A 43,781-nucleotide genomic window follows, 5' to 3' on the forward strand; every position below is an offset into this window, starting at 1 on the left:
TCCCCCGGGCCTTGCCGCCCCGCCCCTTCCCGCAGCCGTTTGCCATGCGCGCCGTCCATGATGCCGGCTATCGTCTGGCACAGCTCGCCAACCCGTTGATGTTCTGGCACACCCGAGGCCAAGCCGAACTGCCCCGGGACGTGAGCTACCGCGGAGGCACGAGACGGCTTCTCGGCCGGCGTCAGGCCGCCAGCCATTGCCGGGCGCTGCTCGATGACGGTCGACCGTTCTATCTCTTCCCGCTGCAGCCCGACGATGACCGTCGGATTCGCTTCCATTCGTCCTACGCCGGCGGGTGGCAAGCCGTGGAGCAAGTCGTCGATTCCTTTGCCCGCTTTTCCCCGGAGCGTACACGTCTGGCGATCGTCGGCCCGGCCGACGACATGCCCAGCCACCGGCGCCGCCTGCGCAAGCTGGCCGTGGAAACCGATATCGGCGATCGCCTGGTCTTCCTGCCCGGCGGCAACCTGAGCACGCTGATCGATCACGCCTCAGGCCTGGTGACGATCAACGGCAGCGAGGGGCTCATGGCGCTCGAAAGCGAATGCCCCACGCTCGCGCTCGGCAATGCCATCTACCGGATGCCCGGGCTCACCTCGCCCAGCTCGCTCGACGACTTCTGGCGTCATCCGATCGGTCCGGACAAGCGGCTGTTCCGAAGTTTTGCCAGGGTCGTCATTCACGCGACCCAGATCAACGGGGGCTTCTTCAGCCGCGAAGGTATCGATCTGGCGGTGATCAACGCGGTATCCCACCTGACCGAGAACGTCTCGCCCATCGAGCGCCTACTCTGGGATTCCCGCCTCCCGGTCGCCTCCTAGCGCCTGTTGCCGTTTCGGCGCGAGCGGCATTGCTGCACCCGATGGCCTCAGGCCAGGCTCGATCGCAAGGGCCTGAAACGGCAAGCGGCCAGGTGAATGCCACCTGGCCGCTGCGCTTTCCCGTCGAGAGTCCGATCTACTGATTGGCCGGCAGCAACGCCCGTCCGATATCGATGCGGGGCTTCACCATCAACTTGGTGAACGCCATCAATACCATCTCCTCGATGGCCGGCCCCATGTCCTGCTTGAGCGCTTCGTAACTCGGATAGCTCGGTTCCGGGGCGATGCACATCTCGAAGAAATGCTGCCGGTTGATGTGTGGGTTATCGATGAAGAACTGGCTCAGACGGTTGTGCTTCTCCTGCTTCGCGGCGCTGGAAACGTAGTTGCCGATCCGGGCGAAGAACTGCTCCACGCTGCGCAGCGGCAAGTGATAGATGCAGGCTTCCCACTCTCGGGCGAAATCCATAATCTCGGGCTCGGGCTCCAGCACCGCGCCATCCTGTTTCGCCATCAGCCAGTGATAGCCCATGTGGAGCCGGTGAGACTGGCGATAGACGAACAGCGCCTTGGTATCGGAAGCCTGTTCGCCCAGCGACCAGTACTCGGCTTCCAGCAGCTTGCCCTCGAGATCTTCCTGATAGGCAATGGATTCCTGACAGATCACGTTGATCCATGGCAGCCGGAAGTAAAAGCGCTTGAGGTTCTCCTCGCCCGGAAAACGCTGCGCAAACGCCGCGTAGAAATCCTTGACCGTCAGGCCCTTCTTGAAGGTCAGAAACTCGTCCGCATCGAAGCCGTAGACGACGTTGTAGCAATCCTTCTTCAGATAGAGTTCCAGCGCGCCGTTGATGTAGTCCGCCTTGCGCCTGGAGAAGCCCTGCTCGTCCTCGATCTCGACGAAGGCGACCTCCTTTTCCGGGTAGCGTTCTCGCAGCTCGGCAACACACTCCCGGAGAAAATCATGCTCGATATGGCTAAGCACGATGAGCCGGTCGAATCCCAGTCGCAGGTGGTGCAGGCAGGAAGCGAAGACGACATCTTCTTCTCCCCGGACCATCGTGATGGCGGTAAATTCAAGTTTCATCGTGAAGTTTCCTGTCAATGTCAAAGGTTCTCGTCACCTCGGGGCGACGCAGATCGGGAACGGTTGCCGTCATCATCCGAACGGGATCGGGCCGGTAATTTCTGCCTCGCAACGTAGCGTCAGCGTCTCACCCACCAGAAGGCTCTGGCCTTCTCCGGATTGCCGATATCGAGCGCCTTGCGGGCTGCATTCTGTGCCATGCGTCGCGCCCCGACCGGATCGTCGATCAACTGCTGCATCGCCGAACGCCAGGCCTCGGGGGTATCCTCGACCAGCAAGCCGTCTTCGCCTTGCGAGACGATTTCGCGATAGGGCGAGCGGGCGCTGTAGAGCCCCACGCTGCCCATCGCGGCGTTATCCAGAAACTTGATGTAGGTCTTGCCGGCGTTGAACGGGGTATCACGCATCGGCGTCAGACTGATATGCATGCGCTGCCGGTCGCGATAGCGCTGGAAGGCCCGCCAGCCGAGCGGCTTGGGAGTGCGTACCCGCTGCAGCCCCCGCAGCGAGACCGGCGAAAAGCCTCCCAGCATGATCTCGAACATCAACGCCTTGTTGCGTTCGTGAATATCGACCAGGGCCGGCGTGATGTTCTCGAGATCGGCCAGGTGGGCACGCGAGCCATGGAACCCGACGCGCGGCGCCGACTGGATGAAATGATCGTGGGTGGGCATCGGCGCGATCAGCGATGGCGCCAGCAGCGAGACCGAATCGTGGCGCCGGCTGAAGTGCTTCGCCAACGGCTCGCAGCAGGCGATCACTTCGTCAGCGATCGCCAGCAGGCGCGGCTGCACGTGGGACGACACGTGCGCCATGCGCCGCCGGTAGGTTTCCGGCAGCTTTTCGTCCAGCGCGGCGGCATCGATATCGTCGTCGATCAGATAGCGAATGGTGGCCACGCGGTGCCGGTTGTCTTCCAGCCACGAGATCCAGGCGCCGTTGAGCGATCGGCAGACGAGGATATGGGCATTGCGCAGCTCGCCCACCAGCCACGGCATGCACATGACCGGCAGCCGCCAGTAGCTGGTGTCGATACGCTTGACCTCGATGCCACGTGATTGCAGCCACGGTGCCACCGATTTCAGGAAGTAGATATCTTCGGTCGGGCAGGTTCCATCACTCAAAACCACCCAGCGCGGATAGTTCATGATCAGTCCCCTCGTAGGCTGGATTGTCATTCCTTTCGCGACGGTTCAACGCAGCGAAAAGTCCTCGTAAGTCAGTGTCAGGCTGGGGTGGTAGGCCGGATCGGAACAGCCGATGACGCCACCGGCGGCGCATGTAATCCGCCTCCCGGGTCGCTCGCAGGCGCTTGGCACTGGTATCGTCGGCGCCGCGGGAAACGGACTCGTGGTGGTAGAGCTCGGCAAACGGCGTCCATAGATTGCGGTATCCCGCTTCCTGCACCTTGAGGCAGAAATCGACGTCGTTGAACGCGACCGCCAGGTTCTCTTCGTCCAGCCCGCCGACGGCATCGAACAGCGACTTGCGCACCACCAGACACGCCGCGGTCACGGCGGAAAAGTTCTGGACGAGATGCAGCCGGCTGAAATAACCGGGTTCGTGGCGCGAGAAATACTTGTGCGCATGACCCGCGACACCGCCCACACCCAGCAGCACCCCGCCGTGCTGGACCGTGCCGTCGGGGTAGTAGAGCTTGGCACCGACGCAGCCGATCTCCTCGCGACAGGCCTGGCTTACCATCTCCTCCAGCCAGTCTTCGTTGATCGGTTCGATGTCGTTGTTGATCAGCCCCAGGATGTCGCCGCGCGCGTGACGAGCGCCGAAATTGTTGATCGCCGAGTAGTTGAACGGGTATGGCCACGACAGCACGCGAACTCGCGCATCCCTGGCGATCTCGCCCAGGAAGGCCAGGGTCTCGCGGCAGGTGGAGCCGTTGTCGAGAATCAGCACTTCCAGCCGCGAATAGCGTGTGCGTTCGAGAAGTGCCTCGACACAGGGCCGCAGGATCGACACCTGGTCGCGCGTCGGAATGAGCAGACTCACCAGCGGCGCCGGGTCGGGAAGCGGCCAGCGAATCCGATAAGTATTGGGATACTTGCCCGGCTCGGCACGTGCGCCCGCGGTGTGCCGGTCCAGATGATCCTGCACCGCACGCAGACCGGCGCCAGCGGTATAGCGCTTCTCCACGGCCGCGGCTGCCGTCGAGCCCTGGCCGGCGTGCCAGTGATAAAGCACCCTGGGGATCCTGACGATTCGATCCACCGCGAGCCCGGTGCAGAATCGCAGGGTCAGGTCGTGATCCTGGCTGCCCTCGAAGCCCTGGCGGAAACCGCCGATGGCCCGCACTCTCGACGTCCGATAAACGCCGAGATGGGAGATATAGTTCTGGCCCAGCAACAGATCCGGGTTCCAGGCCGGCTTGAAGTGGGGGTCGTAACGCTCGCCGAACCCGTCGACCTTGTCCTCGTCGCTGTAGAGCAGCTCCGCCTGCGGTTGCTCCTGCAGCGCCTCGACGACGTGATAGAGCGCCTCCGGCACCAGCCGGTCATCGTGATCCAGCAGGGCCACGTACTCGCCCCGGGCACGCGCCAGCGCACTGTTGCTCGCCGCACAGATATGACCATTGGTCGGGCGAAACACCACCTCGATGCGCGAATCCCGCTCGGCGTAACGGGACAGCGTCTCCCGAACCCGCGAATCGGTGGAGGCATCGTCGGCGATACACAGCTGCCAGTGCGGGTAGCGCTGCGCCAGGACCGATTCGATACAATGCTCGAGGTCTTCGGGCGCCGGGTCATACGTCGGCAGCAGGATCGAGATCAGCGGCCGATAGGAAAATGCCGCCAGCTGGTGCGCTATCCGATCGGCGGACAGCACGGGCTGCTGTACCAGCCACTGTCGATAGCTCTTGCGCGGACACAGTCGAACGAACGTCTCCTCGTACTGCCGGAGGGCAAGCGCTCGCCAATGGACGTTCCGCTCTCTGGCACGCTGCTTCAGTTGCGGCAGAATGTCGGTCTTGGGAGTCTCGAGCCACTGGCCGTGCAGATTGGCCAGGCGCTGGGCCAGGCGGTCGTAGGCAAACCACGGGCTCAGCCAGACCAGCCTCAGATGCTCGACGGCGAAGCACCCTTCGGTTTCCAGCGGATCGAACCGAATTGCCCGGACACCCGCACCGATGTAACAGAGCCGCTTGGCGGTCCGCCCCGGCTTGAGCGTCAGGTAGAAGCTCTCCGCCTCGTTGAAGCCCCGCCCCGTATCGACGTACAACCGCGCCGCCCCGCTCGGCTGGTCATGCCGAATCGTGACTTCGAGCATGTTCCAGCCGGGCACCGGCAAATGGCGCTTCCAGGCGAACTGGGGGTCGTTGCCCGTCGAACGCCAGACGTACTGGCGAGCCTCGTCCGCTTCTTCCTGCGTCGTCAGCCGCTCGAGATGGTAGAGCGGCTTCAGGCGCGGGTGACAGACGATCCGCGTGGTGCGATTCAGGCCGCGCCAGAACATCCAGTGCTTGGCGTCCGGTACCGGCGACAGAGAAGTCTGCATGGCGTGTCCCTCAAGTTTCCAGCACGGGCTGAAGGGAAGCGGTTCGATGCACGCGGTGCCGCCCCAGGGACTGCTGGGTCAGGGTCACGCGGCAGTCGACGATGTCGCCGGGCACGGCTTCCAGCGGCAGATGGAAACCCACGTAGGAGCCCCGTGGCGCGCCCCAGCGCAGCATGCCGGGGCGCAGCGCATTGGCCAGCGTGCGGCCGACCTTGCGATCGTTGACCCAGACCTCGATCTCGACCGGGCTGTCATCGGTGGCCCACCACGCCCACCCCACCACCTTGTCGGCCACGCACTGCTGAATCGCCCCATGCACGAACGGCCGACCCTGCTGGAAAAGGCCCAGCCGCAGCTCGAAGAGACGCTGGCTCTCCCGATAGAGCTGGAAGTCCTCCGCGTTCAGCTCCCGCAAGGCCAGCTCGTCGGCCGGATCGATGTCGTAGACGTGATCGACGGAGGCGTGACCCAGGTTTTCGGCCATGCCCGGTATCTGCCAGCCGTAGAGACCGTTCAGGATCGCCAGCGATTCCGCGTACCGTTCCGTCAACCCGACGAATCCCAGCGCCTCGAGCCGCGTCGACTCCAGAAAGCGACTCTGGCGGTTGATCATGTCGTGGCGCCGGTAGAACGCCGAGAATGAATCCTGATAGCCGTGGTGGCGCACGAAGTGGTGGTATTCGGACGCCAGCCGCTGCAAGGGGTCGCGCACGAACGAAAAGCAGTAGCGCAGCCCTGCCAGATGGGCATATTTATCCAACCGAACGTGCCCACCCAGCAGCTGTACATTCTGTTCGGAGAGAATCTGCCAGAGCCGCCAGACGTCGCGCCGCTCGTAAGCCCAGCGCACCACCATGGGAGCGGTTTCGCGCTGGTTTTCGCCGTAGTCGTGCCAGACCTGGCCCACGCCGAGATGCGCCCTGGCCCCCAACCGGAAGCTGGTTCCCGCGGTCTTGGGAATGTGGACGAAGAAGCAAGGCTGGCGCCGCGGTGTAGTCATTTCCGGCAGCAGCTCACAGCTGGCCTGACGCACCCGACTCAACAGCTCGGACGAGAAGCTGACGCTCACCTCGTTCATGTCGTGGTTGCGGAAATAATCCAGATCGCGGGAGTGCGACGGCCCCATGTTGGCGCGCCCGCGCGTCATCTTGGTATCCACGAACTCTTCGTAGGATTTGATGTTGTAGTGGTAGATCTTCAGCGGGGTATCGACCACGCGCTCGGTACGGCCGGATTTCACCTTGCCTTCCAGGAAATCCGCCTGCTGCCCGTTGGCGGTGAGATAGCGGTAGCCGGGCTTGAGCTCCGCCGTATGCGCGGTCATCGACAGCACCAGCGACGGCTTGACGATCGACTTCACGTGACAATTGACGACGCGCTCGTTGTCGCTCGCCAGGCTGAAGCGCTCCAGGACACCGCCGGGTTGGCGAAAGCGCATGCCCGACGAACCGAAGATCCGCCAGTTGATCGCCACGGCACCCACGTCATGGGAGGCCAGGGTCGGCGCCAGCCATTCGAGCGGACGATCACAGTTCGGGTGCACCAGGAATTCGTCGACATCCAGGAACGCCATATAGGTGGCTTCCTGCCCATGATGCGCCAGCACATGCTGGTACCACAGCGTCTGCGCCCGCTCCTCGGGCTCCCACTGCCGCGCGGTGACCAGCCCCTGGCGTTGCCACTTCGCCAGCAGCAGATCGGTACCATCGGTACTGCCATGGTCGGCAATGTAGAAATGCTCGAAGCCGATCAGGCGGTGATAGGCGATCCACTCGGCCAGATAGGGCCGTTCGTTCTTGACGATGGCGACGATGGCAAAGCGATAACGGGCTTGATTGGCAGTAGTACGTGAAATCATCGGCGTAAGTTTCCCAGGCAACACGAACTCGGCGGCTATTTCGCCGAGCTCAGGACCGGGCCGACGTCCACTCGATGGCGGTAAATGAATCGAGTGATGGCCCGAATCTTTCTATCGGTAATGGCTTCACCGAAGACATCTGCAGCTTCGGCGAGACTTGCGAATCTTGGCTGGCTGGCGGTACACGCCGAAAACAGCGCATCGGCAATATCGAAAGGCAATTCGGCATGGGCGGGAGACTGGCCCGAGCCGGTCTGGATCATCACGCGCCGCATGGGCCCTTCCAGGCGCGCCCGGAACTGATCCGGGCTGCGCAACGGCACGTGATAGACGCACGCCCCGCTGGCCTCGACGAACTTCAGCGTCTCGGGGTCCGGCAGTACCGGAACGTCCTTCTCGCCGGCGAAAGCCTGGTGATAGGCCATGTGAACCCGCGTACCGGAACGCTTGCGGAACAGCACCTTGTGGCGGCTGTTCTGGCGGGTATCGACGCAGAGATAATCCCCATCGAGAAACTGCCCGCTCAGATCCCGCTCCGCGTAGTGGCGGCGTTGGGGAATCAGGTTCAGCCACGGCAGCGCAAAGCACTCCCCGACCGCACCCTCTCTCGCGCCGGCGGGCAGGCCGGCCAGGAAGGCGGCGAAGAAGTCGCCGATCGAGGCATGACTTCCCAACGACAGGAACTCGTCGGCATCGAAGCAGTAGACGTAGTTCTCCTTCTTGGGGTCGATGAACAGCGACAGCGCCCGATTGACGTAGAAGGCCTTGCGCCGCCCGAAGTGCCCCTGGCTTTCGAGCTCGACAAGATCGACTTCCACCGCGGGGAAATCGCGACGCAACTTGTCGATGCACTGACGCAGGAAGTCATGTTCCAGATAACTGATCACGATCAGGCGCTGGAACCCCAGCCGCGCATGATGAAGCAGCGACGACCACACGATATCGCTCTCGCCGCGCACCATGGTGAGGGCGGTGAAACAGATGTCCGGCGTGGAACGAGAATCCGCGCGCTTTGAATCGACTGTCACGCTCTCCCCCTCAACCGCTAAATATGTCGCAGGATCGGCACTGGAGACCGATAGCGGATCTCCATCTGCTCTTTCGTCAATCGACCGCCAGTGAACGAATCCGCTGGCGATGAACCGGCTCGCCGTCATCGGCGACAGGGCTCGCCACTCGGTCAACGCTCATCATCGAGTGGCCAGCCTTCACGACCCGTGATCAACATTCGCCCAGCGGCCAGCACCGAGGCCGAGTGGCCAGCGCCGGTGTCACTCACCGATGAACGGATTTCTTCCGACGTCGCTGATCAGCCGGCCCCACTTGAGTATCTGCATCTCGTCCAGCGCGTCCGCGCCATGCAGCACCGGCGGAAATCCCAGGGCCGCCCACTTGTCCATCGGATGGAGGATGTGGAAGGTCGTCAGCCCCAGGTCGCCCGGCATCTGGGCGTCCGCGACCACGTTGTCGCCAATGTGCAGATGGCGATCGATGCCTTCGTTGGCCAGGTCCTGCTTCACCTTGACCCACATCGAGCCGTTATCCTTGCGCGCCTGCTCTTCGCTGGAGACCATCAGTCGGTAGGCGGCGGCGACGCCGGCCTTGCGCAGCATCAGCCCCACCTGCTCGCGGTTGTAATAGCTGTCGGAGATGACCCAGAGGATGTGCCCCTGCGCGGCGAGATGGTTGAACAGCTCGACCATCTCGTCCTTGGGCTGAATCATTTCGAGATCGAGTTCGTACTCCAGCGCCATCCACTCCTGCGCAGTGTCCGGGCTGACGTCCAACTGATCGGCCAGCTCGTCGTAGATCGCCTCGATACGTACGTCGCCCTGGAAGTTGGCACGTCGGCGCAGGGTCGATTCGGCATCGTTGCGCAACTTGACGAAGGCCTGCGCGGAGGGAACGATCCCCTGTTCCGCCAGCATCTTGCCCAGCTTCAGCTTGGCGTAATCCGGCACGGTGTATTCGCGGCGCACCAGGGTGTCGAACACATCGAAACTGATGCAGGCATGCGCTTGGATGCTGGCGATGTGCTGCTCCAGCCGGCCGTGATAGCTGGCGGTGATATAGCCGTTGTCCGTGGTGAACTGTCCGGTGGGCGGATAGAAGAACAGCTGCCGGAAGCCGTGATGCTCGGCCAGCGGCCCCAGCACGCGCTCGAGGGCATGAAGCATCGAGTTGTCGTTGGGCAACGGCTCTTCCGGGAAGTCTTCATAGGTCCAGGTCTGGTCCAGCACGCCGTTCATCGCCTCGGGGCGCGACCAGAACATGCCGCCGGCGGGATAGCTCAGGAACTCGGGAATGTGGCCCAGTCCCAGCTTCTCCTGCCACTCGCGCATGAACCCCTTGTTCATGGTCTGATGGTTGACCCAGGAAGGCATCATCCAGAACGTCGTCGGGTAGTAGAGCCCGAGGGATTCATCGGCGGCGAAGGCGTTCAGCAGCCGCGTGATGACGGAAGTATCGCGGAGCAGATACTCGATCAGGTACTCTGCCCACTGCGTCTGTTCCTTGCCCGAATAGAGCGACTTCTTCGAATGCAGGTGGCAGAACAGATCGTACTCCTGCAAGGCCTGGCCATACTCCACCAGTACCGGGCCGAAGTTGCGGCCGCGGTTGGGCACGACACGAGTCTCGAGCTTGCCGACCCGCGCATGCTCGCCGAACAGCTGACGGGCACGCGTCTCGAAGCTGGCATCCGCCAGCGTGAGATAGACGTCGACGGTCACCGGGAACCGCTCGATGGCCTGGGCAAAGCGATCCAGAAAATCGACATAGAAGACATGCAGGCAGAGCGCGACCTTGAGCTCGCTCGCTGCCGGTGTCAGCCGCTTGCCGGGCGTGACGATCTCCCGTGGGAACCAGCGCACCGTGGCGGGCACATGCTGTCGGCCTTCGCTACGTCCATGCAGCAGATAGTGCTGAAGCGGGCTCTGCTGAGCATGAAAGACATCGATGTACATCCGATGATAGGTTTCGCTGTCGAAGCGCGGCGAGGGGTTGACCGGCGCGAAGCGGGACTTGCGGATGTAGTCGTCGAATGCCTCACGCTGTGTCGAGAAGCGCAGCCCGTATGTCGCCTGATACCACTTGGGATCGAACAGCCCCGTGTTCAGCGCATCCATGAACGCCTGGCTCATCATGGCGGCGTGGGCTCCGCCTTCACGCGCGGCATCCCCCAGCGGAAGCTCGAGGACTTCGGACTCGACGGCTTCGGAATCGCCGATACGCGAGCTTGTCGCTTCCTCACCGATGGCCGTCGCGGGGTCGACAGACGGTGTCGTTACCTTATCGTCGGCGTCGACGTTGACGTCGGTCGAGGAAAGATCGTCGTTGACCGCCTCGCCCTCCGCGACGACGAACGTTTCGGTCACGGTGACCAGATTTCTGTCATCGGGGATGGGCGTCTTGCGCGGCTGATCCTCGATACCGCTCTCCGGCACGACGATATTGTCGTCCATTCCCACGACCTCTTCCGCCGCCAGACGCTTCTTGCGCGCCTGACTGGCGAACTGGGTCTGAAATAGCCACGGTAGTAGCGATATCATCTTTCCCGTTGGTTTCATGTGGGCCCCCACCTCTTGATTTATATTGCGAACATTTGCATCGGATTGACGATGCCGTTGCCGGTGATGTCGTCATCGACACTGAAAAGGTGCCAGACATCGTGCGGGATACAGTTGGGTCGGGTCGCAAAGACCTCGTAAAGCCCCTGCACGTCCTCTGGCGAATAATTCACGCCGTGTCGTCGACACATCACGACGTGATCGATCGCCCCATCGAAGACCGTCTTCAAATCCTGGAAATGACGCTGCGTTCCCGCCTGGCGTCCGTAGAAGTATTCGAACTCCTGATTGCTCTTCTGCCGAATGTCGACCATCTGCCCGTGCGGCGCGGTCAGCAGGCATTCGAAAAGCAGCGAACGGTCGAGCATGGTGCAGCCATTGCGCCAGCCGACGCCCTCGTGGAAGACACCCTTCAACAGCGCATGGTGCTTGCTGACTTCGGTGTCACCCGGCTTGGTGGCGATGAAATAGAGCCCCGTGGTATCCCGCTCGATGATATGAGTGAGAATCTTCTGGATCGTGCCGGAGTAGCCCAGATCCAGCATCAGAGAACGCTTGTCCGGGTCCATCAATCCGGACCGTTCCAGATAGGCGACCAGCGATTTTCGGGTCGGTGAAACGACCTTCTTCAATGCCTCGAGATGGGGCGTCAACCACTGCAGAACCAGATCCTTGTCCTTGGGAAGCTCGCAATTGAAGCGCAGCAGCTCGAACGGCAACGCCGCGAATATCTCGTGCAGCTGAAGACCGAATCGCTTGCGCATGAGATCCAGAATACTGCCCGAGAAATCGTTGCTCAGCGCCATCGGCGTGATCGTCTCCGAACCCAGCATGGCGCGGAAGAGCAGCGTTCTGGAGACCCGCAGGTAGATGGGATCGTGCGGCAGGTCGATCGAGGACTCCCGCTGGAGACGAATCAACAGACGGTGAAAACACCAGCCTTCCCTCGCCAGGCACACCGGCAAATGACCTTCGGCCTCGGCTTCAATGGACTCGGCGTAAACGTGCAATGCGGGCCCAAGAAAGGTCGCCCCGAATTCATATAATGCCCGGCTCTTGGCTTGCATGATGATGCCTCGTCTGTCGTTTGGTTTGTCGCAATGAGCGACTTATTTCTATGAGCGACTTATTGCTATTCTTTTCCATCACGGCGATGGAATACCGCCAGGCGCAGCTTCGGAATGCGTCATGACCAGAGTGTCATTATCAGTAACGGTGACACAGGCAGAAGCAACGTTGCTTCATCGTAATAACGTTATCTTTATTGTCATGACCAGGAGTATCGATTGCCGCCCTATAACAACCCGCCATGACAATTCGTTGACTATTCCCCAGTAGCCACTGCCGGTTGGCAACAGGCTTCTCGAACCACCAGCAATATCAACAATCAACGAAATAGAACTTTAAAATCAAATCAATGGTGACTTTCAGTCAGTTTTAAGCGCCGGTAACCGAGCAACCATTGCTAAGACTTTAGTCAGGTTAATCGCGACCCGACCTTTATTGAAGATGAATTTACTCATCGATATTCACCATCCATAAACCGATGAATAAACCATTCCGAAAGCCTATTAAAAACTTCATAAAAGGCAGGGTTAGACTTACTCAACAGAAACGTTTCGCGAAACTTTCTTATCGTTTTGTAGCCCGGCAACGCCCACTCGAGCGACGGGCCGGGCTTCCGACAGGAGGAGAAGACGTATCAGGCGGCAACGCGAGGATCGATCGTCTTGCCCCGCCCCACCGCGTAGTAGTCGACCCCGGCCGCTGACATGGTTTCCGGGTCGAACAGGTTGCGACCATCGATGACCACCGGTGCACTCAGCTGGCCGCGAATCCACTCGGCATCGAGGGTGCGGAACTCCTTCCATTCGGTGCAGATCACCAGCGCATCGGCCTTCTTGACCGCCTGGATACGGTCCGCGACCAATATCAGGTCATCTCGCTCGCCGTAGATGCGGCGGCACTCCTTCATGGCCTCGGGATCGTAGGCCTGCACCGTGGCCCCTTTGTCCCATAGCGCTTCCATCAGCGTCCGACTTGGCGCATCCCGCATGTCGTCGGTTTCCGGCTTGAAGGACAGCCCCCAGACCGCGATCGTCTTGCCTTCCAGCTCGCCATCCAGGGCATGGGAGAGCTTCTCGAACAGGGTGGATTTCTGGCGCTTGTTGACCGCTTCCACGGCTTTCAGCAGCTCGGCTTCGTACCCCACCTTGCTGGCGGTACGGGCCAGTGCCTGCACGTCCTTCGGAAAACAGGAACCGCCATAGCCACAGCCGGGATAGATGAAGTGATAGCCGATACGCGGGTCGGAGCCGATGCCGCGACGCACGTCCTCGATATCCGCACCGAGGCGTTCGGCAAGGTTGGCGATCTCGTTCATGAAGCTGATCTTGGTCGCCAGCATCGCGTTGGCCGCATACTTGGTCAGTTCGGCCGCGCGCACGCTCATGAACATCAACTTCTCGCGATTGCGGTTGTAGGGCGCGTAGCACTCCCGCATCAAATCGGCGACGCGATCCGATTCGGTCCCGACGACGATACGGGCGCCCCGGGTGAAATCCTCCAGCGCCGAACCTTCCTTGAGGAATTCCGGGTTGGAGCAGACATCGAACGGCAGATCGGCGACGCGTTCCGCCAGCACGCCCTCGATACGCTCCCGCACCTTGTCGGCGGTCCCGACCGGCACGGTCGACTTGTCGATGACGACCTTGTAGCCGTTCATGTACTGACCGATGGTGGACGCCACCGCCAGCACGTATTGCAGGTCGGCACTGCCATCCTCGTCGGGCGGCGTGCCCACGGCAATGAACTGCAGCACGCCGTGTTCTACCGCCATTCTGGCATCGGTAGTGAATTTCAGGCGCTGGCCTTCGATGTTGCGCAGCACCATCGACTCGAGACCGGGTTCATAGATGGGAATGTCTCCCTGAACCAGGCGCTCGATCTTGCTTTGGTCGATATCGACACAGACCACGTCATGGCCAACGTCAGCCAGACAGGTACCCGTGACCAGACCGACATAACCGGTACCGAAAACGGTGATCTTCATCCGAGAAATCCCCATGATGCGCGATGCCGCCCACTGGGCAGCTCAGAAATTCGAATAGGCGAGACCGGCCGGCCCCGCACGGAATGACACTTTCGCCTCGTCGCCACGATATCCACGATATCCACGACCCAGGATTCTGGATCCGTGAATCAGGCCAATGACCGGAACGCGGACCGGCGAGCGCTGGCGGTTCAGGAACGGTGGCCTGGAAGATCTTCGAGTGAGCGTCGAGTGAATGTCGGGTGAGCTTCGAGTCCGCTTCGAGACGGCTCCGGCAGCGTTTCCCGAAATCGACTCGGGGCTAGGCGAAGGTCGCGGCGTCGGCCAGTCGTCTTCCCTGTTCGTCCTTATCGGAGGTCACCGGCTCGTCGCTCACCAGCGGCCAGTCGATGGCCAGTTGCGGGTCGTTCCAGTGCAGGCTGTATTCATCGCCCGGCGCATAGTAGTCCGTGCACTTGTACTGGAACTCGGCGATCTCGCTGGTGACGTAGAAGCCGTGGGCGAAGCCTGGCGGCACCCACAGCATCTGGCGATTGTCTTCGCTCAACAACGCGCCGACCCACTGCCCGAAGGTGGGCGAACTGCGGCGAAGATCGACCGCGACGTCATAGACCTCGCCCCGGGTGACCCGGACCAGCTTTCCCTGCGGCTGATGCAGCTGATAGTGCAGCCCGCGCAGAATGCCCTGGCCGGACCTGCTGTGGTTGTCCTGCACGAACCGGTAGTCGCCGCAGTGTTCGACGAATTCGCTGTGTCGAAAGGTCTCGAGGAAGAAGCCTCGTTCGTCGCCGAACACATGGGGTGTCATCAGCACGACGTCAGGAATGGCCAGCTTTTCGTAATTCATGTCGTCCCTCTCTCCGGCTGGGTTGATGGCTGGTGGATAGCTGGTTGATGGCTGAGGTGATTGGTTGAACTGACGAACCGAAATCAGCGACTGCCGCCGAAGCCGGCCATGACGACTTCGCCCGTCGTCCCGCCGCGCTGAGCGTCTTCGAGGCGCTTGAGCAGATACTGGCCGTAGCCGGTCTTCTTGAGGGCGGTTCCGCGTTCGGCCAGCGTCGCGTCGTCGATCCAGCCATGATTCCAGGCGATCTCTTCCAGACAGGCGACCTTGAGCCCCTGGCGGTGCTCGATCGTCTGCACGTACTGCCCGGCTTCCAGCAGGCTGTCGTGCGTACCGGTATCGAGCCACGCGAAGCCGCGCCCCAACCGTTCGACGCGCAAATCGCCCCGCTCGAGGTAGGCATTGTTGATACTGGTGATTTCCAGCTCGCCGCGCTCGGAGGGTTTGACCTGATGGGCGATCTCGACCACGTCGTTGTCGTAGAAGTAGAGGCCGGTAACCGCGTAAGGCGACTTCGGCTTGATCGGCTTCTCCTCGATCGACAGCGCCTTGCCCGAGGCATCGAACTCCACCACGCCGAAGCGTTCCGGGTCCTTGACCAGATAGCCGAAGACCGTCGCACCCTTCTGCACGTCAGAAGCCCGCAGCAGCTGCTCCGAGAAGTGCTGGCCGTGGAAGACGTTGTCGCCCAGTACCAGACACACGGAGTCGTTGCCGATGAACGATTCGCCGATCAGGAACGCCTGGGCCAGACCATCCGGTGAAGGCTGTTCGGCGTATTCGAACCGCACCCCGAACTGCGCGCCGTCGCCCAGCAGATATTGATACTGCGGCAGGTCGGAAGGCGTCGAGATGATCAATATCTCGCGGATCCCTGCCAGCATCAGCACCGAGATCGGGTAGTAGATCATCGGCTTGTCGTACACCGGCAGCAGCTGCTTGGAAATGCCCTGGGTAATCGGATGCAGGCGAGTACCGGAACCGCCGGCCAGGATGATGCCTTTACGTGCCATGGTGAAGCTCCTTTCGATACGAAGATCGATTCAGACATTCAAGGTAACGGTATAAAAGTCGCCCCTCTTGCAAGGGTCTCCTTTCACGAGAAGTTGCGAGCGCGCCACGGAAGAACGCGCTATGCGGCTTCGAGCAGCTCCGCCAGCGTCAACTGCAATTGGGATTCCCAATTCGGCAGCGTGATGCCCAGGGCTTGCTCGACTTTCTCCAGCGACAGCCGCGAGTTGAGCGGCCGACGCGCGGGCGTGGGGTAATTCGCGGTCGCAATCGACACCACCTGGTCCGGCTTTACCCGCAAGGTTTCCCCGAGTGCCTCGGCATGTCGGAAGATCGCCTGGGCGAAGCCATGCCAGTTGGTCTCGCCACGCGGGGCGAGATGGTAGAGGCCCGGTTCGAGACGGCCCTCCCCGCGCTGCTTCACGGCCAGCAAAGTCACTTCCGCAATCAGCCGGGCCGGCGTCGGTGCGCCGATCTGGTCGCCGACGATGCGCAACGCCTCGCGCTCCCGAGCCAGGCGCAGCATGGTCTTCATGAAGTTGTGGCCGCGCGCGCTGTAGACCCAGCTGGTGCGGAAGATCAGCGCATCGGCGCCGCTGGCCAGCACCGCCTCGTCACCGGCCAGCTTGCTCTTTCCGTAGACGGACAGCGGGCCGGTCTCGCTGGTCTCCTGCCACGCCGTGTCGCCACCGCCGGGATAGACGTAGTCCGTGGAGTAGTGAACGAGCTTCGCCGAGTGGGACGCACAGTAGTCGGCAAGCTGGGCCGGCAGCGCCGCGTTGAGGCGAAAGGCCTCGTCACGTGACTTTTCGGCGGCATCCACCGCCGTCCAGGCCGCCGCATTGACGACGAGGCTCGGGCCAAGCTCGTCGAGCAGACGCACGACGGCCGCGGCATCCTGCAGATCGAGCGACCGGCGCCCCGGCGCAATGCAGTTTCCGAGCGGGGCCAGCGCGCGCTGCAGCTCGAAGCCGACCTGGCCGCTTCCTCCCAGAATCAGAATGTTCATGCGATGGCTCCCAGCCGCTCCCCTTGATAACTGCCGTTCTGCACCCGGCGCCACCAGACGTCGTTTTCGAGGAACCACTGCACTGTCTTGCGCATGCCGCTCTCGAAGGTCTCCTGCGGCGCCCAGCCCAGTTCACGCTGGATCTTGGAGGCGTCGATCGCATAGCGCTGGTCATGGCCCGGCCGATCGGTCACGAAGGTGATCAGGTCACGATAGTGAGCAACTCCCGCCGGCTTCCGCGGCGCCAGTTCCTCGAGCAGCTCGCAGATGGTCTCGACGACCTGAATGTTCTGCTTCTCGTTGTGGCCGCCGATGTTGTAGGTCTCGCCGATGCTGCCCTCGCTGGCGACTTTCACCAGCGCCCGCGCGTGATCCTCGACATAAAGCCAGTCGCGAACCTGCTTGCCATCGCCGTAGACGGGCAGCGACTTTCCGGCCAGCGCGCTGAGGATCATCAGCGGGATCAGCTTTTCCGGAAAATGGAACGGCCCGTAGTTGTTGGAACAGTTGGTCACCAGCGTCGGCAGGCCGAAGGTCCGGTGCCAGGCGCGAACCAGGTGATCGGAGCTCGCCTTGCTGGCCGAATAGGGTGAACTCGGCGCGTACGGCGTCGTCTCGGTGAACAGATCGTCGACGCCGTGCAGGTCGCCATAGACCTCGTCGGTGGAAATGTGGTGGAAGCGGAACACCGCGGCCTTGCGGGGGTCGCTGTCCTGCAACCCTTTCCAGTAGGCGCGTGTCGCCTCCAGCAGGACGTAGGTCCCCATGATGTTGGTCTCGATGAACGCCGCCGGCCCGTCGATGGAGCGATCCACGTGGCTCTCCGCCGCCAGGTGCATGACGACGTCCGGCCGGTACTCCCTCAGGATCCGGTTCATGGCCGAGGCATCGCAGATGTCGGCCAGCCGGAATTCGTAGCGCTCGTCGCTGTCGACGCGTGCCAGCGATTCCGGATTGCCGGCGTAGGTCAGTTTGTCGACATTGATGACGCGATGCGGTGTGTGCTCGATCAATTCGCGCACGACTGCCGAGCCGATGAACCCGGCGCCACCTGTCACTAGAAATGTCATGCTCATGGTCATTCCCCCGTCGAGCCTATAGTTGGGTAGATCTTTAATTGGGTAGATCTGTCGTTGGGTCGTTCGTCTTGTTGGTAACCGTCTCGTTGGTAACCGTCTTGCTGGTCGGTACTGCTGCGCCGCCAGGGAGGGCCGGGCCGCGGCATGCGCCGAACCCGCCCTGCCTGCCGTTTAGTCGCGGTGGTCCTTCACGATCAGGATCAGCATGTTGATGATCAGCGTGATGAACAGCGCGATCACCGCGAATACCACCGAGTTGTAGAGCCGCTCGGGCTGCTCGGGGTATTCCGGCATCGTCGGCGTCTGCAGCACGGAGACCTGCTTGAGCTTCCGTGCCGCTTCGATGCGGGTGTTCTCGAGCGCGCCCAGCGCCCCGGAGTAGCTGTCCTGAGCGAACTGCGCCCGCAGCATCAGGGTTTGGTACTCCGAGGAAATGCTGTTGAGCGCGTTGCCCGACTGGCGGGCCAGACGCTGCTGTTCCTGGGTGATCTGATTGGTAAGCGCCTTGATCTCGCTGTTGATGCGCACGACTTCCGGAGAACGGGCGCTCTGGTAGCTGGTCATCGCGCTCTTGCGCGCCTTGGCGATGGCGAGCTGCCCTTCCAGCCCCGAAACCACCGAGCTGAGGCTTTCCACCGTGCCCGTCGGCGAGACCAGTCCGTTGGCGTTCTGGTAGTCGAGCAATGCATCACGGGTCTGCTGGAATTTCTCTTCCAGCAGCGCGACCTGCTGTTCGAGGAAGCGCACCTGCTCCTCCGCCAGGCGCTGGCCCATCAGGTTCATGTGGCGCTCGCCCTCGTCCAGCAGCAGTTGCGCGATCTTGTTGGCTTCCTCCGGATCGAAGGCTTCGACATCGACCCGCAGCACGCCGGCGTAGTCGTCCAGCTCCACCGAAACCCGCGAGAGGAAGTAATCGTGCAGCTCTTCCAGCGGCGCGTTTTCGTCCCCCAGTGCGCTGAAGAAGTCCGCCCCGGAATTGGCGTAGTGATTGCGGAAATCCGCCTCCTCGACGAGCAGCTTCAGCATGTCGACGGAACGCATGTAATCGCGCAGCAGCAGCATGTCCGCGAGATTGCTGGTCGCCCCGCCGCTCAGCAGCGAACTCACGCTCAACGTCGGCGAGGCGAGCTGGGGGCTTTCGAGCACCACGTTGGCATGGGAGACATAGCGATCGCTGGCCCACAACGCCCAGTAGAGCGAGACGACGACGATCGCGATCAAGCACACGATCCAGTGGAACGACTTGCGCAACCGCGATGATTTATTGGTATGAGATGACTTGTTCATGGCCGACCTGTCTTTTTCGGGGGCTTATTCGGAGTCTTTTTCGTTCGATTACGAGGCTTCGCTTTCGCCTGTGACTGGAACTGCTGCACATGACGGCGCGCCTCGTGCATCCGCTCGCGGGCCTCCTCCATGCGCCAGCGCAGCGCATCGCCGGGATCATTGCGGGTGGGATCGTCACTGGCTATCTGGTACTCGAGACGGGCCTGCTCGAACTCGAGATTGGCTTGCATCAGCTGCTGCTTCGCTTCGGCGAGCGACGTGGGCACCTTGGGCGGTGCGATCTTCTTGCCGTCGGTCGCCTCGTGATAGGCGCTGATCGCCTCCTCGATATCGTCGAACCATTTCGCCTGCCCTTTCTCCAGCACGATGCCCGCCTCGCAGAACTCCCTCAGCACCCCTTCGCCGTGGGAGACCATGATCAGGCTGGCCCGGCCGACACGCTCCTTGAACGCATTCTTGGCCTTGGCCTTGAAGGCGCGGTCGCCCACGGCGGTCGCCTCGTCGGAGAGATAGACGTCGAAGTCGAAGGCCAGCGAGAGCCCGAACGCCAGGCGTGAGCGCATCCCGGAGGAGTAGGTCTTGACCGGCTCGTCGAAGGCATCGCCGATCTCGGCGAAGTCCTCGACTTCCCGCACGACCCGTTCGATCTCCTCCTCGGCACCGTGAATCCGAGCCACGAACTTGACGTTCTGGCGCCCGGTCATCGAGCCCTGGAAGCCGCCCGCCAGACCGATCGGCCAGGAAACCCGGCTGTTGCGAATGATCTCGCCGCGGTCCGGCGAGTCCATGCCGCCGATCAGTCGCAGCAGCGTCGACTTGCCCGCCCCGTTGCGACCCAGCAGTCCTACACTGACCCCGGAAGGGATGGTCAGAGAGATGTCCTTGAGCACCCACGGGCTGTCGTGATGGTTGTGGTAGCGCTTGTAGAGATTGCGGATTTCGATCATGGGGACAGTCCTCACATTGTCTGAAAAATCAGTGCGCTTTCAGCTCATCGCGAAAGCGCATGTGAAGGACCAGCCCCAGCGAAATCAGCGCCAGCGCCCAGAACCAGAGATACGTCATGTCGATACCGTCGATCGTGTGGTAGCCGGCAAAGAAGTTCAGACGCATGCTCTCCAGGCCGTGGACGATAGGATTCCACAACAGGTATTCCCGGTATTGATGCGGCACGTAGAGCACCGGAAAGATGACGCCGGAGAGCAGCAGCAAAGGCAGGTTGAGAATGCGAGCGACCTTGCCGATTTCCGGCACCAGATCGCCCAGCACCGACAGCGTCAGCCCCATGCCCCAGCCCAGCGCCCACAACGACAGCCAATCCATCATGGCGCCGAACGGATAGTCCGGCATCAGCTCGAACTTGAGCAGGCTGCCGATCGTGATGAACAGGATGAAGATCAGCGACTTGAGCATGCCTTCGAGGAAGCAGCGGACCAGCACCGGATCGATCGGCTTGACCTGGCGATAGGCGAATAGCCCGCGATTGGCTTCCACCGCGCCGATCGAGCGCATCATGTTTTCGCGGAACAGCATGAAGCCCATCAGCCCGACCACCATCCAGGCCACGTAATCGGCACCGGCGATGTGGCGGCCGGACATGAACAGCCCCCGCACCGACACCATCACGCCGATGATCGCCAGCGGCTCGAAGATCATCCAGAACCAGCCCATGCGATCGGCCATGGTGCGCGAGGTCGCTTCCCGCATGAACATGGCGAACCAGACGCTCCGGGCCACCCGCCACGGAGAGCGGGAAGGCGCGCCGGGCGGTCTTGCGAAATCGGATCCTGAAGAATCCGGTCGTAAAGAATCCGTAGCCATGATGGATTACCCCCGAGAGAGTGCGCGCGACGGACGCGTCAGGCGGAAAGATCGCGGATCGAGTGCGCTCATAGGTCGAGCGCCACGCGAGTCGCCACGGCAACCTGGAACAGGATCTGGGTAATCGCGGAAGCCAGTTCGATATTGCTCGTCGGGGCCGCCGGGAGAACGATGATCTCGTCGCCGGCGCGCATCCGGGTCTGACCCGACTGGACGACAGCACCATTGCGGTGAACCACCAGCACCTGATCTTCGTCGGCCCTGGGCGTGAATCCGCCGGCCTGCTGGATGTAATCCATGGCGCTCATGCCTGGCGTGTAGACCATCGCCTGAGGAATGATCACCTCGCCGCTCAACAGGACGGAGTCGGTGTTCTCGGGGATCGTGACGATGTCGCCATCCTGCAGCCGAATGTCCGCGACATTGCCTTCCCGGGCGACGACCAGCCGACCTGTCGGCTTGACCTGGGACGCCTTCCGCACGAACCGCTCGATCAGCTCCGCCTGACGCACCTGAATCTCGCCTTCCTTGGCCGTGCGGGCCGGGTAACCGAGATAGGTCGTCTCGAGCCGACGCAGGCTGTCCTTCAGTGACTGGGCCTGCTGCTCCGCCACGCTGATCCGGCGGATGGAAATATCCTGATAGCTGGTCATGCTCTGGGGCACGCTGATCGCGTTGAGAAACTCGCCCAGACGCGCATCCCGCGGCAGCGCATAACGTGAAGGCCCGTAATAGCTGCCCTCCACCTGGACCACGATGGTCTCGTCGCGCAGGTCGGCGCTGAACAGCACCTCGTCGCCGCGGCGCACCTCGGCGCTGCGGAACTCCGCCAGCGGCAGATAGCGGGAGATCGGGCCGGACGGACGGCTGCCGCGAAGCAGCACATGCGATACGCCGGATTTCAGTCGCGCCAGGTTGATCACGTCCTGTCCGGTCAGGGCATCGCCGATCAGCTCGTAACGGTAGTTCTTCTGCACGTCGCCAACGACGCTGATGGCCGGTCCGCGCTCCTCGACCACGATGGTGTCGCCGTCCCGAAACTGCGGCCGCGCGATATCGCCATCGATGAGGAAGTCATAGAGATCGACAATGTCGACGACCCGGTTGCCGCGCTTGATCAAGACCTGACGGTAGCTGCCCAGCGCCTGGTCGATGCCGCCCGCCTGATCGAGGAAGTAGAGCACTGAATCGTTCGGGGTCCCCGAGTAGCGCCCCGGATTCATCACGTAGCCCGTGACGAAGACCCCCACCGGCTGCACGCCCTGCAGATTGGTGTAGACGCTGACGTTTTCCGGGTAGACCGACTGGATCGCCCCACGCACCCTGGCATTGAGCTGGGCATTGGAGATGCCCTGGACCTGCAACGGCCCGATGCTCGGCAGGAAGATGTTGCCCTGGGCGTCCACCGCCAGCACGCGATCGATCTCGACCCCGCCCCAGACCCGGATCGTGATCTGGTCGCCGGGCTTGATCAGATAGTCGGGGTTGAGCCCGTCGGCCATCATCCCGCGGAAGCCGCCGCTGAACAGGTTCTCGCCGAACGGCGGCAGGGTATTGGGATCGACCATCGCCTGTGCCCGGGGATCGACCGGCCCGTAAGTGCCGCTATCCCAGTCGGCTCGCGGCGGCGTCTCGGCCATGTCGCCCTCTTCCGACTGCGAGGTCATCGCCTGTGCTTCCTGGTCGCTGCCCAGCAACGTGCTGCTGTTCAATCCGATGTCCTGCCCGTGAGCAAGGTTGGCGCTCAAGCACGCTACCGCCACCAGGCACATGGCCCGGAAAATCATTGCTACCCGCTTCATGATGGTTCCCTTCCTTCACGTTTTTTCAGGCCACGAATACCGGATCTCGAAACATTGAATAGCCGGTCAAATGCCGCTGAAGGCACTCGTCAATTCGGTGGCAACCAGGTCGCTCCGGCATCTGGAACGACGGATTTCGACGGCTTCGCCGATCACGCATCCGAACGCTTTTCGGATGCGATCTAGCGAATGATTTCCGTCACCAGGCGTTGTGCGTACCAGCCTTTACCGGGCACCAGGCAGGTGATTTCCCCCGCCGGCAGGCTGGCCGGTGCCGCGTTGCGCGTGACATCCAGACGAACGCAGCGCCGGCCGCTGGCCGAGAAGTAGCGTTCGCGGGCATGAATCGCCACGTTGGCGCCCCAGGGCGACGTGGCGAGCGTGGTGACGCTGCCCGTGGCGGCGCTGTCGAGAAACGTCGCCAGCGCCGCGTTCACCGGCGTGGCATCGTCCATCGGCACCACGGCCGTATCGAGACGTTGCTGATAGGAGGTCGCGCACCCCGAGACGGCGGCGAGCGTCAGCGCTACCGCCAGCCATCGAGATGCGCGATCGAACCTGACTTTCCTGACTGCTTTTTTCATCGTGCCCACCTTTCCCTCGCTTTCCCGTGCGTTATCGCCGAGAACCTTGCCTGCTGTTGCGATGTAATGGATTGCTGCTTCTCTACCCACTGACTGCCACCTGCTGACTGTCCATTCTTGAAAAATCGACTGCTTGCACGCCCGCCTGTGCGAGCGGGATTCATGCCCTTCAAATGATCCGATGCCGACGCAGAGCCGCGATGAGTCGCCCGACGGTTTCCTCGAGGTCATAAGCGGAGGTATCGATTTCGACTTCGGGTGATTCCGGCGCTTCGTAGGGGGAACTGATGCCGGTGAACTGGCTGATCTCGCCGCGACGCGCCTTGCGATAAAGGCCCTTGGGATCACGCTGTTCGCAGACCGCAAGCGGGGTATTGACGAAGACCTCGATGAACTCCCCGTCTTCCACCAGATTGCGGATCATGCGGCGGTCGTCGCGAAACGGTGAGATGAACGAGACCAGCGTGACCATGCCGGCATCGACCATCAGCCTGGCCACTTCGCCGATCCGGCGGATGTTCTCCTGGCGATCCTCGTCGCTGAAGCCGAGGTCGCGGCAAAGACCGTGGCGGACGTTGTCGCCGTCCAGCAGATAGGTGTTGTAGCCCATGCCGAAAAGCTGTCTTTCCAGCGCATCGGCCACCGTGGACTTGCCCGCCCCGGAAAGCCCGGTGAACCAGATGATGCTCGGCTTCTGGCGATTGCGTTCGGCACGCCGACGCTTGGTGACCGCCATGTCGTGCCAGACGATATGGCCGACGTTCAGCGCATCCACGACCATGCCGGCGCCGACCGTCAGGTTGCTCAGCTTGTCGATGAAGATGAAATTGCCGGTTTCCGGAGAACGCTGATAGCTATCCAGCACCAGCGGCTGGGTGACCTCGATCTGGCAGCGGGCGATGCCGTTGAGCCCCAGGGTATCGGTGGCGCTGCGCGCCATGGTATTGACGTCGACCTGATAGACGATGCGGACGACACGCCCCGGCACGATGCGGGTGCCGGCCTTGATCTCGTACTCCTGGCCCAGTATCAGCGGCGTCTCGTGCAACCACACCACGTCGGCGGTGAATGCCGTGCAAGGCTCGATGTCGCTGTTCGCCGCGACGAGGGTGTCGCCACGGGAGATGTCGATCTCGTCGTGCAGCGTCAGCGTCACCGATTGCCCCGGATAGGCCACGTTCAGGTCGCCGTCGTTGGTCACGATGCGCGCCACGCTCGAACGCTGGCCGGAGGGCTCGACCCGAATTTCGGTCCCCACCTCGACGGCACCGGCCGCCAGCGTGCCGCAGTAACCCCGGAAGTGGAGATTGGGTCGATTGACGTACTGCACCGGGAAGCGCAGCTCGTGCAGGTTCTGCACCGCCAGGATCTCGATCTGCTCGAGCTGGGTCAAAAGCGGCGCCCCGTCGAACCAGCGCATATCGCTACTGGGATTGACGACGTTGTCGCCGTTCAGCGCCGATATGGGCAAGAAGCGCACGTCGGTCACGTTCAGCCCGTCGGCGAAGTCGCGGTAGTCGGCGACGATCTCCTGGAACCGGGCCTCGGAATAGTCGACCAGGTCCATCTTGTTGACCGCGATCATGAAGTGACGAATGCCGAGCAGGTCGCAGATGAAGCTGTGCCGCCGGGTCTGCAACTGCACGCCGTAGCGTGCATCGATCAGGATCACCGCCAGGCTGGCAGTGGAAGCGCCGGTGGCCATGTTGCGGGTGTACTGCTCGTGTCCCGGGGTATCGGCGATGATGAACTTGCGCTTGTCGGTGGAGAAAAACCGATAGGCGACATCGATGGTGATGCCCTGCTCGCGCTCCGCCTGCAGGCCATCGACCAGCAGCGCCAGATCGACCTGGCCGCCCACGCTGCCCCGTAGCCGAGAGTCTCGTGTCACCGCAGCCAGCTGGTCTTCCCGAATCATCCTGGAGTCGTGGAGCAGCCGGCCGATCAGGGTCGATTTGCCGTCATCGACGCTGCCACAGGTGATGAAGCGCAAAAGCCCCTTGCTCTCGTGCTCCTTGAGGTAGCGGTCGATATCATTGGCGAACAGCGCGGGTTGAAGGGTCATCGGACGTACCCCTCGCGCGCTTTCTGCTCCACCGGACCAACGCCGCCATGATCCACGACGGGACCGAAGCGCTCGCCGGTACGGGCGAGCAGCATTTCCTGAATGATGGCCGGCAAGGTGGTCGCGCGTGACTCGATGGCGCTGGTCAGCGGGTAGCAGCCCAACGTGCGGAAGCGTACCCAGCGCTCCTGCGGCACCTCGTCGGCAGCCAGCGGGAACCGGGCATCGTCGACCACGATCAGCCTGCCGTCCCGCACGACCGTAGGGCGTGGGGCCGCGTAATAGAGCGGCACGATAGCGATCGACTCGAGATGGATGTACTGCCAGATATCCAGCTCGGTCCAGTTGGAAAGCGGGAACACCCGGATCGATTCGCCCGGGTTGATCTTGCCGTTGTAGAGACTCCACAGCTCGGGCCGCTGCTGTCTGGCGTCCCAACGGTGGTGCTTGTCGCGAAACGAGTAGACGCGCTCCTTGGCACGGGAAGCTTCCTCGTCTCTTCGCGCGCCATCGAACGCCGCATCGAAGCCGTGCTTGTCCAGCGCCTGCTTGAGCGCCTGGGCCTTCATGAGGTCGGTATATTTAGCGCTACCGTGATCGAACGGGTTGATCCCGGTGGCCCGGCCCTCTTCGTTGACGTGCTCGATCAGCTCCATGCCGACCTGAGCGGCCACGCGATCTCGGAACGCCATCATCTCGCGGAATTCCCAGGTGGTAGCGACGTGCAGCAGCGGAAACGGCGGCGTCCCCGGGTAGAAGGCCTTGCGCGCCAGGTGCAGCATCACCGACGAATTCTTGCCGATCGAATACAGCATTACCGGATTGCGAAACTCCGCAGCCACTTCCCGAATGATCTGAATCGACTCTGCTTCGAGTTGCCGAAGGTGAGCGTGAGCCCTGATTGTAAATTCGCGCATAACGTTTCCATGCATCCGGTCGAGAGTAACGAAACGAAAGTTTCCAATGGTCAAAACCGGCTCGAGAAACTCGGGACGCCGCTGCCACTTGTTATTTTCGAGACCTTTTTCGATCAATCACCCAGTCCAAGTCAAACTTTAAAATCGCGACAGGTAAGCTCATGTAAAGCGCCAAAGGCCGTTTCAAAAGCAGTGATAAAAACAAGTACACAGTACGGACTCATGCTAAAGAACGAGCCTTCACCCATACAGTCAATCCACTGATTTAAAAGGACTAAAATCTTTAAATGGCATCCTGAACGCCAACTGGACAGCGACATCCTTGGGGACAAAAACTGCACGTCTTTAAATTACCCAAACACGTCGAGCTTTTTATGGACCATTCGCTTAACCCAAAAACAACGAATTAAATACCTCGATTAAAATGGGCATAGACTGAGTTTATTAATACCCGGCGCAACGATTTTCCCCGCAGAAAAGTTTACTTACACTTCCCTTGTTTGTTAGCACTTTAACGATTACAAAAACTTCTTAGTTTTATCAATTCGACACACCGTAAAAGCAGGCCTATTCTTCGCCCTGCGTTACAATAAATTTGAAATTGCCTCAGTACTGACTCGAATCGCTCGAGTGCTCTTGCGAACCAGGCAAGAGACAGTGATGCAAACTTTTATTTGATGTTCTCCTTGATGACGGACCGCATCCGCTTTTAGTGACCCATGCCCAACGATTCGACAGTCCTGCGACCGTCCTCCCCTCGCGTGGCCGGCTACCTCTCCAAAGGGTTGGCACGCTGGAACATCATCCACTGCCTGCTACCGGAATATTCGCGCCAGGTCCGCCTCAAGCCCGGTAGCCGCCAGCCCGTCGATGCGATTCTCGGCTGGGGCCTGAAGCCCACCTCGACACAGGCAAGACGGTTGGCCGCACGGCGCGGCGTGCCGTATGTCGCCATCGAGGATGGCTTCCTGCGATCGCTGGGGCTGGGCGTCAACTACTCCCAGCCGCATAGCTTGGTCGTGGACTGCAGCGGCATCTATTACGACGCGACCCGCCCATCCGACCTGGAACGGCTGCTCGCCGAGGCCAATTTCGACGCAGACGAACTGGCACGTGCCAACCTGGCCATGCAGCGTCTGCGCCATTTGCGGCTGTCGAAATACAATCACGCGCCGGATCGGCCGCTGCCCCTCGCCGATCGACCGCGAGTGCTGATCGTCGACCAGACCCGCGACGACGCCTCCATTACTTACGGCATGGCCGATGCCAGCTCTTTCCAGCACATGCTGGAGTGCGCGATCGCCGACCATCCGGATGCCGAGATCCTGATCAAGACTCATCCCGACGTCATTGCCGGACGCAAGCAGGGTTATCTGACCCAGGCATCAAAGCACCCCCGCTGCCGGCTGATCGGTGACGACCTCAATCCGTGGGCGTTATTTGACGCCGTCGGCTCGGTCTACGTGGTCACCAGCCAGTTGGGGCTCGAGGCGCTGATGGCAGAAAAGCCGGTGCACTGTTTCGGCATGCCGTTCTATGCCGGCTGGGGGCTGACCCGGGATGCGCTACGCTGCGAGCGCCGCCAGCGTCAACGCACACTGCCGGAACTGTTCGCCGCGGCCTATCTGCGCTACTGCCGCTACGCCAACCCCTATACCGGGCAAGCCTCGACGCTGGAGGCCACCATCGATCTGATCGCCGATCAGAAGCGTCAGCGTGACCGCCTTGCCGGGCGTTGGCTGGCTGTCGGCTTTTCCAGCTGGAAACGCGCCTTCATTACCGATTTCCTCGGCCCGGCGTCGAGCGTGCGCTTTCTCCAAAGCGATCATCCTCAGCCGCTCGAACTGGAAGGACGGGACAGCCTGGTGGTGTGGGGGCAGAAAGCCACCGACGAGATCAAGGCGCTATGCCGTCAGCACGGCCTGAAATTATGGCGAATGGAGGATGGCTTCGTGCGTTCGGTCGGGCTCGGGGTCGACCTGACCCGGCCGCTGTCATTGGCCTTCGACTCTCGCGGGCTCTATTACGACGCCAATAACCCCAGCGATCTCGAGTATCTACTGGCGGAGACGGATTTCGAACCTGCGCTGCTGGCACGAGCCGGCCGCCTGCGCCAGCGCCTGATCGAGCTGAAGCTGTCGAAGTACAACGTGCGTGGCAAGACGCGGCCCGTGCTTCCACAGGACATGGGCGGCTCTCGCCCGATCGTACTGGTGCCCGGCCAGGTCGAGAGCGACGCCTCGATCGCCCATGGTTCACCCGAGATCAAGACCAATCAGGCGTTGCTCGAGGCCGTCCGACAGAATCGGCCCGACGCATTCGTCGTCTACAAGCCGCATCCGGACGTCGTCTCGGGGGCACGGATCGGCCTGTTCGACAGCACCGCACGCAAGCTCTACGACCTTGAACTGGTCGACTACGACATCGTCGATCTGATCGAACTTGCCGACGAGATCCACACCATGTGCTCGTTGACGGGTTTCGAAGGGCTGTTGCGGGGTGTGGAAGTGCATACCTACGGGCTGCCGTTCTATGCCGGCTGGGGGCTGACCCACGATCGGCTACATGCCTCGCGTCGCCAACGACGGCTGACGCTGGACGCGCTGATCGCCGGCGCGCTGTTGATGTATCCAACCTACGTCGACCCTGCCACTGGCGAGCTTTGCAACGCCGATACCGCCGTCGAACTGATGCGGCAGCAGCGCGACCAACGCTCGGGACTTCCTCTGCGCGTCCGCCTGTATCGGCTATACCGCAACCTGTTTTCCAGAAGGCGATGACTTGAGTGCTTTGACTTTGAGCAACATGCGCAAACACTTTTTGCTGCTACAAGGTGTCTGCTCCCCGTTCTTCGACCGGCTGGGCGAGCGGTTGCGGGCGGCGGGCCATGCGGTGACCAAGGTCAATTTCACCGTGGGTGACAGCGTCTACTGGCGCCAGGGAAACACCTACGTCTATCGTGGCCAGGCCAAGGACATTCCCGAGTTCCTTTGCGGGATCTGGGAGCGTCACGGCATCACCGACCAGGTGGTCTTCGGCGACCGTCGCCCGGTGCATCGTCGTGCGATTCTGGCCGCGCGTCGTCGCGGCATCCGCAATCACGTCTTCGAAGAGGGCTATTTCCGGCCTTACTGGGTGACGCTGGAGCGCGAGGGCGTCAACGCCCATTCGCTGCTGCCACGCGACCCCGCCTGGTATCGGGAAGCCGGCAAGCGCCTGCCCAGTGTCGGACGCCCTCAGGCCTTTCCCAACCAGTTCCACACCCGTGCGAGGCACGACGTGCTCTATCACCTGGCCGGCGCCGCGAACCCGTTTCTGCATCCGCACTACCGCAATCACGCCCTGGTCACGGCGCCGGTGGAGTACGCCGGCTTCCTGCTGCGCAAGCTCCGCAAGCCACATTGGAAACGTAGCGACAATGAGCGCTTGCAGGCGTTGATGGAATCCCGGCGCCCGTTCTACCTGCTGCCGCTGCAGTTGAAGAACGACGCCCAGATCCGTTACCACTCCGACTACAAGAACATGCAGGAAGTGATCGGCAAGGTGGCCGCTTCGTTCGCCTACCATGCACCCAGCGATGCATTTCTGGTGATCAAGAATCACCCGCTCGACATGGGGCTGGCCCAGTACGCACGACTGATCACGGTATTGACCCATGAATACGACCTGGGCGACCGCCTGGTCTATCTCGAGGGCGGCAACCTCGAGGCCCTGCTCAAGCGGGCCAGCGGCCTGATCACCGTCAACAGCACCGCCGGCAATGTGGCGCTGGGATTCGGCTGCCCGACCCATACCCTGGCCTCGCCGATCTACGACATGCCAGGCCTGACTCATCAGGGCTGGCTGGATGATTTCTGGCTCGATATCCCGGCCCCGGACGCGACACTCTTCCGGGCCTACCGGCGAACGGTCGCCGGGACCGTTCAGATCAACGGCGGGTTCTACTGCCGCCCCGGCATCGACCTGGCTGCGGAAAATGCCCTGCAAGCGCTGCAAAGAGAGCGCTCTCCATTAAAACAGCTCATGGATGAGATCGCGTCATGACCCGAATCGTCATCACTGGCGCTACCGGTGCCATCGGCCAGGCGCTGGCCGCTGTTTATGCCAGGCCCGGCAACCAGTTGATCCTGCATGGCCGGCAGCGCGACGTGCTCGAGACGCTGGCAGATAACTGCCGCGACGCCGGTGCCGAGGTCGAGCTGAGCCAGGTCGAACTGGGTCAGGCCGAACCGGGCCAGTTCGAAAAGGACAAGGACGAAGCGCTGTTCGGCTGGCTGGAATCGCTGTGTGACCCCTCAGTGCCGGATATCGTCATCGTCAACGCCGGCATGAACATCAACATCGGCGAAGACGGTAGTGGCGAGCCGTGGGAAGACGCCAGCCGTCTGCTCGAGATCAACCTGCGCGTGCCGATGGCGATGGGCAACTTCCTCGGCAAGCGTATGCGTGCCGCCGGGCGCGGGCAATTGGTGCTGATGAGCTCGCTGGCGGCCTATCACGGTCTGCCGGTCACACCGAGCTACAGCGCCAGCAAGGCCGGCGTCAAGGCCTATGGCGAAGCGCTGCGCGGCTGGCTGGCGCCTTATGGCGTCGGCGTCAGTGTGGTCATGCCGGGCTACGTCAGCTCGAAGATGTGCCACGAGATGCCTGGCCCCAAACCGTTTCTGTGGCAACCCGAACGCGCCGCCAAGGTCATCGCCCGGGGCATCGAGCGCAACCGTGCCCGGATCAGCTTTCCATTCCCGCTCAATTTCGGCTGCTGGTGGCTGGCCGTGCTGCCGGCGGCGATCTCCCAGCGCCTGCTCAAGTGGCTCGGCTATGACCCCGACCATGGCGACGGAGCGCATCGATGATTCAGGGCTTCTGGAACGGTTTCTGGGCCACGATCGCCACACTGGTCGTCACCAGCCTGTTCGAACTACTGCTGAAACCTCGCCCCCAGCCGCTGTGGCAACGTGCTCCGGCCGCGATCGCCGTACATCTGGCGACTGCGGTGCTGCACTTCGCCTTCTGGCTGCTGGTGGTGCAGCGCCCCTGGTTCGCGCTGGTGATCGCCGCCTCGCTGCAGATGGTGGTCATCCAGGTCAACAACACCAAGTCGACCTCCCTGCGGGAACCCTTCCTGTGTCAGGACTTCGAGTACTTCGTCGATGCGGTGCGCCATCCTCGGCTTTACATTCCATTTTTCGGTATCGGCCTGACCATTGCCGCCAGCGCGGCCGGCGCCATCGCGATCGGCATCGGCTTCTGGCTCGAGCCCTCGCTTTACGGACATGCCGATGCGCCCTGGTCACTGCTGGGGACGCTGGTGCTGGTCGCGGCGAGCGTTGCCGTACTGGCCCGGCAACTGCCCCGCCTGTCCGACTGCACGCTGGAACCCAACGAAGACCTGGTCAGCCTCGGCCTCTACCCCTATCTCTGGGCCTACGGCCGGCTGACACGCCACCCCATCGACCGCCAGGATAATGACGCCGCCTTCGCAGCGCCGGCCGATCCTGACGCGATCGATGCCGCCAGGCTGCCGAACGTGGTACTGGTCCAGAGCGAATCCTTCTTCGATCCGCGCGACTGGCACCCGGCCATTCGCCGCGAACTGCTCGGCGAGTACGACGCGCTAATGACTGAAGCGTTGCAGAGCGGGCGTTTCGACGTGCCCGCCTGGGGCGCCAATACCGTGCGCACGGAGTGCGCGGTGCTCACCGGGTTCACGCCGTCCCGGCTCGGCGTGCATCGCTTCAACCCCTACCATCAGCTATCGAAACTGCCGGCCAACAGCCTGGCCGGCGCGCTCAAGCGCCTGGGTTATCGCACCGTCTGCATTCACCCGTATCCAGCCAGCTTCTATCTGCGTGACAAGGTCTACCCCAGGCTGGGCTTCGATACCTTCCTGGACATCGCCGACTTCGACATCAGCGAGCGCGACGGCCAGTACATCGGCGATCTCGCATTGGCGGAGCGGGTTCAGCAGCAATTGGCAGCGGCCGACGGGAAGCCACTGTTTATTTTCGTGATCAGCATGGAGACCCACGGCCCGCTCCATCTGGAAGTGGCAGACCCGACCGTCGCCGAACGGTGGCTCGAAGGCCGCGTTACCCGCGGTTGCGAAGCGCTAACGGTTTATCTAAGGCATCTGCGCAATACCGATTGTATGCTTGGACGACTCAGGGATTCTCTTCGGAGAAATGAACGGCCCGGCATTCTGGGTTTCTACGGAGACCATGTGCCGATCATGCCGAAAGTCTACGCACTGCATGGCGAGCCGGATGGTTTAACGAACTATTTCATCTGGCAGACCGCACCCCATTCGAGCGATAACGTACGAATGACGCTCCCAGCCGATAAATTAGGCACAACGATCTACGACAGAATCATCGAACATGCCGGCGAGTTTGGTGCGAATTGAGAAAGGCGTAGCCAATGCTACGAAGCAAGGAGTCCCAATGACCAAACGCGTTGCCATCATCGGCGCAGCTCACCGGTTCCCGAGTGCCCCGACATCACAACGTTTCTGGCAAGCGCTCAAGGCTGGTGAAGACCTCGTCACCACAGTCGCCGACGACCGCTGGGGTATGGAGGCCTATCGCCATCCCGACAAGCAGCACCCTGGCACCAGCTACACTTTTGCCGCCGGCAGTCTCGGCGACATTGCCGGCTTCGACGCCAGCTTCTTCGGCATCTCGCCGCGTGAAGCCGCCCAGATGGACCCGCAGCAGCGCATCCTGCTGGAAATGGCCTGGGAAGCGATGGAAGACGCCGGCATCCCGCCGCAGACGCTGCGCGGCAGTCAATGTGGCGTGTTCCTGGGTATCGCCAGTCTCGACTATTCGTACCGCATGGCCGACGACATGTCGGTGATCGACACCTCGACCGCGACCGGCAACACCTCGAGCATCGCCTCGAACCGCATCTCCTACGTGTTCGACCTGCACGGCCCGAGCATGTCGATGGATACCGCCTGCTCCTCGTCGCTGGTCGCCTTTCACCAGGCGTGCCAGTCGATCCGCAGCGGCGAAACGGAAATGGCGCTGACCGGCGGCATCAGCCTGCATCTGCACCCGTTCGGCTTCATCATCTTCTCCAAAGCGAGCATGCTCTCGCCCACCGGACGCTGTCAGGTCTTCGACGAATCCGGGGATGGCTACGTGCGCTCCGAGGGCGGCGGCATCTTCCTGCTCAAGGACTACGACAAGGCCGTCGCCGACGGCGACCGGATCCTGGCCGTCGTCGCCGGCAGCGGCGTCAATACCGACGGTTTCAAGAAAGGCCTGACCGTCCCCAACACCGACGCCCAGGTCGCGCTGATGAGCCGGACCCTGGCGCGTGCCGGGCTGACGCCGGACGACATCGACTACCTGGAAGCCCACGGCACCGGCACTGCCGTCGGCGACCCGCTGGAAACCCGCGCCATTGGGGCGGCGATCGGCCAGAAGCGCAAGACGCCGCTGCCGATCGGCTCGGTCAAGAGCAACCTCGGCCACCTGGAGACCGCCTCCGGCGTCGCGGGGCTGGCCAAGGCGCTCTATGCCCTGCGTGAACGTGAAGTACCCGCCACTATCGGTATCCGCAAGGTCAACCCGCGGATCGACCTGGCAGGCTGGAATCTCGACATCGTAGACAAGCCGCGCAAGCTGAAAGCCGAAGGCCAGTTGACCATCGGCATCAACTCGTTCGGTTTCGGCGGCGCCAATGCCCACGTCATTCTGCAGTCGCCGAGCGAGACGCTGCAGCCCGAGGCAGCCGGCCAGCCCAAGGCTCCCGTCCGCAAACTGCCGCTATGCCTGAGCGCCCGCAGCCCGGAAGCGCTGCGCGAGTTCGCCGCCCGCCTGAGCGACAACCTGACCGCGGGCAACGTGTCGTTCTACGACACCGCCTACAGCCTGACCTTCCGCCGCGAACGCCATCCGCACGCGGCGGTACTGCTCAGCGACAACGCCGCCGACGCGATCACCCGGCTGGATGCCCTGGCCGCCGCCGAAAGTGTCCCCGGCGCCGCCGTTGGTGAACGGGTCGACAACGGTTTTGGCCCGGTATTCGTTTACGACGGCAACGGCTGCCAGTGGACGGCGATGGGCCGTACGCTGCTGAACGAATCCCCGGTCTTCGCTGCCGCCGTCGACGAGGTCGACGCGCTGTTCGCCAGCCACGCCGGCTTCTCGCTGCGTGCCGAGCTGGAGGGGATCAATCAACAGAACGCCGCCGAAGGCGAAGATCGCCTGGCGCGGACCGAAATCGCCCAGCCGGCGCTGTTCGCGCTTCAGGTCGGCGTGACCCGACTGCTCGAATCCGAAGGCGTGCGCCCCGCAGCCGTCACCGGCCACAGCGTCGGTGAAGTTGCCGCGGCCTGGGCCTGCGGCGCACTGAGTCTGGCCGATGCGGTCAGCGTCATCTATCACCGCAGCGCCTGCCAGGGCCGCACTCGGGGCAGCGGCGAGATGACCGCCGTCGGCCTCGGTGTCGATGCCATGCAGCGCTGGCTGGACGATCCCGCCGATTCCAAGGACGGTTCCAAGGACGGTTCCAAGGGCTATGCGGACATCGTGATCGCCGGGGACAACAGCCCCAAAGGCGTGACACTGGCCGGCCCCGCGCAAGCGCTCGAGCGCCTGGAAGCGGCGCTCTCCGCCGAGCGGGTCTTCGCCAAACGCCTGGCGCTGGATTACGCCTTCCACAGCCCGGCCATGGACCCGATCCACCAGGACGTGATCGACGCCCTGAGACACATCACGCCTCGCGCCGGTCGCGTGCCGTTCATCTCCACCGTTGCCGGCAAGGTGCTGGAAGGCAGCGAACTGGGCGCCGAATACTGGTGGCTCAACATCCGCGAGCCGGTGCAGTTCGGGCCGGCGGTCGATTCGCTGATCGAATCCGGCGCCCGCGCGTTCATCGAGATCGGCGCCCAGCCGATCCTGCGTCGCTACCTGACCGATGCCTTCACCGCCCGGTCGGTCACCGGCAGCGCCATCGGCACGCTGAGCCGCGATCATGACGGCGCCAGCGCCATGGAAGCCAGCCTCGCCGCGCTGCTGGTCAGTGGTGCCGTTTCCCCCGAGGCGTGGTTCCCGGTTGCCGGGCGTTTCGTCGACCTGCCGCACTACCCCTGGCAGCGCGAGCGCTACTGGATCAAGACGACCGGCGACTCCCAGGGCCTGATGGGACGCCACTACGAACACCCGCTGCTGGGCTACCGCCTGGCGCGCCAGGGCATGGCGTGGGAAAGCCAGCTCGATACCCGCCGCCTCCCCTGGCTGGCCGACCACCGCGTCGGTGATGCCACGGTATTCCCCGGCGCCGGTTTCGCGGAACTGGCGCTCGCCGCCGCCGCGGCTGCCAAGGCATCGCCGGTGCTGGATATCGAAGCGCTGGAAATTCTCAGCCCGCTGCTGCTCGACGCCGCCCACGGCAAGAAGCTGCAACTGGAGATCCAGGATGCCGACGGCGCCCTGACCATGAAGACCCGCGAGCCGGCCAGCGAGGATGCCTGGACGCTCAATGCCCGCGCCCGCATCGCGGTGCAGACGCGTGGCCTGCTGCTGACGCGTCGTGGCACGCCGCTGCCGGACCGGCCGGCGGATGTCACCCGCGAGCAGCATCTGGCGATGGCCGAGCACGTGGGGCTGGAGTATGGCCCCGGCTTCCAGGCGATCAGCGAAATCTGGATCGAGGGCGACCGTGCCGTGGGTCGCGTCGAGCTGCCCGCTGCCATTGCCGAGGATCAGCGCGACTGCCTGCTGGCACCGGGGATTCTCGACAGCGCCTTCCAGCTGTTCATCCCGCTGCTGGCAGACGAACTCGCCAAGGCCGGTGGCCTGGCCTTCGTCCCGGTGCGCCTGGAGCGACTCCAGCTTCAGGTCGATGCCGCGCCGCCGGCGTCGATGGAAGTGCGCCTGACCAGTCGCGCACCGCACTCGCTGTGCGCCGACGTCGCACTGTTCGATGCCGCCGGCAACGCCGTGGCGGTGGTCGAAGGCGCGCGTTTCAAGGCCGCCCGCCTGCGCCACGCCGTACAGCACCGGCTCAGCTATCTCGACCATCGCCTGGTGCCGGCGCCGCGTGAAGCCGCCGCCCTGCCGCTGGATGACACCACCGCCGAGCTGGCGCTGGGTCAGCTGATCGAGAACTACCGCAGCGTGACCGATGGCCGCTACGGCGACGAAGTCGAACCGCTGCTCGAGACACTGGTCTCCGCGTTTCTCGACGAGGCGCTGCGCAGCTATGCCGACAGCGACGGCCAGCTCTTCACCGATCAACTGCCTACCGACTCACTGCTCGCCGGGCCTCTCGAGGCCGGCACGACCGAGCCCCGCCAGCGCCGCCAGGCGGTGATCGAACTCGCTCTTGCCATCGGCATCGCGGCGGAAACGCCGACTGGCTGGCAGTTGCAGGAAGCGCCGGAGATCGACGCGGCAACGATATGGAACCTGCTGATCCGGGACTATCCGGACTACGCCGCACTGACCCACAGTATCGGCCGTTTCGGCCTGCACCTGACGGACTGGCTCGAAGGGCGTCTCGACGATCATCCTAATAACCGGGCCACGCTGGGCCTGGATGCTCCGCGCCTGACTCGGCTGGTACAGGCTGCCGTCAGCGAACGCGGCTGGTACGCGCTGGCAGATACCTGGCTTTCGCAATACGCCATGTCGCTGGAGCTGCTGCCGCCCCACCAGCGGCTGGTGATGCTCGAAGCCTCGGCGCTGCGTCCGCAGCTCGGCGAACGGCTGATGAGCGGCCTGACCGGCGATCGCGCCCAGTATCGCTTCGCCGCCCTGAGAGACAGCGCGTCTAGCGAAGCACAATCCCTGGCGGAACACGACGCCAGGGTGGATCTGCTGACGCTCGATGCCGCCGCGCCCGCGATCGGCGCCAATGTCGCGCTGGTGACGCTGGATGGCACGCAGAACGAAATCGACAAGCTGCTGCGCTGGCTACCGGCGCAGTTGGCGGACGACGCCCAGATCGCGTTCCTGGTACTGGGCGACACCGACTGGCAGTCGTTCCTGTCGATGGCGATGGGACCGGACACCCGTCCTGCCGACCTCCAGACCACGCTGCAGCAACTGGAAGCGCTGGGGTATCGTCAGATCGAACGCCACGCGCTGGAAAGCGAGCAAGGCGGCCTGCAGCTGTTGACCGTCCAGGCCCCGATGGCGGCACGCTCGACGGAAACCGAATCCGAGCGCCTTCGTGGCGATGCGGCCCATCCCGCCGAGCAGTGGCTTATCATCAGCGACGACCACTCTCAATGGCTGGCCGCGAAACTCGTCACACGCTTCGAGACGCTGGGCCAGACCGCGCATCATCTGGTCGGCAGCGAACTGGCGCCCCAGGACCTGCTCCCGCTAGCGCTCGAGTCCTTCAACCCGAGCCAGATCGTCGACCTGCGCGGCCTGGCAAGCGCCGCTGAAGACCGCTGCGTGCTGGCCGCCCAGTGGTTGCAGACACTGGAGGCTCACGAGAGCCCTGCTGCGCTCTGGTGGCTGACGCTGGGTGTGGGTGCGCACTATTCCAAGCTGCCCGAAGACGCAGCAAAAGCGCCGTTCGGCTCGATGCGGTTCGACGATGCTGTAAGCCAACTATCCGAACTTTCTACGCGGTCCGACGCCACCGCGCTTTCTATACCGCCCGAAGCCGCAGCAAGCGCGCCGCACGGTTCTACGTCGTCTGAGCTTTCCGGGCTGCCCGAAGACGCTGCGCAGCGGTCCAAGCTGCCCGAAGACGCAGCGCTTTGGGGCTTCGGCCGCTCGCTGCAGAACGAGGCCGGGAGCCGCCCGGTGCGGCTGCTGGATCTGCCGCTGTCGAGCCGGGACACGCTGTCCAACGAGCTGCTGGATGCGTTGCTGTTCGAACTCAGCGTGCCGGATGCGGAAACCGAAATCATACTGGACGCCGACGGCCAGCGCTGGGTGCCGAGGCTGGGTCTGGCGCCGGCGCCCGGCACGCAAGTCGGCGGCGATGAAGCCTCCGCCAGCGATCGCGCCGTCAGCCTGGGCTTCGAGCTGCCGGGTCAGCTGCGCCATCTGCGCTGGCAGCCGCATGATCTGCCCGCGCCGCAAGCCGGCCAGGTCGAGATCGCGGTCAAGGCCACCGGGCTCAACTTCCGCGACGTGATGTACGCGCTCGGCCTGCTCTCCGACGAAGCGATCGAGAACGGCTTCGCCGGCCCCACGCTGGGCCTGGAGTTCGCCGGTGAAGTGATCAGCGTCGGCGATCCCGTTGGCTCGCTGCGCCCCGGTGATGCAGTGGTCGGCTTCGGCCCCGCCAGCTTCAGCGACCGGCTGATCGCCGACATCAACGCAGTGGCCAGGATTCCTGCCGAGATCGGCTATGCCGCCGCGGCGACGATCCCGACGACCTTCTTCACCGTCTACTACTCGCTCAAGCATCTGGCTCGTGTGCAGCCCGGCGAACGGCTGCTGATCCACGGCGCGGCCGGCGGCGTCGGCCTCGCCGCGATCCAGGTCGGCCGCTGGCTGGGGGCCGAGATCTACGCCACCGTCGGCTCGCCGGAGAAGCAGGACTTCCTGCGGCTGATGGGGGTCGATCGCATCTACGACTCGCGCAGCCTGACCTTTGCCGAAGAGATTCTTCACGACAACTTCCTGGAGCGTCAGACCCGGGAGGGCGACGGCAACGGCCAGCGTGTCGGCGCCGATGGCGTCGACGTGGTGCTGAACTCCCTGGCCGGTGAAGCGATCAACCAGAACCTTCGCGTGCTCAAGCCATTCGGCCGCTTCATCGAACTCGGCAAGCGCGACTTCTACGAGAACACCAAGGTCGGCCTGCGCCCGTTCCGCAACAACCTGAGTTACTTCGGCGTCGACTCCGACCAGCTCATGAGCGAGCTGCCGGAACTCACCGGCGAGCTGTTCACCGAGATGATGGCGCTGTTCGCCGACGGCACGCTGTCACCGCTGCCGTACATCGCCTTCGGCAGCGATCGCGTGGTCGAGGCGTTCCGCTACATGCAGCAGGCCCGCCAGATCGGCAAGGTCGTCGTCACCTACGAACGCCCGCCGCAGATGGCGCCGGCCCCCGCGAAGGACATTCCGCTGACGCTGAATGCCGCCGGCACCTATGTCGTGACCGGCGGCCTCGGCGGCTTCGGCCTGGCCACCGCCGAATGGCTGGCCGCCAAGGGCGCGCGCCAGCTGTTGCTGCTGAGTCGTCGCGGCCCCGTCACCGAGGAGGCCGAAGCCGGCATCGCACGGCTGGAAGCACTCGGCGTCACGGTGGCGGCTCGCGCCTGCGACGTGACCGATGCCGAGGCGCTCGAACGCGTGCTGGACGAAGCGCGTCAATCGCTGGGGCCGATTCGCGGCATCGTCCACGCAGCGACCGTCATCGACGACGGCCTGATCCGCAATCTCGACGAATCGCGCATCCGCCACGCCATGGCGCCGAAGCTCGAAGGCGCGCGCCATCTGGATTCGCTAACGGCCGACGACGCGCTCGAATTCTTCGTGGTCTACTCCTCGGCGACCACGCTGTTCGGCAACCCCGGCCAGGCGAGCTACGTGGCCGCCAACCACTGGCTGGAAGCCTTCACCGCCCACCGGCGCGCCAACGGGCGCCCGGCCACGGTGGTGCGCTGGGGCGCGATCGAGGACGTGGGCTTCCTGGCCCGCAACACCCAGACCCGCGACAGCCTGCAGGAACGTCTCGGCGGCCAAGCGCTGACCTCCGCCGATGCCCTGGCGGTGCTCGAGCGCATGCTGGTGGCCGATGTCGCCTCGCTCGGCGTGCTCGAACTCGACTGGCGCGCCCTGGCGCGCTTCCTGCCCACGGCGGAAGCGCCGCGCTACCGGGAAATCGCTCGCACCGCCGAGGACGACGGCAGCCAGGAAGGCGACGATGACCTGCAGAAGCTGCTGGCCAGTCTGGCGCCGGAAGCGCTTCACACCACCCTGATCGACGTCCTCAGCAAGGAACTCGCCAAGATCCTGCTGATCGACGAGGAGAAGATCGATATTCACAAATCCGTCTACGACATGGGCTTCGACTCGCTGATGGGTGTCGAGCTGGTGACCGCACTGGAAGCCCGCCTGGGCGTCCAGGTTCCGGTCATGGTGCTCAGCGAGGCCGGCACGCTGGCCAAGCTGTGCGACTACCTGATACTCAAGCTGCGTGGCGACGAAGCCCCGTCAGACAGCGATGAAGACGCCCTCAGCGGTCTGGCCGCCCAGCACGGCGTCGAGGTGTTGCAGAATGGCGGTGGATCACAGGGCGACGCCGGGGAGGCCAAATCATGAGCCAGTCCCGCGACGTGCTGAAGCAGCGCCTGCTGCAGGAAGCCCGCCAGCGCCGCCAGCAACGGCCGGAGGGCGATACCGCCCCCAGGCCGGCCGCGACCAGCGTCGACGAGCGCTTCACCCGCTTCGATCGTCATCCGGGCTATCAGCAGCTCAAGATGATGCGCGAAGGCGGCAAGCGCCTGGGTATTCCCGACCCGTTCTTCAAGGTCCACGAGAGCACTGCCGGGGCGACCACGGTGATCGGCGGGCGCGAGTGCATCAATTTCGCCAGCTACAACTATCTGGGCCTGGCGCATCACCCCAAGGTGATCCAGGCCGGCATCGATGCGCTGAATCGCTATGGCAGCTCGGTCTCGGCCAGCCGCCCGGTTTCCGGCGAACGGCCGATCCACCACGAACTGGAACGGGCGATCGCCGAGACGTATGAAGTCGAAGACGCCGTGGCGTTCGTCAGCGGCCACGCCACCAACGTTTCGACGCTGGGCTACCTGCTCGGCCCCAAGGACCTGATCCTTCACGACGAGTACATCCACAACAGCACCGTGGTCGGCGCGCAGCTCTCCGGCGCGCGCCGCATGAGCTTCGCGCACAACGATCCGGCTGCGCTCGAGACGCTGCTGACGCGCCATCGCCGCCAGTTCGAGCGCGTGGTGGTCGTGATCGAAGGGCTCTACAGCATGGATGGAGACGCTCCGGATCTGAAGCGCTTCGTCGAGATCAAGCAGCGCCACCAGGCGTGGCTGATGGTGGACGAAGCCCACTCCTTCGCCGTGATGGGCGACCGGGGGCTGGGGCTGCGGGAATACTGCGGCGTGCCGGCTGGCGATGTCGATATCTGGATGGGCACGCTCTCCAAGACGCTCTCCGGCTGCGGCGGCTATATCGCCGGCTGTCGTGAACTGGTGGAAATGCTGCGCTACTTCGCGCCGGGGTTCCTCTACAGCGTGGGCATGCCCGCCCAGGTGGCCGGGCCGTCGCTGGCTGCCTTGCAGGTGATGAAGGAAGAGCCCGAGCGCCTGAAGCGCCTGCACGATATCTCGCGCTACTTCCTGCAGCAGGCACGGCTCAAGGGGTTCGATATCGGCGAGAGCATCGGGGTCGCCGTCGTGCCGGTGATCGTCGGCAGCTCCGTGCTGGCCGCCGGGCTATCGGACGCCCTGCTCAAGGACGATATCAACGTGCAGCCGATCCTTCACCCTGCCGTGCCCGAGAAAAGTGCGCGCCTGCGCTTCTTCCTCAACTGCGACCACACCCGCGAGCAGATCGATCGGACTCTCGACATGCTCGAGATAGAGTGGAAAGCGCGTACCGCCTAGGACCGCAACGAACTGCGTACCGATCGCCATCTCTAAGCGACGATGAAACGACGAAGGCCTGCCGTGCTGGCAGGCCTTCGAGATACTTTCGTACGAACGATAATCGACAGGATTCGAGACCGCGTACTTTCAGCGGCGATCGTACTCACTAGCCGAACCGGTGGCCCTTTGAGAGGCATCCCCGGGGGAAAACCCGAGCCAACCGAGCATCACCATGAACCACGAATGGGGCCTTGCCGGCTGAGTCGACGTAAGACTCGTTTCCGGCCCCCCGACACGTTGGTCGACCGGGGCCTGGATTGGCTCGGCGGCAACTGGCGACTCGACCGAAGGAACCGGCGGCTTCTCGGCTCCCCCTACGTCATGATTCGTTCCGCTCGAGGGTGCCGTTGCCTGGGCAGGAACCGGCGTATCGAGCATTGGCTCGACTGGCGACTTGACCGAGGGGGCCGGCGACGTCTCGGTTTCGACAACGGCATGGCGCGTTCCTCTCAAGAACGCTATCGCCTGGGTACGCTCCGGTGTCTCGAGCCTCTCTTTTACCATTCGCACTGCGCGGCGAGCTCTTGCGAGAATATCGGCCTTATCCTGGGTGATGAGGCTTTCGATATCGAGCGCTGCCAAGAAGCGCTCTCGCTGAAGCGCGTAATCGCGATATTCCTCTTCCGACCAGAAGAAGCGATAGCGTATCGATACATTCCGGTGGGACCGGTAGCCAGGGCGATTCATCTTCAACCGGCGGCGCTGGGAAGGCCGACCGCGAAGTGACAACGCCATGTACTCCTGTTCCGAGCGATACATCCGATGAATGATGTAAGCGCTTTTCGGCTTCATGGCGCTGCGAGATGCCAACTCCGACTGCTGCTCATCGAACGTCATCGGCGCGCCATCGGCATCCAGCGGCGTCACCTCCGCCCCGAAGATGGGGTGATGGACTCGCACGTGTCTGATATCGATGCCATCGAGCGGAAACAGGGTCTTCAAATGGGAAGAGAGTTCATAACCGGCGCCACGCTGCAATGGCGTGAACGGGGCATGCTGGCCCAGCTCGCAATGCCATAAATGACAGATAGGCTGAGGCCGGCCGTCAACGCAGGTTCGGGCCACGAAACGGTCAACGGAGGTGGCAAAGTCATTGGGCGTCCAGAATTCATCGATATCCAGAAACAAGAGCCAATTCACGCCCTGCTGGCGAGACTGCTCGAGCTCCTTTGCATAGGCGACCGTCTGCAGCTTGGCGCTGACGCCCGGATCGCAAAGGTCGATCCAGTCGATAAACTCGAAGGTGACCTGAGGGTAAGATTGGCTTATTCGTTCCAGCACGGCGGCCGAGGCGTCCGAAGTGCGGTTGATATAGACGTGAATGAGATCGAACCCAAAGTGCAGATGGTGAAAGACCCACTCGGCCAGATACGGCCCTTCGTCCTTGGCCACGGCACAGACTTTGAATAACGGCTTCATACCTGGACTCCTTGGAACGCCATAGGTCAGGTTGTTATTGGGAACAGTAAATAGCCATGCAAAGCCTGCGATCTGGCGCTGTCGACACAGCCTGTGCAGCATCGGGCAACACCAGATAATGGACAAGATGGTTTATCTCACACTCATGACTTCAGTCGGCGTGCCTTACAGTTAAATACCGTTCGTCAAGCGGCAGTTGGCATAAGCGCAATTGGTGAGGCGGAGTCAGGATATTCGCAACGTCTGAGGAGTGAAGTGACCCCCTCCAGAACTGCACAGGGTATAGTGCAGCCATCAGGAGGACAGGATGAGCGACGACAACCCCATCAAGCGATGGACCGCGAAGCGCAAGGCCGCCGTGGTCATGGATATCTTCAAGGGCAAGACCACGGCTGCTGAGGTGGCTCGCCAGTACGATCTCACTGTCTCCGAG

The 43,781-nt window shown here is 62.9% G+C and carries 27 protein-coding genes and 1 pseudogene; 8 read left to right on the forward strand and 20 right to left on the reverse strand.

Annotation, left to right across the window (positions count from 1 at the left end):
* Positions 1–821, forward strand: a pseudogene (locus BC443_RS09270) (capsule biosynthesis protein CapA); the annotation flags it as partial.
* A 136-nt stretch (positions 822–957) separates the two neighbouring features.
* Here BC443_RS09270 and BC443_RS09275 read toward each other — a convergent pair.
* From BC443_RS09275 to cysD, 19 genes are all read right to left on the reverse strand, one after another.
* Entirely contained in the window at positions 958–1,908 is a 951-nt protein-coding gene (locus BC443_RS09275) for a glycosyltransferase family 2 protein (RefSeq protein WP_071231557.1), read from the reverse strand.
* A gap of 119 nt (positions 1,909–2,027) precedes the next feature.
* Positions 2,028–3,056, reverse strand: coding sequence for a glycosyltransferase (locus tag BC443_RS09280; protein ID WP_071231558.1), 1,029 nt, complete (start codon positions 3,054–3,056; stop codon positions 2,028–2,030).
* The gene (locus BC443_RS09285) at positions 3,025–5,418 is read right to left on the reverse strand and encodes a glycosyltransferase family 2 protein (protein WP_071231559.1); all 2,394 of its coding nucleotides are present in this window, start codon (positions 5,416–5,418) and stop codon (positions 3,025–3,027) included. The genes BC443_RS09280 and BC443_RS09285 overlap by 32 nt, the downstream gene beginning before the upstream one ends.
* A 10-nt stretch (positions 5,419–5,428) precedes the next feature.
* Positions 5,429–7,276: a glycosyltransferase family 2 protein gene (locus BC443_RS09290; protein ID WP_071231560.1), complete on the reverse strand. Its 1,848-nt coding sequence runs from the start codon at positions 7,274–7,276 to the stop codon at positions 5,429–5,431.
* A 35-nt stretch (positions 7,277–7,311) separates the two neighbouring features.
* Complete coding sequence (locus BC443_RS09295) at positions 7,312–8,304, reverse strand: glycosyltransferase family 2 protein (protein ID WP_071231561.1); 993 nt, start codon at positions 8,302–8,304, stop codon at positions 7,312–7,314.
* 243 nt (positions 8,305–8,547) lie between these two features.
* On the reverse strand, positions 8,548–10,845 hold the full coding sequence (locus tag BC443_RS09300; RefSeq protein WP_210766272.1) for a rhamnan synthesis F family protein: 2,298 nt from the start codon (positions 10,843–10,845) through the stop codon (positions 8,548–8,550).
* A 20-nt stretch (positions 10,846–10,865) separates the two neighbouring features.
* Positions 10,866–11,912: an HAD family hydrolase gene (locus BC443_RS09305; RefSeq protein WP_071231562.1), complete on the reverse strand. Its 1,047-nt coding sequence runs from the start codon at positions 11,910–11,912 to the stop codon at positions 10,866–10,868.
* Between the two features lie 635 nt (positions 11,913–12,547).
* Complete coding sequence (locus BC443_RS09310; protein WP_071231563.1) at positions 12,548–13,897, reverse strand: UDP-glucose/GDP-mannose dehydrogenase family protein; 1,350 nt, start codon at positions 13,895–13,897, stop codon at positions 12,548–12,550.
* A gap of 301 nt (positions 13,898–14,198) precedes the next feature.
* Positions 14,199–14,744 carry a dTDP-4-dehydrorhamnose 3,5-epimerase gene (rfbC, locus tag BC443_RS09315; protein ID WP_071231564.1) on the reverse strand — a complete coding sequence of 182 codons (546 nt, stop codon included), beginning with the start codon at positions 14,742–14,744 and terminating at the stop codon, positions 14,199–14,201.
* Between the two features lie 83 nt (positions 14,745–14,827).
* Positions 14,828–15,757: a glucose-1-phosphate thymidylyltransferase RfbA gene (gene rfbA / locus BC443_RS09320; protein WP_071231565.1), complete on the reverse strand. Its 930-nt coding sequence runs from the start codon at positions 15,755–15,757 to the stop codon at positions 14,828–14,830.
* 119 nt (positions 15,758–15,876) lie between these two features.
* Positions 15,877–16,764 (reverse strand): dTDP-4-dehydrorhamnose reductase, encoded by an 888-nt coding sequence (rfbD, locus tag BC443_RS09325; protein ID WP_071231566.1) that lies wholly within the window; start codon positions 16,762–16,764, stop codon positions 15,877–15,879.
* Positions 16,761–17,834 carry a dTDP-glucose 4,6-dehydratase gene (gene rfbB, locus BC443_RS09330; RefSeq protein ID WP_071231582.1) on the reverse strand — a complete coding sequence of 358 codons (1,074 nt, stop codon included), beginning with the start codon at positions 17,832–17,834 and terminating at the stop codon, positions 16,761–16,763. Before rfbB ends, rfbD begins: the two co-directional genes overlap by 4 nt.
* 180 nt (positions 17,835–18,014) lie before the next feature.
* Entirely contained in the window at positions 18,015–19,130 is a 1,116-nt protein-coding gene (locus tag BC443_RS09335) for a chain-length determining protein (RefSeq protein WP_071231567.1), read from the reverse strand.
* Positions 19,127–20,077: an ABC transporter ATP-binding protein gene (locus BC443_RS09340; RefSeq protein WP_071231568.1), complete on the reverse strand. Its 951-nt coding sequence runs from the start codon at positions 20,075–20,077 to the stop codon at positions 19,127–19,129. Before BC443_RS09340 ends, BC443_RS09335 begins: the two co-directional genes overlap by 4 nt.
* A 28-nt stretch (positions 20,078–20,105) precedes the next feature.
* A complete protein-coding gene (locus BC443_RS09345; RefSeq protein WP_071231569.1) occupies positions 20,106–20,843 on the reverse strand; it encodes an ABC transporter permease in 738 nt (245 codons plus the stop codon).
* Positions 20,844–21,019: 176 nt separating this feature from the next.
* Positions 21,020–22,753, reverse strand: a complete 1,734-nt coding sequence (locus tag BC443_RS09350) for a polysaccharide biosynthesis/export family protein (RefSeq protein WP_244179765.1) — start codon at positions 22,751–22,753, stop codon at positions 21,020–21,022.
* A gap of 182 nt (positions 22,754–22,935) precedes the next feature.
* A complete protein-coding gene (locus BC443_RS18820) occupies positions 22,936–23,337 on the reverse strand; it encodes a DVU3141 family protein (RefSeq protein WP_071231571.1) in 402 nt (133 codons plus the stop codon).
* A 169-nt stretch (positions 23,338–23,506) separates the two neighbouring features.
* A complete protein-coding gene (gene cysN / locus BC443_RS09360; protein WP_071231572.1) occupies positions 23,507–25,402 on the reverse strand; it encodes a sulfate adenylyltransferase subunit CysN in 1,896 nt (631 codons plus the stop codon).
* On the reverse strand, positions 25,399–26,319 hold the full coding sequence (gene cysD, locus BC443_RS09365; protein ID WP_071231573.1) for a sulfate adenylyltransferase subunit CysD: 921 nt from the start codon (positions 26,317–26,319) through the stop codon (positions 25,399–25,401). The genes cysN and cysD overlap by 4 nt, the downstream gene beginning before the upstream one ends.
* 719 nt (positions 26,320–27,038) lie before the next feature.
* Between cysD and BC443_RS09370 the strand changes: the two genes are divergently transcribed.
* The 6 genes from BC443_RS09370 to BC443_RS09395 are packed head-to-tail and all read left to right on the forward strand — an operon-like array spanning position 27,039 to position 41,887.
* The gene (locus BC443_RS09370) at positions 27,039–29,099 is read left to right on the forward strand and encodes a capsular polysaccharide biosynthesis protein (protein ID WP_071231574.1); all 2,061 of its coding nucleotides are present in this window, start codon (positions 27,039–27,041) and stop codon (positions 29,097–29,099) included.
* Position 29,100: 1 nt separating this feature from the next.
* On the forward strand, positions 29,101–30,363 hold the full coding sequence (locus BC443_RS09375) for a capsular biosynthesis protein (protein ID WP_247643250.1): 1,263 nt from the start codon (positions 29,101–29,103) through the stop codon (positions 30,361–30,363).
* Entirely contained in the window at positions 30,360–31,172 is an 813-nt protein-coding gene (locus BC443_RS09380; protein ID WP_071231576.1) for an SDR family NAD(P)-dependent oxidoreductase, read from the forward strand. Before BC443_RS09375 ends, BC443_RS09380 begins: the two co-directional genes overlap by 4 nt.
* Positions 31,169–32,722, forward strand: coding sequence for an LTA synthase family protein (locus tag BC443_RS09385; RefSeq protein ID WP_071231577.1), 1,554 nt, complete (start codon positions 31,169–31,171; stop codon positions 32,720–32,722). Before BC443_RS09380 ends, BC443_RS09385 begins: the two co-directional genes overlap by 4 nt.
* A gap of 37 nt (positions 32,723–32,759) precedes the next feature.
* On the forward strand, positions 32,760–40,568 hold the full coding sequence (locus BC443_RS19085; protein WP_071231578.1) for a type I polyketide synthase: 7,809 nt from the start codon (positions 32,760–32,762) through the stop codon (positions 40,566–40,568).
* A complete protein-coding gene (locus BC443_RS09395) occupies positions 40,565–41,887 on the forward strand; it encodes an aminotransferase class I/II-fold pyridoxal phosphate-dependent enzyme (RefSeq protein ID WP_071231579.1) in 1,323 nt (440 codons plus the stop codon). The genes BC443_RS19085 and BC443_RS09395 overlap by 4 nt, the downstream gene beginning before the upstream one ends.
* Before the next feature lie 129 nt (positions 41,888–42,016).
* Here BC443_RS09395 and BC443_RS09400 read toward each other — a convergent pair whose 3' ends face one another.
* Positions 42,017–43,450, reverse strand: coding sequence for a glycosyltransferase family 2 protein (locus tag BC443_RS09400; RefSeq protein ID WP_083387309.1), 1,434 nt, complete (start codon positions 43,448–43,450; stop codon positions 42,017–42,019).
* 205 nt (positions 43,451–43,655) lie between these two features.
* Between BC443_RS09400 and BC443_RS19210 the strand changes: the two genes are divergently transcribed.
* Positions 43,656–43,781 (forward strand): DUF1153 domain-containing protein (locus BC443_RS19210; protein WP_139284282.1); only part of this gene is annotated, 126 nt, incomplete at its 3' end.

The sequence above is a fragment of the Salinicola sp. MIT1003 genome (assembly GCF_001858555.1).
GTDB lineage: Bacteria > Pseudomonadota > Gammaproteobacteria > Pseudomonadales > Halomonadaceae > Salinicola > Salinicola salarius.

Bases quoted from the DNA above. Each gene is read 5' to 3' on its own strand.
- BC443_RS09345 (WP_071231569.1), bottom strand. From the start codon at position 20,843: ATGTTCATGCGGGAAGCGACCTCGCGCACCATGGCCGATCGCATGGGC.
- BC443_RS09305 (WP_071231562.1), bottom strand. From the start codon at position 11,912: ATGCAAGCCAAGAGCCGGGCATTATATGAATTCGGGGCGACCTTTCTT.
- rfbA (WP_071231565.1), bottom strand. From the start codon at position 15,757: ATGGCACGTAAAGGCATCATCCTGGCCGGCGGTTCCGGTACTCGCCTG.
- BC443_RS18820 (WP_071231571.1), bottom strand. From the start codon at position 23,337: ATGAAAAAAGCAGTCAGGAAAGTCAGGTTCGATCGCGCATCTCGATGG.
- BC443_RS09290 (WP_071231560.1), bottom strand. From the start codon at position 7,276: ATGATTTCACGTACTACTGCCAATCAAGCCCGTTATCGCTTTGCCATC.
- BC443_RS09275 (WP_071231557.1), bottom strand. From the start codon at position 1,908: ATGAAACTTGAATTTACCGCCATCACGATGGTCCGGGGAGAAGAAGAT.
- BC443_RS09350 (WP_244179765.1), bottom strand. From the start codon at position 22,753: ATGAAGCGGGTAGCAATGATTTTCCGGGCCATGTGCCTGGTGGCGGTA.
- BC443_RS09285 (WP_071231559.1), bottom strand. From the start codon at position 5,418: ATGCAGACTTCTCTGTCGCCGGTACCGGACGCCAAGCACTGGATGTTC.
- BC443_RS09300 (WP_210766272.1), bottom strand. From the start codon at position 10,845: ATGAAACCAACGGGAAAGATGATATCGCTACTACCGTGGCTATTTCAG.
- BC443_RS09395 (WP_071231579.1), top strand. From the start codon at position 40,565: ATGAGCCAGTCCCGCGACGTGCTGAAGCAGCGCCTGCTGCAGGAAGCC.
- BC443_RS19085 (WP_071231578.1), top strand. From the start codon at position 32,760: ATGACCAAACGCGTTGCCATCATCGGCGCAGCTCACCGGTTCCCGAGT.
- cysD (WP_071231573.1), bottom strand. From the start codon at position 26,319: ATGCGCGAATTTACAATCAGGGCTCACGCTCACCTTCGGCAACTCGAA.
- BC443_RS09380 (WP_071231576.1), top strand. From the start codon at position 30,360: ATGACCCGAATCGTCATCACTGGCGCTACCGGTGCCATCGGCCAGGCG.
- cysN (WP_071231572.1), bottom strand. From the start codon at position 25,402: ATGACCCTTCAACCCGCGCTGTTCGCCAATGATATCGACCGCTACCTC.
- BC443_RS09280 (WP_071231558.1), bottom strand. From the start codon at position 3,056: ATGAACTATCCGCGCTGGGTGGTTTTGAGTGATGGAACCTGCCCGACC.
- BC443_RS09310 (WP_071231563.1), bottom strand. From the start codon at position 13,897: ATGAAGATCACCGTTTTCGGTACCGGTTATGTCGGTCTGGTCACGGGT.
- rfbC (WP_071231564.1), bottom strand. From the start codon at position 14,744: ATGAATTACGAAAAGCTGGCCATTCCTGACGTCGTGCTGATGACACCC.
- BC443_RS09385 (WP_071231577.1), top strand. From the start codon at position 31,169: ATGATTCAGGGCTTCTGGAACGGTTTCTGGGCCACGATCGCCACACTG.
- rfbD (WP_071231566.1), bottom strand. From the start codon at position 16,764: ATGAACATTCTGATTCTGGGAGGAAGCGGCCAGGTCGGCTTCGAGCTG.
- BC443_RS09340 (WP_071231568.1), bottom strand. From the start codon at position 20,077: ATGATCGAAATCCGCAATCTCTACAAGCGCTACCACAACCATCACGAC.
- BC443_RS09400 (WP_083387309.1), bottom strand. From the start codon at position 43,450: ATGCTGCACAGGCTGTGTCGACAGCGCCAGATCGCAGGCTTTGCATGG.
- rfbB (WP_071231582.1), bottom strand. From the start codon at position 17,834: ATGACATTTCTAGTGACAGGTGGCGCCGGGTTCATCGGCTCGGCAGTC.
- BC443_RS09335 (WP_071231567.1), bottom strand. From the start codon at position 19,130: ATGAACAAGTCATCTCATACCAATAAATCATCGCGGTTGCGCAAGTCG.
- BC443_RS09370 (WP_071231574.1), top strand. From the start codon at position 27,039: ATGCCCAACGATTCGACAGTCCTGCGACCGTCCTCCCCTCGCGTGGCC.